50 protein-coding genes, 1 tRNA gene, 1 pseudogene and 1 riboswitch (1 of these 53 only partly in view) are annotated in these 57,671 nt (G+C 45.5%); of the genes and pseudogenes, 25 read left to right on the top strand and 27 right to left on the bottom strand.

Annotation, left to right across the window (positions count from 1 at the left end; genetic code table 11):
* The 3 genes in view from BM003_RS06140 to BM003_RS06130 are tightly spaced (at most 21 nt apart) and all read right to left on the bottom strand, a layout consistent with a single transcriptional unit that may run on beyond the window.
* On the bottom strand, positions 1-167 hold the start of the coding sequence (locus BM003_RS06140; protein WP_093671174.1) for a putative hydro-lyase. It extends 634 nt beyond the left edge of the window; only the first 167 of its 801 coding nucleotides appear in the window; its start codon is at positions 165-167; its stop codon lies beyond the left edge, outside the window.
* A gap of 18 nt (positions 168-185) precedes the next feature.
* A complete protein-coding gene (locus tag BM003_RS06135; protein ID WP_093671173.1) occupies positions 186-947 on the bottom strand; it encodes a LamB/YcsF family protein in 762 nt (253 codons plus the stop codon).
* A gap of 21 nt (positions 948-968) precedes the next feature.
* Positions 969-2,144 (bottom strand): NRAMP family divalent metal transporter, encoded by a 1,176-nt coding sequence (locus BM003_RS06130; RefSeq protein WP_218143217.1) that lies wholly within the window; start codon positions 2,142-2,144, stop codon positions 969-971.
* A gap of 269 nt (positions 2,145-2,413) precedes the next feature.
* Between BM003_RS06130 and rpiA the strand changes: the two genes are divergently transcribed.
* The 4 genes from rpiA to BM003_RS06110 all read left to right on the top strand — a co-directional run bounded on the left by rpiA (position 2,414) and on the right by BM003_RS06110 (position 7,402).
* The gene (gene rpiA, locus BM003_RS06125; RefSeq protein ID WP_245734084.1) at positions 2,414-3,118 is read left to right on the top strand and encodes a ribose 5-phosphate isomerase A; all 705 of its coding nucleotides are present in this window, start codon (positions 2,414-2,416) and stop codon (positions 3,116-3,118) included.
* Entirely contained in the window at positions 3,118-4,086 is a 969-nt protein-coding gene (locus BM003_RS06120) for a Gfo/Idh/MocA family protein (RefSeq protein WP_093671167.1), read from the top strand. Before rpiA ends, BM003_RS06120 begins: the two co-directional genes overlap by 1 nt.
* 143 nt (positions 4,087-4,229) lie before the next feature.
* Positions 4,230-5,726, top strand: coding sequence for an aldehyde dehydrogenase family protein (locus tag BM003_RS06115; protein ID WP_093671165.1), 1,497 nt, complete (start codon positions 4,230-4,232; stop codon positions 5,724-5,726).
* A gap of 143 nt (positions 5,727-5,869) precedes the next feature.
* Positions 5,870-5,975, top strand: a riboswitch (SAM riboswitch).
* A 122-nt stretch (positions 5,976-6,097) separates the two neighbouring features.
* The gene (locus tag BM003_RS06110; protein WP_093671163.1) at positions 6,098-7,402 is read left to right on the top strand and encodes an O-acetylhomoserine aminocarboxypropyltransferase/cysteine synthase family protein; all 1,305 of its coding nucleotides are present in this window, start codon (positions 6,098-6,100) and stop codon (positions 7,400-7,402) included.
* 105 nt (positions 7,403-7,507) lie between these two features.
* Here BM003_RS06110 and BM003_RS06105 read toward each other — a convergent pair whose 3' ends face one another.
* From BM003_RS06105 to BM003_RS06065, 9 genes are all read right to left on the bottom strand, one after another.
* On the bottom strand, positions 7,508-8,710 hold the full coding sequence (locus tag BM003_RS06105; RefSeq protein ID WP_177184663.1) for an NAD(P)/FAD-dependent oxidoreductase: 1,203 nt from the start codon (positions 8,708-8,710) through the stop codon (positions 7,508-7,510).
* A gap of 175 nt (positions 8,711-8,885) precedes the next feature.
* Positions 8,886-8,957: transfer RNA gene (locus BM003_RS06100), tRNA-Glu, on the bottom strand.
* A gap of 150 nt (positions 8,958-9,107) precedes the next feature.
* Positions 9,108-9,761, bottom strand: coding sequence for a deoxyribose-phosphate aldolase (gene deoC, locus BM003_RS06095; RefSeq protein ID WP_093671159.1), 654 nt, complete (start codon positions 9,759-9,761; stop codon positions 9,108-9,110).
* A 28-nt stretch (positions 9,762-9,789) separates the two neighbouring features.
* On the bottom strand, positions 9,790-11,088 hold the full coding sequence (locus BM003_RS06090) for a pyrimidine-nucleoside phosphorylase (protein ID WP_093671157.1): 1,299 nt from the start codon (positions 11,086-11,088) through the stop codon (positions 9,790-9,792).
* Between the two features lie 89 nt (positions 11,089-11,177).
* Positions 11,178-12,371: a phosphopentomutase gene (locus tag BM003_RS06085; protein WP_093671155.1), complete on the bottom strand. Its 1,194-nt coding sequence runs from the start codon at positions 12,369-12,371 to the stop codon at positions 11,178-11,180.
* 162 nt (positions 12,372-12,533) lie between these two features.
* Entirely contained in the window at positions 12,534-13,487 is a 954-nt protein-coding gene (locus BM003_RS06080; protein ID WP_093671153.1) for a ketopantoate reductase family protein, read from the bottom strand.
* Between the two features lie 1,056 nt (positions 13,488-14,543).
* Positions 14,544-15,428: a glycine betaine ABC transporter substrate-binding protein gene (locus BM003_RS06075; RefSeq protein ID WP_093671151.1), complete on the bottom strand. Its 885-nt coding sequence runs from the start codon at positions 15,426-15,428 to the stop codon at positions 14,544-14,546.
* Position 15,429: 1 nt separating this feature from the next.
* A complete protein-coding gene (locus BM003_RS06070) occupies positions 15,430-16,278 on the bottom strand; it encodes an ABC transporter permease (protein ID WP_093671149.1) in 849 nt (282 codons plus the stop codon).
* Entirely contained in the window at positions 16,275-17,480 is a 1,206-nt protein-coding gene (locus tag BM003_RS06065) for a quaternary amine ABC transporter ATP-binding protein (RefSeq protein ID WP_093671147.1), read from the bottom strand. The genes BM003_RS06070 and BM003_RS06065 overlap by 4 nt, the downstream gene beginning before the upstream one ends.
* 275 nt (positions 17,481-17,755) lie before the next feature.
* Between BM003_RS06065 and BM003_RS06060 the strand changes: the two genes are divergently transcribed.
* The gene (locus BM003_RS06060; RefSeq protein ID WP_342742013.1) at positions 17,756-18,310 is read left to right on the top strand and encodes a GbsR/MarR family transcriptional regulator; all 555 of its coding nucleotides are present in this window, start codon (positions 17,756-17,758) and stop codon (positions 18,308-18,310) included.
* A 307-nt stretch (positions 18,311-18,617) separates the two neighbouring features.
* Here the strand turns inward: BM003_RS06060 and BM003_RS06055 are convergent, their stop codons facing one another.
* Both BM003_RS06055 and BM003_RS06050 read right to left on the bottom strand, forming a co-directional pair.
* Positions 18,618-19,643 (bottom strand): NAD(P)-dependent oxidoreductase, encoded by a 1,026-nt coding sequence (locus tag BM003_RS06055; RefSeq protein WP_093671143.1) that lies wholly within the window; start codon positions 19,641-19,643, stop codon positions 18,618-18,620.
* A 533-nt stretch (positions 19,644-20,176) separates the two neighbouring features.
* Positions 20,177-20,563, bottom strand: a complete 387-nt coding sequence (locus BM003_RS06050; RefSeq protein WP_093671141.1) for a DUF4183 domain-containing protein — start codon at positions 20,561-20,563, stop codon at positions 20,177-20,179.
* Between the two features lie 323 nt (positions 20,564-20,886).
* Between BM003_RS06050 and BM003_RS06045 the strand changes: the two genes are divergently transcribed.
* Positions 20,887-21,246, top strand: a complete 360-nt coding sequence (locus tag BM003_RS06045; RefSeq protein ID WP_245734083.1) for a DUF4183 domain-containing protein — start codon at positions 20,887-20,889, stop codon at positions 21,244-21,246.
* 290 nt (positions 21,247-21,536) lie between these two features.
* Positions 21,537-22,556 (top strand): Rossmann-fold NAD(P)-binding domain-containing protein, encoded by a 1,020-nt coding sequence (locus tag BM003_RS06040; RefSeq protein WP_143128436.1) that lies wholly within the window; start codon positions 21,537-21,539, stop codon positions 22,554-22,556.
* A 180-nt stretch (positions 22,557-22,736) separates the two neighbouring features.
* Here the strand turns inward: BM003_RS06040 and BM003_RS06035 are convergent, their stop codons facing one another.
* Positions 22,737-23,723, bottom strand: coding sequence for a polysaccharide biosynthesis protein (locus BM003_RS06035; protein WP_093671137.1), 987 nt, complete (start codon positions 23,721-23,723; stop codon positions 22,737-22,739).
* 367 nt (positions 23,724-24,090) lie between these two features.
* Between BM003_RS06035 and BM003_RS06030 the strand changes: the two genes are divergently transcribed.
* The 5 genes from BM003_RS06030 (at position 24,091) to BM003_RS06010 (ending at position 29,287) form a co-directional block, all read left to right on the top strand.
* Positions 24,091-25,302 carry a glycosyltransferase family 4 protein gene (locus BM003_RS06030; protein WP_093671135.1) on the top strand — a complete coding sequence of 404 codons (1,212 nt, stop codon included), beginning with the start codon at positions 24,091-24,093 and terminating at the stop codon, positions 25,300-25,302.
* A 150-nt stretch (positions 25,303-25,452) separates the two neighbouring features.
* Entirely contained in the window at positions 25,453-26,076 is a 624-nt protein-coding gene (locus tag BM003_RS06025; protein ID WP_245734081.1) for a DUF1796 family putative cysteine peptidase, read from the top strand.
* 357 nt (positions 26,077-26,433) lie between these two features.
* Positions 26,434-27,669 (top strand): glycosyltransferase family 4 protein, encoded by a 1,236-nt coding sequence (locus BM003_RS06020; protein ID WP_093671131.1) that lies wholly within the window; start codon positions 26,434-26,436, stop codon positions 27,667-27,669.
* Positions 27,662-28,321, top strand: a complete 660-nt coding sequence (locus tag BM003_RS06015) for a hypothetical protein (RefSeq protein WP_093671129.1) — start codon at positions 27,662-27,664, stop codon at positions 28,319-28,321. Before BM003_RS06020 ends, BM003_RS06015 begins: the two co-directional genes overlap by 8 nt.
* Positions 28,322-28,345: 24 nt before the next feature.
* A complete protein-coding gene (locus BM003_RS06010; RefSeq protein ID WP_093671127.1) occupies positions 28,346-29,287 on the top strand; it encodes an NAD-dependent epimerase/dehydratase family protein in 942 nt (313 codons plus the stop codon).
* Positions 29,288-29,567: 280 nt separating this feature from the next.
* On the opposite strand, the gene BM003_RS06005 is transcribed toward BM003_RS06010, so the two are convergent.
* Both BM003_RS06005 and BM003_RS06000 read right to left on the bottom strand, forming a co-directional pair.
* Entirely contained in the window at positions 29,568-30,374 is an 807-nt protein-coding gene (locus tag BM003_RS06005; protein ID WP_093671125.1) for a hypothetical protein, read from the bottom strand.
* A 282-nt stretch (positions 30,375-30,656) separates the two neighbouring features.
* Positions 30,657-31,841: a pyridoxal phosphate-dependent aminotransferase gene (locus tag BM003_RS06000; RefSeq protein WP_093671123.1), complete on the bottom strand. Its 1,185-nt coding sequence runs from the start codon at positions 31,839-31,841 to the stop codon at positions 30,657-30,659.
* A 258-nt stretch (positions 31,842-32,099) separates the two neighbouring features.
* Here BM003_RS06000 and BM003_RS05995 point away from each other — a divergent pair, with 258 nt between their 5' ends.
* Positions 32,100-33,686, top strand: coding sequence for an amidohydrolase (locus BM003_RS05995; protein ID WP_093671121.1), 1,587 nt, complete (start codon positions 32,100-32,102; stop codon positions 33,684-33,686).
* A gap of 85 nt (positions 33,687-33,771) precedes the next feature.
* On the opposite strand, the gene BM003_RS05990 is transcribed toward BM003_RS05995, so the two are convergent.
* The 4 genes from BM003_RS05990 to BM003_RS05975 all read right to left on the bottom strand — a co-directional run bounded on the left by BM003_RS05990 (position 33,772) and on the right by BM003_RS05975 (position 36,487).
* Positions 33,772-34,284, bottom strand: coding sequence for a DNA-deoxyinosine glycosylase (locus tag BM003_RS05990; RefSeq protein WP_093671119.1), 513 nt, complete (start codon positions 34,282-34,284; stop codon positions 33,772-33,774).
* Positions 34,285-34,347: 63 nt separating this feature from the next.
* Entirely contained in the window at positions 34,348-35,073 is a 726-nt protein-coding gene (locus tag BM003_RS05985) for a bactofilin family protein (RefSeq protein ID WP_093671117.1), read from the bottom strand.
* Between the two features lie 22 nt (positions 35,074-35,095).
* On the bottom strand, positions 35,096-35,824 hold the full coding sequence (locus BM003_RS05980; RefSeq protein ID WP_093671115.1) for a hypothetical protein: 729 nt from the start codon (positions 35,822-35,824) through the stop codon (positions 35,096-35,098).
* Positions 35,825-35,854: 30 nt separating this feature from the next.
* A complete protein-coding gene (locus BM003_RS05975) occupies positions 35,855-36,487 on the bottom strand; it encodes a YhbD family protein (RefSeq protein ID WP_093671113.1) in 633 nt (210 codons plus the stop codon).
* Between the two features lie 192 nt (positions 36,488-36,679).
* On the opposite strand from BM003_RS05975, the gene BM003_RS05970 reads away from it, so the two are divergent.
* The 9 genes from BM003_RS05970 to BM003_RS05930 all read left to right on the top strand — a co-directional run bounded on the left by BM003_RS05970 (position 36,680) and on the right by BM003_RS05930 (position 47,949).
* Positions 36,680-38,017 carry an amino acid permease gene (locus tag BM003_RS05970; RefSeq protein WP_245734079.1) on the top strand — a complete coding sequence of 446 codons (1,338 nt, stop codon included), beginning with the start codon at positions 36,680-36,682 and terminating at the stop codon, positions 38,015-38,017.
* A 192-nt stretch (positions 38,018-38,209) separates the two neighbouring features.
* Positions 38,210-39,184 carry a LacI family DNA-binding transcriptional regulator gene (locus BM003_RS05965; protein WP_245734078.1) on the top strand — a complete coding sequence of 325 codons (975 nt, stop codon included), beginning with the start codon at positions 38,210-38,212 and terminating at the stop codon, positions 39,182-39,184.
* A gap of 165 nt (positions 39,185-39,349) precedes the next feature.
* A complete protein-coding gene (locus tag BM003_RS05960; RefSeq protein ID WP_093671107.1) occupies positions 39,350-40,909 on the top strand; it encodes an ABC transporter substrate-binding protein in 1,560 nt (519 codons plus the stop codon).
* A 417-nt stretch (positions 40,910-41,326) separates the two neighbouring features.
* Positions 41,327-42,271, top strand: coding sequence for an ABC transporter permease (locus BM003_RS05955; protein ID WP_093671105.1), 945 nt, complete (start codon positions 41,327-41,329; stop codon positions 42,269-42,271).
* A 50-nt stretch (positions 42,272-42,321) separates the two neighbouring features.
* Entirely contained in the window at positions 42,322-43,158 is an 837-nt protein-coding gene (locus BM003_RS05950) for an ABC transporter permease (protein ID WP_093671103.1), read from the top strand.
* Positions 43,159-43,177: 19 nt separating this feature from the next.
* Positions 43,178-44,164 (top strand): ABC transporter ATP-binding protein, encoded by a 987-nt coding sequence (locus tag BM003_RS05945; protein ID WP_093671101.1) that lies wholly within the window; start codon positions 43,178-43,180, stop codon positions 44,162-44,164.
* Positions 44,161-45,147: an ABC transporter ATP-binding protein gene (locus BM003_RS05940; protein ID WP_093671099.1), complete on the top strand. Its 987-nt coding sequence runs from the start codon at positions 44,161-44,163 to the stop codon at positions 45,145-45,147. The genes BM003_RS05945 and BM003_RS05940 overlap by 4 nt, the downstream gene beginning before the upstream one ends.
* The gene (locus tag BM003_RS05935) at positions 45,144-45,836 is read left to right on the top strand and encodes a DUF1028 domain-containing protein (protein WP_093671097.1); all 693 of its coding nucleotides are present in this window, start codon (positions 45,144-45,146) and stop codon (positions 45,834-45,836) included. The genes BM003_RS05940 and BM003_RS05935 overlap by 4 nt, the downstream gene beginning before the upstream one ends.
* A 4-nt stretch (positions 45,837-45,840) precedes the next feature.
* The gene (locus BM003_RS05930; RefSeq protein ID WP_143128435.1) at positions 45,841-47,949 is read left to right on the top strand and encodes a helix-turn-helix domain-containing protein; all 2,109 of its coding nucleotides are present in this window, start codon (positions 45,841-45,843) and stop codon (positions 47,947-47,949) included.
* 38 nt (positions 47,950-47,987) lie between these two features.
* On the opposite strand, the gene BM003_RS05925 is transcribed toward BM003_RS05930, so the two are convergent.
* The 3 genes from BM003_RS05925 to BM003_RS05915 form a co-directional block, all read right to left on the bottom strand.
* Positions 47,988-49,223 carry a DUF2075 domain-containing protein gene (locus BM003_RS05925; RefSeq protein WP_093671093.1) on the bottom strand — a complete coding sequence of 412 codons (1,236 nt, stop codon included), beginning with the start codon at positions 49,221-49,223 and terminating at the stop codon, positions 47,988-47,990.
* A 79-nt stretch (positions 49,224-49,302) separates the two neighbouring features.
* Positions 49,303-50,259 carry a peptide-methionine (S)-S-oxide reductase MsrA gene (msrA, locus tag BM003_RS05920; RefSeq protein WP_281242868.1) on the bottom strand — a complete coding sequence of 319 codons (957 nt, stop codon included), beginning with the start codon at positions 50,257-50,259 and terminating at the stop codon, positions 49,303-49,305.
* 209 nt (positions 50,260-50,468) lie between these two features.
* Positions 50,469-51,191: an LbetaH domain-containing protein gene (locus BM003_RS05915; RefSeq protein ID WP_093671089.1), complete on the bottom strand. Its 723-nt coding sequence runs from the start codon at positions 51,189-51,191 to the stop codon at positions 50,469-50,471.
* Between the two features lie 381 nt (positions 51,192-51,572).
* Between BM003_RS05915 and BM003_RS05905 the strand changes: the two genes are divergently transcribed.
* Positions 51,573-53,957 carry a phosphoketolase family protein gene (locus tag BM003_RS05905; RefSeq protein ID WP_093671085.1) on the top strand — a complete coding sequence of 795 codons (2,385 nt, stop codon included), beginning with the start codon at positions 51,573-51,575 and terminating at the stop codon, positions 53,955-53,957.
* 142 nt (positions 53,958-54,099) lie between these two features.
* Positions 54,100-54,621, top strand: coding sequence for a GNAT family N-acetyltransferase (locus BM003_RS05900; protein WP_093671083.1), 522 nt, complete (start codon positions 54,100-54,102; stop codon positions 54,619-54,621).
* Between the two features lie 111 nt (positions 54,622-54,732).
* Here the strand turns inward: BM003_RS05900 and BM003_RS05895 are convergent, their stop codons facing one another.
* From BM003_RS05895 to BM003_RS05885, 3 genes and pseudogenes are all read right to left on the bottom strand, one after another.
* Positions 54,733-54,945: a hypothetical protein gene (locus BM003_RS05895; protein WP_093671081.1), complete on the bottom strand. Its 213-nt coding sequence runs from the start codon at positions 54,943-54,945 to the stop codon at positions 54,733-54,735.
* A gap of 215 nt (positions 54,946-55,160) precedes the next feature.
* A complete protein-coding gene (locus tag BM003_RS05890; RefSeq protein ID WP_093671079.1) occupies positions 55,161-55,976 on the bottom strand; it encodes an ABC transporter permease in 816 nt (271 codons plus the stop codon).
* Positions 55,973-57,009: pseudogene (locus tag BM003_RS05885) on the bottom strand (ATP-binding cassette domain-containing protein). The gene BM003_RS05890 and the pseudogene BM003_RS05885 overlap by 4 nt, the downstream one beginning before the upstream one ends.
* A 407-nt stretch (positions 57,010-57,416) precedes the next feature.
* Between BM003_RS05885 and BM003_RS17565 the strand changes: the two are divergent.
* Positions 57,417-57,569 (top strand): hypothetical protein, encoded by a 153-nt coding sequence (locus tag BM003_RS17565; protein WP_177184662.1) that lies wholly within the window; start codon positions 57,417-57,419, stop codon positions 57,567-57,569.
* The last annotated feature ends 102 nt before the right edge of the window (positions 57,570-57,671 follow it).

Raw genomic sequence — 57,671 nt, 5'->3', positions numbered from 1 at the left:
TGGCAAAACAGCAAAAAATCATAGGCATATTTTTCCGGCAGAATCACAAGGTTCGCCTGTGTATGGCCGTTGGACAAGCCGCTGGTTGGTTGGTCCCACTCTCCGGCACGAATCAATTCGCGGACGTCCGATGGTGATTTTTCCGCAAGTGCCAAATAGTCGATCATTTCGCTCATCTCCTAAGTTCACCCATGCCAGGCTTCAATCTTTATTCCGCAATTCTGCAGCTCGCTCCGAATCGTCGCGGCAAACGCAAGCGCGGCAGTACCGTCTCCGTGAACACAGATTGTTTCTGCTCGCAGCTTTATTTTCTCCCCTTCGGCTGTCGTCACCGTTCCCTCCTGAAGCATCTGCACAACTTGTTTTAGCGCTTGATTCGTATCGGTAATGAGCGCGTTCGGATGTGATCTGGATGTCAGCGATCCGTCCCGTTGATAGGTGCGATCAGCAAATGCCTCATAAACAACATGAAGTCCGGCTTTTTCACCGACCGACGTTAAGAATGTTCCGTCCATACCGAACAGAATCAAATCAGTATTCACATCCGCAACCGCTTGAACAACTGCCTTTGCATATTTTTCTTGATCAGACGCCATATGATACAGCGCGCCGTGCGGCTTTACATGATTCAGCTTAACATCTTGTGCTTTCGCGACTGCCTGAAGCGCGCCAATCTGATAAACGACCATATCATAAACCTCAGAGGGGGTGACGTCCATTTCCCGTCTTCCGAATCCTTCTAGATCCGGAAGACCCGGATGTGCACCAACGGCCACGTCATTTTTCTTTGCACGAGCCACCGTCCGCTGCATTTCCGAGAAATCACCTGCATGAAAACCGCAAGCGACATTTGCCGATGAAATCAGCGGAAGAACCTGCTCATCATTTCCAATGACATAGTGTCCGAAACTCTCTCCTAGATCACAGTTCAGATCAACTTGGTTCATTTAAATCATTCCTTTTTAATCTCAGAAAATTGATGAGAATCCCTTTATCACAGATTGGATACCTGCATAAGCCATGAATACAACGATTATCCAACCGAAAATAGTGAGCCAAATGGGATGCTTATAGAATTCGCCCATTATCTTTTTCTTCGTCACAGCAACAAGCAAGATAGCTAAGGCAATCGGCAGAATCAGCCCGTTAATTGCGCCAACCATCAAGAGTACCTTAGCAGGACTGCCGATAAAATAGAAAACCGCTGTTGAAAAAACAATGAAGAAAATGATCAGATACGGACGCAATTTATGATAGATATTCGTTTCACTCTCAGCTTTAGAATAATCCAAAAATGACACTGAAGTAAAGGTTGAGCCTAAAGTAGACGTCATTCCGGCTGCAAGCAGAACTAACCCAAAGAACTTATATCCGAAATCACCCGCCGCCGCACTGAAAATGCTGGCCGCCGGATTAAGCGGATTAAGCTTGAAGCCCTCCGCAATAACAGCTAGCGCGGCCAGGAACAGCAGCACACGAATGATTGATGCAACACCGATTCCAGTTAATGCGCCTCCATTGATATAACGAATGCTTTCTTTCCCTTTAAGTCCGCCTTCCAGCAATCTATGTCCGCCGGAAAAGGATATGTATCCGCCCACCGTTCCACCGACGATCGTCACAATAGAATAAAAGTCAATATGAGAAGGTACGAACGTATGAAGTGCCGCTTGTCCAACCGGAGGTGAACTGATTGCTACAATAAAGATAATCAGCAGGACTTTGACTGCTGCGAGCACTTGCACCGTCCGGTCCATGACGATTAGCGCGTTCCGAACAAGAAAAATAACCAGAGCAATCGCTCCGCCTATCAACGCACCATTTTCCGGAGTGATACCGAACAGAACATTGAACCCAAGACCGACACCGCCGATATTGCCAATGTTAAACGTCAGGCCGCCAATAACAATTAATGTAGTGAGCAAATAGCCAAGACCAGGCACCAGTTCATTAGCTATGGTTTGCGCTTTTTTCCCTGATACACAAATGATCCGCCAAATATTCAACTGAACACCGATATCAACCAAAATACACACAAGTATTGCAAAACCGAAATCCGCGCCAAGCTGTCCCGTGAACGCGGCGGTTTGAGTTAGAAAGCCAGGTCCAACTGCTGACATCGCCATCAAAAACGCTGCACCCATCGCGATGCCAAAAGCTGTATTTTTCTTTTTTACCACTTATATATCCTCCTAAAGAAATTATATAAAAATTATACATCATTCAAAATTATTTTCATATTACTTTATTTTTGTTAATTAATTATCGAATCAGAAAACACTCTGAAACACCCTCTCTTTACTAGTTCAACCGAGGCAAGCAAGATTGTTTGACACTATATTGGCGTATGGTATACTTAATCCATTAAATGGCACATATTATTCAATATCGCACATATGTGCAGGTGAGGATGATGAACATGAGTCCCGCGGACATTAAAAAAGATTGTGCTAAAGAAGCCTTGGCAATTATTCCGAATCATTCGGTCATAGGACTAGGCGGGGGAAGCACGATCAGCCACCTGATTCACTTTATTAAAGAAAAACCGAATTTCGACATTCAGATTGTCACTCCTTCCGCGCAAACTAAACTACTCTGCTTGGAGAATGGGCTACAGGTGCTTCACACCGAATGCGTTGACCATATTGATCTGGCTTTTGATGGCTGCGATCAAGTCGATGCCCAGCTTAACGCTTTAAAGAGCGGAGGCGGAATTCACACGAAGGAAAAGCTGATTGGAACGATGTCCGATGAGTATATTCTTCTCGTGGATGAATCCAAATATGCACCGATACTGACTTTTGAAAAGCCAGTGGTTCTCGAGATTTTGACGGACGCGCTTGCCTACGCTCGAAGCAGAGTCGAACAATTAGGCGGCAAACCAGCCATGCGGCGAAGCGCCGCAAAAGATGGATTTACAATTTCCGACAATGGCCACCCGTTAATGGACGTATCTTTTAATCAAGTGAATGATATTCGTAAACTGGATAACGATTTGCAGGCTATCCGCGGCGTGATCGACACTTCTCTTTTCGTAGATGTCGCAACAAAGGCTCTAATCGCCGGAGAAAGTGGCATGAGATGGTTGAACAAGCCAAATCGCGAGGTTTCGATATAATGAAAGAATTGAAATGGGCCATAATTGGCCCTGGGGCGATCGCTTCTGAATTCGCACAGACAGTGCATGCCCACGGACGGAAGATTTATGGTGTCGGATCACGCAGCTTAGAGCGAGCACATGTATTTGCGGATAAGCATTCTATTGATAAGGCATATGGAAATTATGATGACCTTTTAAATGATCCGAGTATTGATGTCGTCTACCTCGCGACCCCGCATTCAAATCACTACAGCTATCTGCTTAAGTGTTTGGAGTATGGCAAGCATGTCCTCTGTGAAAAGGCAATTACCGTAAGCAGCAGGCAGTTTGATCCCGTCCTTCGTTTCGCTAAACAGAAAGGCCTGATCGTTGCTGAAGCAATGACAATTTATCATATGCCGCTTTATCAAAAGTTAAAGGAAGTCGTCGAGAGCGGTGCGATTGGCGAAGTCAAAATGGTTAACGTAACCTTTGGCAGTCTAAAACCATATGAAGTAACCAGTCGTTTCTTTAATATGGATCTCGCCGGCGGGGCACTGCTTGACATCGGCACATATGCCCTTTCTTTTGCGCGGTTCTTCTTAAAGAGCCAGCCTAATGAAATTTTAACTACGGTTAAACCTTTTGAGACTGGTGTGGATGAACAATCAGGCATCATCCTAAAAAATCCCGATGATCAAATGGGTGTCATAACGCTCACAATGCGGGCAAAATTACCGAAACGTGGAATTGTTACCGGTGATAAGGGCTATATCACTGTAGACAATTTTCCGCGAGCAGACAAAGCGACGATTACGTACCCAGATGGTCGTGTCGAACGAATTGAGGCCGGAAATACTGCCAAAGCAATGGTTTATGAATATGACTATATGAACGCCGTAGTTAATGCAGAGATTGAGGAACAGACGATTCCGCTCACCGACGGAGTGATGAAAATCATGACTAATGTGCGTGACCAGTGGGGCATTCGTTATCCCTTTGAGTAACAAATGCTTCCCTTGCTGCGCACTGATGCATTAATTTTTAATTGTTTCAAAAAAAGAGAGCGTTTTCTTTTTCATTTTTGAAGGTCTGCATTACAATAGACATGTGATATTAATTACACCAACTATTGAAGGGAAGATGTGCAATGAGCATTCAAGACACAGTCCTGGAACACGCAGTAGACACTGACTATAAATTATATATCGGCGGCAAATGGGTTGAAGGTTCCGAGGGTAAGAAAATAGCAAGCTATAACCCTAGTACGGGTAAAAAGTTGACCGAATTCACAGACGCGAGCCACGCCGATGTAGACGCTGCCGTGGAAGCTGCTACAAAAGCTTTTGAATCTTGGAAAGAAGTCAGCATTCAAGAAAAAAGCACGATCTTGCTGAAAATCGCCGACTTGATCGATGAAAACGCCGACCGATTGGCACTTGTTGAAACGTTAGATAACGGTAAGCCGCTTCGTGAAACGAAAACCGTTGACGTTCCGGCAAGCTCCGACCACTTCCGCTACTTCGCCGGAGTTATCCGTTCTGAAGAAGGAACAGCAAATGCACTTGATGAAAATACATTAACCATTAATTTAAAAGAACCTGTCGGTGTCGTCGGACAGATCGTTCCTTGGAACTTCCCATTGCTGATGGCAGCATGGAAGATCGCTCCGGCCATCGCCGCAGGCAACACAGTTGTTATTCACCCGTCATCATCAACATCATTGAGTCTGCTTGAATTGGCTAAAATCTTCGATCAGGCGCTTCCTGACGGAGTTGTAAACGTTGTCACCGGACGCGGTTCTGATTCCGGCGACTACATGCTGCACCATCCAGGCTTCGCAAAACTCGCGTTCACCGGCTCGACTCAAATCGGTTATGAAGTTGCCGCGGCTGCTGCAAAACGCTTGATCCCGGCAACACTTGAACTTGGCGGCAAATCAGCAAACATTTTCTTTGATGATGCTCCGTGGGAACGTGCGATTGAAGGTGCACAGCTTGGCATACTGTTCAATCAAGGTCAAGTTTGCTGTGCAGGCTCACGAATCTTCGTTCAGGAAGGTATCTACGACAAATTCGTAAGTGCCCTAAAAGAAGCGTTCGAAAAAGTTAATGTGGGTCTTCCTTGGGAAGATGGCGTTCAGATGGGCGCTCAAGTCAACAAACGTCAATTGGAAAAAATCTTGGACTATGTAAAAATAGGTCAGGATGAAGGTGCGAAGCTTGTAACCGGCGGATGCCAGCTGACCGACAACAACCTTGACAAAGGGGTCTTTATGGCGCCGACACTTCTTGCGGATGCAAACAACGATATGCGTATCGCGCAAGAAGAAATCTTCGGACCGGTGGCAACCGTGATCAAATTCAAGGATGCCGACGAAGCTATCAAGCTGGCTAACCAATCCGATTATGGTCTTGGCGGCGCGGTATGGACGCGTGACATCAACAAAGCGCTTCGTGTGGCACGCAGCGTACGCACCGGCCGTATGTGGGTCAACACCTATAACCAGCTTCCTGCAGGCGCTCCATTCGGCGGCTACAAGAAATCCGGCATCGGTCGTGAAACCTATAAGAGTATTCTCGATGCCTATACACAAACGAAAAACATTTACATCAGCACAAAGGAAACGGTTGACGGGCTCTATTAATTAAGGCATAAAAAACATTCTATAAAAGTGGCGAATGTATGATACATTCGCCATTTTTATATTTATAATTAAATCTACCAAATTACTTGTATTTATGCTTGACAAACAGAAATGTTCAAGCTAAACTAAATTCAATTAAATAAATCTTATCAAGAGTGGCGGAGGGACTGGCCCGACGAAGCCCGACAACCAGCACAGTATCTTGTGTATGGTGTTAATTCCAGCAGATTAAATTCTGGCAGATAAGAAACGAATCGGCGTAAAGACCGTTTCCCTCTAAATTCTGCGGGAAGCGGTCTTTTAATCTGCTCGCACATCCTTTCTAAGATTTTATTTAATGAAAACACTCAAAGGTATAGGGAGAGATGAACATGGCAGAAGAAAGACAGTATGGGTTTGAAACATTGCAAGTACACGCAGGACAGGTGCCTGATCCTGCAACCGGCGCACGCGCGGTTCCGATTTATCAGACGACTTCATTTGTATTTAAAGATGCAGATGAAGCGGCGGACTTCTTTCAGCTTAAGAAGCCAGGCAACGTATACGCACGTATTATGAATCCTACGGAAGATGTCTTCGAGCAGCGGATTGCACAACTTGAAGGCGGGTCGGCAGCTCTTGCCACTTCTTCCGGTTTGGCAGCTATTACCTATGCGATTCTGAATGTGGCGAGCAGCGGAGACCACATCGTCTCTGCTTCCACATTGTATGGCGGTACTTATGAACTGTTTTCCGTAACATTGAAGAAACTCGGTATTGACGTAACCTTTGTTGATCCAGATGATCCTGAAAATTTCCGTAAAGCGATTCGTGACAATACAAAAGCAATCTACGGTGAAACGATTGGCAACCCGAAAATCAACATCCTCGACATTGAAGCGGTTGCTGATATCGCTCATGAGAATAAAATTCCTCTCATTTTGGATAATACCTTCGGAACACCTTACCTCCTTCGGCCAATTGAATTCGGTGCAGACGTCGTTGTCCACTCCGCCACTAAATTTATCGGCGGCCACGGCACAGCGATCGGCGGTGTCATTGTTGACGGCGGCAAATTCGATTGGAGAGCAAGCGGTAAATTCCCGGATTTCACCACTCCTGACAAAAGCTACGGCGGCCTCGTGTATGCCGATTTGGCACCAGCCGCATTTGCCGCGAAAGCGCGTGTTCAATTGCTTCGCAACACCGGTGCAACCATCAGCCCGCAGAACGCATTCCTGTTCCTGCAGGGCCTGGAATCACTATCGTTGCGTGTTGAACGCCATGTTCAAAACGCGCGCAAAGTTGCTGAATTCCTGAACAATCACCCGAAAATCACTTGGGTCAACTATCCTGAACTTGAAGGCAATCCATACAAAGAACTCGCAAAGAAGTATCTGCCAAAAGGCCCCGGCTCCATTTTCACATTTGGCGTCAAAGGCGGTTTGCAAGCCGGCAAGGCACTGATCAACAACGTTAAACTGTTCTCACTGCTCGCAAACGTTGCCGATGCAAAGTCCCTGATCATTCACCCTGCAAGCACCACACATGCCGAACTGACTCCTGAAGAGCAGGCGGTAACCGGTGTTACACCTGAACTCATCCGCGTGTCCATTGGTGTCGAAACTGTTGACGACATCATTTACGATCTGGAACAAGCGCTCGCAAAGATTCCTGACGCTGTGGCAGCAAACTAATCACAAAAAAAAGAGAGAACTGCCTTATGGGGGTTATGAAATAGAGAATGGGCCTGCAAATCATTTTTGCAGGCCCATTCTCATTTTACACCGGTTAGAAAGTACTTATTTGCTTAAGCTGAATCGGCCTTTCTTGATCATTGTTTCAACACCGCCGATCTTTGCCAGTGAACGATTTTCAATTACTTTCTTCATAATTGACGCCGGACGGCCTTTCAAATCTCTACCCATGATTTCTCCAACCGCATCATCTCTTCCTAGTGAACAAACCGTCCCCATGAATTTAAATACAAATGGCTTTGTCGGACGTCCATCCAGCATTGCGTTTAAATTATATGCAGCGCAGTCCGCCTGTTGCATTGCGATCTGCGCCGTTGTCGGATACGGACGTCCGCTTTCGGGGTCAATGACTGCCGAGCAATCCCCTATAATCAAAATAGTTGCATCATCCGCTACTGACAGATCATCAGTGACCATGACACGCCCACGTCGTTGGTCAAAACCCGATTCAATGACCACAGAACTGCCGCTGACACCCCCGGTCCAAATAAACGTTCCTGCACGTAGCGTGTGCTCCTGATTATCAGCTTTATAATAAATTTGCTCACCATCAATACCGCTGACACGGCCAATCACAAAGGCCACACCACGATCGCTTAGTTTATGGGCGCCATACTCAGCAAGATGCCGATTGAACATAGGGAGTGCGTCAGATGTTGGTTCAATGCAGATGACCCTTACTAATTGTCGGTCGACCTGATAACGTTCAATCAATTTTGGAATGCGATGGGTCAGTTCCCCTAGGAATTCAAAGCTTGTAAATCCCGCTCCTCCAACAGCAATAATCAAATGCTCCGGTCGATGATCATTCGTCCATTTTTTAAACTCACCTTCAATGTGTGCTCTTATTCGTGTTACTGAAGGAATATCCGAAATAGACAATCCATAGTGATCCATCCCCGCTATGCCAAAATACTCCGGTTCAAAGCCTAAACTGATGAGCAGGTAATCATAAGCAATCGGCTCATGTTCCTTCAGAATCACGCGTTTGAATTTCCGATCCACGCGCATAACCGTATCTTGGATGAATGTTGTTCGCTTTCGATCAATGACTAAATTAAGAGAATAGCAGATTTCCTCAGCGTCCGCCGTACCTGCTGCGACCTCATGAAGAGAAGTCGTCTCACAATGGTAATCATTCTTATCAATAAGAAAGAGTTCAGCATCCGGTTTCATCTTCTGAAGTTTTTTCAATGCGCGCAATCCACCGTAACCCGCTCCCAAAATAACGATTCGTTTTCTATCCAAAATCATCCATCCCCTTTGACGGTATCGATAAATTCAGAGAATCCTTCATTCAATGATCCTGTCACATTTTGTTCACATTACCCTTATTTATTGTAGCCTAAAATGTAAACGCTTACAATATAATGTGCAAAATAAATGCCATCCCTTTAGGTAGGATGGCATTCGGTTCCTTATAGAGGGCGTACGGGAATTGAACCCGCGATCATGGAATGAGAATCCATTGGCTTAACCACTTGCCCAACGCCCTATATTTATCGTGCACCTTCCGTGGAAAACAGTTCATTCACACATTCAGCACGACAAATAGTATACCATAATCAGCATCGTTATTTCAAGTTTAATTTTGATGCGGGATTTGCTCTGCTTTAAGCAATAGGCTGCTTACCAATTCTTTTGATTACAAACCTTCGCCCACGATCTTCACGCCTGAACTGGCGCCAATACGCGACGCACCCGCTGCTATCATTGATTCAGCATCCGCCTTTGAGTGAATGCCGCCTGCCGCTTTAACGCCAATCTTTTCACCCACGGTCTTACGCATAAGTGAAACATCTTCAGGCGTCGCTCCCCCGGTAGAGAATCCTGTTGAGGTTTTCACATAATCCGCGCCTGCATTAACCGCCAGCCGGCAAGCACGAACTTTTTCATCGTCGCTCAATAAACAGGCCTCAATAATAACCTTTACAAGCGCATGCTTATTTGCCGCTTGCACGACGGCATGAATGTCAGCCTCAACACGTTCCTCTTGTCCGCTCTTCAAGGCACCGATATTAATCACCATATCGATTTCACCCGCACCTTTTGAGATTGCGTCTTTGGCTTCAAATGCCTTCGTTTCCGCGGTTGATGCCCCGAGTGGAAATCCAATCACGGTGCATACCTCTACACTTGAATTCTTCAGTTGTTCTGCGGCGAATGCCACCCAGCATGGGTTGACACACACTGAGGCAAAGCCGTATTTCTTTGCTTCATCGGTCAGCTTGAGTATATCTGCTTGCGTCGCTTCAGGTTTTAACGCTGTATGATCAATATAGTTTGCGAGGTTGGTCATATTATTCTCTCCTTTTTTGCTATGTCAATTAGTTTATAATCTGGTGAATGAGTTTCGGCCGATCTGCGCGCTCGGCAATGGTTATATTCTGATACAGTTTTCGCACGACTTGATCAACCTGTTTAGAATCCGAATGGATAGTTAGGAGGGACTCTCCTTTCACCACGGAGTCGCCTACCTTCTTATGGAGGACAATTCCGGTCCCATAATTAATAGTATCATCTTTCGTTGATCTTCCTGCTCCAAGCAGCATAGCCGCTAAGCCAATCTGATCCGCCTTCAACGCGGCAACAACCCCAGACACTTTGGCCGGCAGCTCTATTTGAAAATCAGCTTGCGGCAATTGTTCCGGATGATCGGCGACGCTTGGATCGCCACCCTGATTTTCAATGAATTGCTTGAATTTGGCAAAAGCGAGTCCCTGTTTTAACGCTTGTTCAAGTTGTTTCCTGGCATCATCCAAATTCGGAGCTTTGCCCGCCAACGTGACCATCCGGCTGCCCAGTTCATAGACCAGTTCTTCCAAATCACTCGGACCCTTTCCTTGCAAGGTATCGATTGCTTCCTTAACTTCAAGCGCATTACCAATCGCAAACCCAAGCGGCTGGGACATGTCCGTAATCACGGCTGACGTTTTTCTTCCAACATGCCTGCCGATCTGAACCATCGTTTCCGCAAGGCGGATTGCATCCTTCTCATTTTTCATGAACGCTCCATCACCGCATGTCACTTCGAGAACGATCGCATCTGCACCGGCAGCGATTTTTTTGCTCATAATTGAACTCGCAATGAGTGGAATCGATTCGACCGAACCACTGACATCACGCAACGCGTACAGCTTTTTATCCGCAGGTACCAGGTCTCCTGTCTGGCCAATGACAGCAATATGATCACGATTTACACGTTTGACGAACTGATCACTGCTCATTTCAACAGAAAAACCGGGGATGGATTCAAGTTTATCAATCGTGCCGCCGGTAAAGCCAAGCCCGCGCCCGGACATCTTAGCCACCGGAACACCAATTGAGGCAACGAGTGGTGCCAGAACAAGCGTTGTCGTGTCGCCAACCCCGCCTGTCGAATGTTTATCCACTTTGATTCCGTCTATTGCCGACAGATCAACAGTGTCGCCGGAGTTAACCATCGCTCGAGTCAGTTCAGCGATTTCCAAGTCGGTCATATCTCTGAAATAGATCGCCATAGTCAATGCGCTTGCTTGATAATCGAGAATCGATCCGCTGACGTATCCTTCAATAAAAAAACGAATTTCTTCAGGATTCAGGGCGAATCCATCTCGCTTCTTCGTGATTATATCGACCATTCTCATACCGGCTCACCTCGAATTCATTTTAGTGCATCTAAAGAAAAACGTAACGCAGCCAATTTATTTATTACTCAATTCCGCCAATCTCTTTTTCAAGCTAATTTGTTTAGAAAGCTTTCGCCCGTCTTTGGCTGTTCCACAGTGAAGTTCTCAGCAATCGTCGCTCCAAGGTCCGCAAAGGTCTTGCGAACAGGTAGCCCTTTTCCCGCCGCAAATGATGGTGAATACACGAGCAGCGGAACAAATTCACGTGTATGATCTGTTCCTCTGAATCCCGGATCGTTGCCATGGTCAGCAGTAATAATGAGTAAATCATCATCTTTGAGCTTCGGCAGAGCCTGACCCAGCTGCTTGTCGAATGCTTCGAGCGCCTTGCCGAAGAGTACCGGTTCCCTGCGATGGCCGTATTTGGCATCGAAATCAACAAGATTTGTGAAGCTGAGGCCGTGGAAATCCCGATCTAGAATCGAGATCAACCGTTCCATACCGTCCGCGTTGCTGACCGTATGCCAACCTTCCTTAATTCCCTGCCCACTGAAAATATCATTAATTTTGCCGATAGCAAATGTGTCGATTCCCGCATCTTGCAACAAATTGAGAACAGTCTTTTCCGGTGGAACCAGTGTCAGATCGCGACGGTTAGCCGTGCGCTCGAAGTTATCCGCGTTGTTGCCGATGTACGGACGCGCAATCACGCGGCCAAGATGATAGGGCTCTTCAATGGTCAACTCACGTGCGTATTCGCAAATTTTATAGAGTTCTTCTAATGGTATAACAGCTTCATGGGCGGCAATCTGAAGCACCGAGTCTCCGGATGTATAGAGGATCAGCTCGCCCGTCTTCATCTGGCGCTCGCCAAGTTTTTTGAGGATCTCCGTACCGCTAGCCGGTTTGTTCCAGATCACCTTTCGACCACTGAATGTCTCTATTTTATGAATCAGCTCATCCGGGAATCCATTTGGAAAGGTGTGCAGCGGTGTGAGCACGGGCAGACCCATCATCTCCCAGTGCCCGTCCATACTGTCCTTTCCTGCGGACACTTCATGCATTTTGGTAAAATATGCGAGCGGTTGTTCCTGAACCGGTACACCTTGAATTGGCTTTTCAGGACGAATATTTGATAACCCTAACTTGGCCAAATTCGGGACGCTCAAACCGTTCATCGCCTCTGCTGTATGTCCTAATGTATCGCAGCCCTCATCGCCGTACTTTGCGGCATCCGAGGCTTCACCGATGCCTACCGAATCGAGTACGATAATATGAATACGCTTAAATTTTTCAGTCATCTTGTCCTCCTATAAACCTGAGCAGTCTTGTCTTTTCACGAACGAAATCTATAGTCCATTTTACCTCAACCGATAAGAAGCCGCAAAAAACTCCGGAACGTTCGCCACATTCCGAAGTTTTCTCTGGTCTTCCTATTCATTTAAAGAGCCAATAGCTCTTGTTTATTTTTCGTTATACTTTCTTGATTCTTCTTTGAGGTGCACGAGATCAACCAACATGGAATGATAGGGCGCTTGAAGGCCGTTTTTTTCAGCGAGGCGGACAATCGCGCCGTTGATATAATCAACTTCTGTTGGACGGTTCGTACTCATATCCTGATGCATGGAAGGGTAGTGAAGAGGATTGCTTACTTCGGATACGTACATGACCTCATTGACAAGTTCATCGCGATCTACTTCCAGCTTGAATCCTTCTGCGTCAATTGCTTCATAGGCTTCATAAATCAGCTTTCGCGACATTTCCTTGGCGTTCTTATAAGCAGCGAACTGACCCATTTTCATATTCATGAGCGTGCAGAGCGTATTTACAACGGAATTGAACACGAGCTTCGTCCAAACTGTACTCATATAATCCTTCTGAACAGTTGGGTGCATAAGCGCTTTTTCCATTTCATCGGCGACTTTATAAATAAAGTCATTGGGTTCACCCGCTACACGAACGATATGCGCATGACCGCCGCCGCGCTTGCCGATGAAATCAACTTTGCCCGGTCCCTTCATGACAGTCGCGATCATCGCCGTACCTGCGATAATACGCTCGCGGGGCACAAACTGCGCAATATACTCTGCACCGCCAAAGCCGTTCTGGTTTGTCATCATATACGTGTTCTCGCCTATGAAATGCTTACACCTTTCCATTGTTTCAACAGTGTGCATGTCTTTAACAAACACAATCGCGAGTTCCGGCGCTTCATGGTATTCTTCAGGGTAACTGACACTGACTTCGACGAACCGTTCGTCTTTTCCGTCGCGCCAAACGTGCACCCCACCGTTTTTCTTAATTTCTTCAACGTTTGGTTCCCATGTGTCTACAAAATGAACATCATTCCCCGCTTCCTGTAAAAGAACACCATACCTTAACCCCATCGCTCCTGCACCAATAACAACAATCTTCATCCTTCTCGTCTCCTTTTTCTGTGCATCTTTTTTGTCTTCTGTGCTTCTTCTACTACCTTGCTTATTTGCTCACCGATACGAAAAGCCCCATCCAGAAGTTTCTGAATGGGGCTTACCCAAGTCCCGTTCAGAGCGAAGAGGACTCGAGGCACATGCGGTCAATTGAACGACTGATGTACCTGAGTCCTAGCTAATCAAAATGACGACTACTTCATACGCTCTGGAACGAAACATTAGTATACCTTCTCTGAAGACAGTTTTTAGTGAGTGCTGTCAGTTTACACTTTCAAATTATTGATGTCAATAGAATTTTGAGAATATTTGTGTAAAAAAACCAGGCAAAGCCCGGTCCTTACTTCCGCAGGATGTGATGTCTTTCGCTAAATGCGGTTTTGAATCATCAAGCTTGTCTTGAACAAACAGTTCTAGTTCACGAATCATTTTGATCCTTGATTAAGTAACGTGGCCGGAATAAAATAAGCGGAGATTTTCCGGCTATTTGCATCATGGCGCTTGTTTTACAGGTAAATAAGGGTAATTTTTCCGCTTATGTACGGAAAAACCCTCTATTTTCACGTTTTTCGATGCGATAAGCGGAATTTCTCCGTCTATTTAAGCGATTTTTTCATGCATTTCCTAATTAAGCGGAATTTTCCCCCTTATTTTTTATCAGATTAGGCGCTTCCCTGATCGCCCAACCAAATCTTATGACCATATCGTCGTACCAACAAGGCAAAATGATAAACTTTCTAAACCTGTTAGAAAAACCGGGCACAGCCTGTTCCTTGGCTATCATTCTGCACGCGGCTTTGATCCATCAACCTTGAACTTGAACGACACTTCAGCTGCTCGCTTGCCGCAGGCGATCCGGGAGCCTCCTCATACATGCTCTTATCTGCGGGGTCTCCCCTGGCTCGCTGGTGCCGGTCCCTCAGATGTCCCGCGCCCCTCAAACGGGTCATGGATGTTTCTTTACTCTTGTAAAAAAAAGAAAAAGGTCCGATCACGGCCTAAACCGTTCACGAACCTTTCATAAGCTGGCTGCATCTCAGTCGCTTAGTCTTTTAAATCGTTAATGGAATCAATGGATACATAAGAGGGAACAACCAGACCCAACTTCGTTCCTTTTAAATTCGGACCTAGGTCTGTGACTTGACTCTTAAACTGTTTCATGTAATCCGCGTGTGTCGTCGGCAGCCACGCGGCAACAATTGCATCATCACTGCCCTTTGCAACGCCGGCCCACATTTGACCCGCACCGAGCTGTTCCATCGTCACGGTATAGCCCAAATCTTCAAGAACAGCAGTTACAACATTCGTGCTGGCGATTTCAGAAGCCCAGGCAACATAGCCCAATTTAATTTTCTTTCCACTGACTTTCTTCGCGCCTTTAGTCCATTCATCGACCTTTTTCTGATTTTCTTTAACCCACTTGCGCGCGGCTTTATCAGCATCCGTACCTTTTTGAATATCGAGCATTACTTTACTCATATCATCCGGTGCCCATGAAAATTGATCGAGCACTTTTACTGCATTCGGGTCTTTCTTATCAAAGCCCTTGTGGATGATTGTATGGATCTCCTCCGATTTACCGTAGATACCCTTTGGATCCTTTAAATACTTCAAGTCATACTTTTGAAACATCCAGTGCGGTGTCCATCCGGTGACTACTATCGGTTGTTTCTTTTTGATTGCTTTTTCGAGAGAGGCCGTCATTGTCGCTTCAGATCCTGACTGCACGGTCCAATTGCTCAGTTCATAATCTTTAACTACTTGATCTGTCAACTTCATTTCCCCTGCGCCAGGGTCAATACCGATTATTTTATGATCCACTTGATTGCCAAAAGAATCGGCACTTCCTGAACTCTGATTCTGGCATCCGGCCAGTACTAATGCTACGAGCAAAAAAACACTAATGACAGTTACTTTTACTTTTTTCAAATTAGAATTCTCCCTTTTTCTTATTTCGAGTATTTTGTGATAACCGATCCAGCATGATCGCAAGAATCACAATTGCAAGACCCGCTTCAACACCGATATCTATGCGCAGCGATGTCACGGCAAGATAAACATCGGCACCGAGTCCGGGTGCGCCGACAAGGGACGCCACAACGACCATGGAGAGGGAAAGCATGATACTTTGATTCACACCTGCCATTATCGTCGGCGCAGCCATTGGAATCTGCACTTTAAAAAGCTTTTGCCAAATCGTTGACCCAAATGCATCCGAAGCCTCAATTAAATCAGGCGGCACTTGGCGAATACCTAATCCAGTCATACGGATTGTCGGCGGCATAGCAAAGACAATCGTCGCCACAACACCCGGAGGCATTCCCGTTCCAAATAAGAAAATGGCGGGGATAAGATAAACAAACGATGGCATGGTCTGCATAAAATCGAGAATCGGCGTGACCACGCGATGAAAGGTTGTATTGATTCCTGCCCAAATGCCAATCGGGAGACCAATGATAATCGAAAGGACAACCGAGGTCAGCACAAGCGCGAAGGTCTGCATTGCATGCACCCAATAGCCTAAATCATAAATAAGAATAAGTCCGACTAATGTAAAAAGAGCAACACCGATCCCCCTGCGCCAAAAAGCAATTCCAACAAAAATCAAAATAAAAACGACCGGCGTCATGAACGTAAATAGCCAAACCAGACTGTCTACAAAGCTTTGGATACCTGTCGCGATATAGCCGAAAAATGTATCGCAGTAACGTGTAATAAATTGAATGAGCAAATCAGCCCAATGACCAATAGGTATTTTCGGTAATGGGGTCGTATTCAAGAGTTTTTCACCTTCTCATCATTAATTAACGGTTTATTGCCCGCAAGCGCATTGATAATCGCTCCGCGCCGCACAAGTCCGCGCAGCTTGCCTTGTTCATCAACAACTGCTAATGGAAGGGTCGACTTTGAGATATCTTCAAATAGATCAGCAAGATGCGTGTCCACCCCAACCGGATTTACCTTGCATACGATATCGCGTGCGCGTGTTCCTGTTTCCACCGCTTCAGCTGCGTCATCAGCGTCCACAACACCAAGAAACTTTTGATCGCGATCCACAGCAAAAATACTTGATATTCCGTTGTCATTCATTAGCTGCAGAGCAACACGCGCCCCGCGATCAATCAGCATCGCATCGGCGCGGCTCATGATGTTTCCCGCTGTGATGACTTTGGACAGATCAACATCCTCGACAAAATGTTCGACATAATCGTTTGCCGGGTTCATGAGAATCTCTTCAGGAGTACCAATTTGAACAATGCGCCCATCTTTCATCAACGCGATGTGATCACCGATGCGCAGCGCTTCATCTAAATCATGCGTGATAAATACAATGGTTTTTTGCATCTCATTTTGCAGGTCCAACAACTGATCCTGCATTTCTTTGCGGATCAAAGGATCAAGCGCGCTAAAGGCCTCATCCATGAGCAGTATATCTGTATCACTGGCCAATGCACGCGCAAGGCCAACGCGTTGCTGCATACCACCAGATAATTGATTTGGAAAACTGGCTTCGTATCCCTTAAGTCCGACAAGTGCCAACGATTGATAGGCACGTTTTGTTCGCTCACTTTTATCTACGCCTTGAATTTCCAAACCGAAAAGCGTATTTTCAAGAATGGTTCGATGTGGGAAAAGCGCAAAGCCCTGAAAAACCATGCTGATTTTTTTACGCCGAACCTGCCTCAAGCCTTCCGCGTTCATTCGAGTGATGTCCTCACCATCAATAAAAATACGCCCGGATGTCGGTTCAATTAACCGGTTAAGAAGCCGAACCAATGTAGATTTACCGCTGCCGGATAAACCCATGATCACAAAAATTTCACCTGATTCAACTGAGAAACTTGCCTCGGCAACGCCCACATTTAAGTCTGTCTTTTCTTTGATCGCTTTTTTTGAAAGTCCCTTTTTCAAGAGAGCTAAACCGCGTTGCGGATTTTTGCCGAAAATTTTCATCGCTTGTTTCACTTCAATTTTTTTCATTTAAACACCTCGTTTTTTTCTGGACTTTATCAAGCACCCGCTATTTATAAAAGGTCCCATGGCGTTTCTCAAACACGATGCGTATAACACTGTATTAATCGTAGCATAATTATTTATACAGTTCAAACTGTACAATCAGATAATACAATGTATACTGTATAATGTATTGGCATTTCCAAGCGAAATGAGATTGTTGTTTTTCCGTTGCATTTCGTTCTTTTCAGAGCATTAATCAACGTTTACAATGTAGTATAGTGAAATTTTCTTTTAAGTTGGTGAATAGGTTGGATCATGCAGAAATCGTTGAAAATATAAGGGAAAGAGTCATTGAATCCGTTTCTCAAAATATGTACCTATACGGTGTTTCACCATCAATCGGTCGTCTTTACGGCACATTATTTTTTAATGGCGCTCCCATGACCTTGGATGATATGAAGGAAGAATTGAAGATGAGCAAGACAAGCATGAGCACCTCAGTTCGTACACTTACTGAACTGAATATGGTTGAACGTGTTTGGAAAAAAGGGGTTCGAAAAGATCTTTACGAAGCTCAAGAGGACTGGTATCAGATTTTTACCGATTTCTTCTCAAATCAGTGGCGCAAAGTCACCTCATTGAACGCTAAAGCCGTACGTCAATCGCTTAAAGAACTAAATGATTTAATGAAAAATCAGGATCTCATTGAATCCGAAAAACAACTGATCCAGACAGATATTGATAAATACCAATATATCTTGAATTATTACGAATGGTTAAATCGTCTGTTTGATTTTCTTGAAAGTGATGAACTTTTTGAACTAATTAAGAAAAAAGCGAACGATGACCAATAATTTAACTCTGAGCGATGTTCGTGTCAACACAATCTAATTCAAACAAAACCAATGCCGTGCACCTACATCCACGAATACAGTGGTATGCAGGTGTACTTTTCTTTGATTTGCCCTATGGGTATACTATCTGAGGCTGCAGCATTAAGCATCCCTCCGTTGTTTCTGAGACAACGCGTGTTTAGCCTGTTCATTCGAACGTATTACTATTAATTCTACCGTATAACTGTCATCCTTGCGACGCACCAAAAAAGCAGCTCCGCTTTTGACAACGGAACTGCTTTTATATTTATTCAAGATTGACTAGTATTTATTTTGCAGCTGGCTGAGGAAGTTCAACTTCAGCGCGGCCGAGGCTTTCGCCATTGACTGCGGAATTGAAGTTGTCGTAGCTTGTTGAAATCATGTTCGAAACGGCTACGTCGGTCATCGCAGCAACATGCGGCGTGATCAATACCTTAGGATACAATTCGATCAATTCTTTGATCGTAGCATCTGGGAATTCGGTGCCGTCGGAGAAGTCTTTGCCGAAGAAGCGTGCTTCGTCAGTCAATACGTCGGCGCCGAAACCTTCGAGCTTGCCGCTCTTGATTCCTTTAACAACAGCAGCTTCGTCAACGATTTCGCCGCGAGCAGTGTTGATCAGAATTGCGCCGTCTTTCATTTTGCTGATGAAGTCTTCACCAACAAAGTTTTCATTTTTGCCAGGGAAGTATGGAAGGTGCAGGCTGACGATATCAGATTCAGCAAGCAGTTCATCCAATTCCTTGAATTCAACCAATTTCTTGGCGAAGTCGCTTTGGAAGATGTCATAGCCGAGCAATTTCGCGCCAAGACCTTTATACAGTTCTGCTTCGACGCAGCCGATGTGGCCGGTTCCGACGATACCAACAGTAATTTTATGAACTTCGTGGCTGAAGTTCGTTTCCGTTACCTTGAAGTTCAGTTTCGAAGTGCGGGCAGTCGTATAAACTGTGTGACGAAGGAGTGCTGTACCAAGATATACAGCGAGTTCAGCAATCGCGTTTGGTGAATAAGCAGGAACGCGGGCAACTTTCAATCCGAGATCGGAAGCTGCTTGCAGGTCGATATGGTTGAATCCGGCAGTACGCGTAAATACGTATTTGATGCCATATTCACTGAATTTTTCAAGGTTCGCACGGTCTGCGAGGCAGTTAACGAAAAGTAATACACCATCGTGACCTTGTGCGAGATCGCCGTTGTCAGCAGTCAACAAGTCATTAACCAACGTCAATTCATAACCGTATTTATTCAATTCACTGTACAAATGTTCTTCGTAAGGTTCTACACCATACGCAATGATTTTAAAAGCCATGCTCAAACATCCTCCTAAAGAAAGTTTATTCTACACCTGGTATTTCTGAATATCAGGGTTGTAACCGGAACAGCTTGATTTATTCGTGATTCGTTTCACAATATACAAAAAAGTTTTCTCCTTCTCTTCACAATTTATTCAACGCGCCTTCGTTTAGACACAAAAGTGTGAATGATTAGGAAATCTTTTTTCACATAAAATTATAACACCACACTCTGTCAGCGACAATCTGCTAATGTGCAAAAAAAGTGATCTTTTTGTGAATGATGAACTTTTGAGTACCTGCTTTTCCTGTTGCGACCTTTGAAAACAGCGCCGTCATGATTCGGATTACCGTATAAAAGTAAATGAAAAAATGTTTCCTAAGGCAATTGAAAAACCCGCCCCAAATTCGTCCCTTTTTCATTCAATAAGCCTAGCGATTAGATAATTTGGATTCAACAAGCCTCTTGTGTACGCGTTCTTACCCATGAAAAAAGTTATTCACGGTGTTCGTTCCATGAATAACTTCAGCAGATACGTTGCTTATTTAATTATTCCTTTTCAGAAGAAGATGTATTTATAATTGGATCAAAATTAATGACTTCTATGATGATCGGTGTTCCTTTGGCAATATTCGATCCTTCGGGCACTGTAATTAATAGATTTCCAACTCCATTCTCACCGGCTGTATACGCAAAATTGTCCGCCATTTGAACAACACCATTAATATAAACATTGATATAACTATTATCAAGCTCTAATGCCGGAAACGATTCAACAGGCGCACCCTCGTCATCAAAGAATTTAGTCGTATCAATTTTCACTACGGTCTCCTCGGGTATCACTTGCTCCAGTTCATAGAAAAAACGAGTAACCGATGGTGCCACCTTGATGCTGCTTTTCGCCTCAAAAACGGGCTTAATGATTTTAAGACCCATCTTATTTCCCCCTTTGATCGATAGATATCAGCTAACCTTGAGAAGTTGTCGGATAACTGAATCTGCCTAATCCCTCATAACTTACTGATTTATTACACCATATGCTTGAGGAGGAAAAGGGCTATCCACGAAAGCCAATTAAGCGAAAAGATAAGAAAATAACCCAAAGAAAACACAGCGCACGTAACCAAATAAGACGGCTTTTTGTGTGCAGTATCCGCTAACGCCACCCGTTCAGCTTTACCACTCCGTTTGACTGTCAAATGGTACTCACTTTATCCGGGGCGGTTCATATACTTTAATACGAGGGGGGGAAAATAAAGATGGAAAATATGTTTTCTTCAAAAAAGGCATCATTCATTCCTCAGCCGTTTCTGTCACTCCCGAAAGCACAATGCGGTCCGAAACGGCTTTTTATCCATCCGCAACAGGTGGATGCGCTCACATTTTATACATTATCCGACGGACAAAAAAGAGTTTACGCATCCATTGACGCACTGCATGGACATGGCACAAACATTATTTTAAACCCTGACGAAGTGTCCTACATGAATTTGTTCATTAATGGCATTTTACAATCCAAACAGAGTTATGACGTAATTAACGGACAGTTGGTGATTCATACAGAAGACGTCCCCATTAAAGGTACCCCTATTATTCTGCAGATGCTGTCGATTCGTTAACATAAAACCCAGTGGATTAGGCTCCGACTTCCATACTTTTTGCGAATGGTGTTTCTTTTCGATCACCTTCGAGATAAAGAAAATCATACACGTTTTTCATTCCACCCTTTCTGCATGAAAACCAAATACATATACGAAAAGGTGTTCATAAGCGTCACAAAAAGCCCATATCTTGAATAGGATACAACTATCTATTTTATTATATCCTTAATAGTTCTGTGCTTGAAAAACACATCTTTTCACAACATGGATCCAAGTAAAAAAGATCACAATGGGGATGATTTATCTACATGACGGACAACAGTCAACTTATCCAGAGAGAATTAGATTATCTAAAGGGCATAAAAAACAAATCAGTAGGAATTATTAGTACAACGGCTAGAAAATCAAATGGATTACGTACATTGCCAAGAAGATCCGCAATGGGCTTTACGGCGATAAGCTTTTTGGTAACAGAAGTAGAACAAGCACGCGCTTGCCTATCCGCCTTAGATGGCCGAGTCGACTATATATTAATTGATATTGAGGAGAAGCAGGGCTTGTCTCTTATTCGTGAAGCAAGACAAATCATAAAACTATCTAAAGTTATTACCTGCAAACCGAACGATGCAACGATAGAGTCCTGTGATCTGCTTATACGGCATCATTATCAAGACACATTGGAAAATAAATCCGTGCTGGTTATTGGTTCCGGAAATTTAAGTACAAAAGTAGCCTTAAGGCTGGCTGAGCGACAAGCAAACGTGTATTTGCATAGTAGAAACTATCAAAAGTCCGTTAAAATTGCCGACTCATTAAATTTAATTATCCCTAAATTTTCTCCCAAAATCCAAGCAGTTAAAAAACCTAATGAAAAGTATACGATCATTCTATCTTTTTTGTCTGCCGAAGAAATTATTGGTGAGGACTATTTGTCACTATTAAATGAGCATTCACTAGTGATTGATGGCGGAATAAATAATTTTAAATCGGCATTCATTCAAGGGGCTCTGGAAAAAGGTATCACGTGTTACCGACTAGATGTCCGAATTGCTTTTTTATATAATCTTCTTCTTCTCAGCGATGAAGTCGATTTATTTTTTTCAAAAGTAATGGGCCGCATAAAGGATCCGAGTAAAGGATATGATTTAGTATCCGGGGGAGTTATTGGCAATAATGGTGATGTTATTGTTGATCAAGTGATAAAGCCCACCCAAGTTGTCGGCGTTGCGGACGGATTAGGCGGAGTGAAACGCGAACTCGATTATTCTGACGAGGAAAAGCGAAGAGTAGTCGAACTATTCAACCATTTAAAAAATCATCAAAAGTAAAGAATTTTTCAGCTTTTTCATTAGTCATCCAGCACCAGCCATTCCCGTTTCATGAGACAAATAAACTGGATCTTTAACACAATTAAAAGTGCAGGGAGAAATATGCTCCCTGCACTTTTCTGATCGTTGACGGGGTCGGTAACTCGTTTGTTCTTCCATTATCAGCGGGCAACACGTTTATTATATGAATCCGTCTTTCTCTAGCATCTCTTTGATTTCATGTTTATTCATTAATCTCTCTTTGGAACTGTATTCTGCAATTTTTGCCGCGGGGTAGTTTGCGTAGTGTTCCTCCACACCCTCAATCGGGAGGGTTGGAAGAATCACATAATACTGATCGCTGTAAACAATGGTTTTCCTACTTTCATTTAAAGAAAGCAGCAGCTCATGAATTTTTTCTCCCGGACGGACCCCAAGCGTCTCAATCGTTATCTTTGTTCTCCCTGAAGCTTCAATCAGCACCTGTGCCAGATCACTAATTTTACAGGAAGGCATTTTCATGACAAAAGTTTCTCCGCCAACGCTTTCATAAGTGGCCTTCAAAACAAGCTTAATCGCGTCTTGCACGGACATGAAAAAGCGCGTCATTTGAGGATCGGTAATGCCTATCTTATTTCTTTGTTCCATCTGGCTTTTAAAGACATGGATGACACTCCCGTTTGTTCCTAGCACATTACCGCCGCGGACGCAGACAAATTTCGTTTGCCCTGTCAATGTATTTGCATGAATAATTAAACGCTCGCCCATTGCTTTTGAAAATCCGTAAAAGTTTAGTGGATCTGAAGCCTTATCCGTTGAGATATACACCACTTTTTTCGCGCCGCAATGAATCGCCGCATCAATAACATGCTGTGTACCGATAACATTTGTTTTTAACGCATCAAGCGGCTGCTCTTCACAAACGGGGACATGCTTTAATGCTGCCAGGTGAAAGATATAATCCACCCCTCGGCAAGCTTCAATAAGCGCGTCCTTTTCTCGTATATCACCTATAATAAAACGCAATCGAGATTCCCCATTAAATACTTGTTTCATGATGAATTGATTGTTTTCATTGCGTGAAAAGATCCTAATTTCCTTTGGCCCTTTATCTAATAGTTGCCTAACTAACTCATAGCCCCATGATCCCGTTCCACCCGTTACAAGGATGGTCTGATTGTTCAACACGTCCTATGCCTCCTATATTCAACAGTACGCTATTAATATCATCCGTCGCCGTTCGGTTTTTTTTATTTTTGTAAGGAAGAATGTTTATTTGCTTTTCTATGACCATGTGGTGTATCGAACTACTTGGCTGATCAAGCGCCGACTCTTATAACCTATGCAATCCTAGTTTCATTGTCATAGGCAGTCTCTTTAATTTAAAGCGAAATAGGAATAAATGAGGTGTACTGAAGACAAATGAGGCTCGCCCGCTGATGCTATTTTCGCAGAGTAACAGAGGAGATATTTCGATCTCTAGGTCAACCACCCAAACCAAACACGGGATGGAGCAATACATTATGTCATATAGCGAAAGCGGGATGATTGACTTTTGAAGATACTGCTTGCCACCTTTTGGGTGATTCCACATGTCGGTGGGGTTTGGAACTACATGGTTCAATTAAAGGAAAGCTTGGAGAAAATGGGGCATAACGTTGACTTATTGGGGTATGGCGAAGACAAAGCCTATATTCATCTCGTTAACAAAAAGAAAAAAATATCTGTTAATGCGCTGTGTCCGGAAAAAAGCAGAGCGTATCATCACCAAAACAACACAAACGAACGTGTTGCACAAACCGAACGTCATATGAAATTCTATGAAGCGGCAGCAGCGTCTCTTGGATTAAGCGACTATGATCTCATCCACACACAAGACGTGTTGTCAACGGCCGCCATAAGCCATATCAAGCCGAAGCATGTGCCGCTCGTCGCAACATTGCATGGATCCGTCGCACTCAAAACGTTCTACGAGCTCGAAGCGACTCACCAGTCTTCTTCGACATCCACAGCAAAAGAATATTTTAAAAATCTGGAGCACTTTGGCGCAACCTGTGCCGACATAACGATCGTTGCGAACCACTGGCTGAAGAACGTCTTAATCCATGAATTTGATGTCCCTGCAGAACAAATTCAAGTACACCATTACGGTTATAATTGCACTCATTTCGTAAAACAGTTAACTACAAAAACGTCCTTAAGAACTAAGAAAAAAGTAATTATTTATACAGGCAGACTTGTTATGTTAAAGGGTGTTGACTTTCTGCTGAGCGCACTGGGTCGACTGAAACAGCAAAGAGCAGAAAATGATTGGGTCTGTTGGATCGTTGGCGATGGCGATATGAGCGAGCAATTAACAGCACAAGCAAAAAAGCTGGGATTAATCAACGATGTTATCTTTTTCGGAACCCGACAAGATGTTCCCTATCTGCTCTCTCAGGCCGATATCCATGTTTCACCCAGCCTTCTTGACAACCAGCCCCTGTCCGTCATCGAAGCCCAGCTTGCCGGAAAAGCAGTTATAGTGAGCCGTTCAGGCGGACTGCCTGAAATGGTTGACGATGGCGTCACCGGGATTATTGTTCCTGAGCGTGATCCTCAGGCGCTATCTGAAAAGCTTGATTTCCTGTTAGACAACGATCGACTCAGAGAAAAACTAGGAACCAGTGCAAGCAAATGGGGGAGCGGTCATTGGTCTCAAGAATGTGCCGTACAAAATTTAGTGCGTATCTATGAACAGGTAAAGCGCAAGGAGGGACAGGATTAAACAATGAAATGGACTACTCCGTTTATCTTTAAATATAAACTATTGCATTGGTTTTCAAGAACCCGCTTTAAAATCCATCAATTTCGGAAAATGCAGGAAATTGAACAAGCGAAGAAAAAAGTCCATATAAAAAGGAAGAAGAGGTGCACCATGAGTTTTAAAACGATCAATGGAACCTATGATGCGATTTTCAGTTTAGGAGACTTATGCTTAGCCAGTATTCAATTAAGAAGGCTCAATCTGCGGCCATTTGCCGGGGTCATCGACTGGATGGGATCGCCATCTCTTAATAATGTCAATCGCTTGCTTAAAAATAGATTTGCAGGGTTTATGGACGCGTCACATCTGTCAATCAGAGGCTATGCCACTGCACAAAATTTACTAGTCGCTGATGAGCAGTATAATATTATGTCAAATCATGACTTCGATGCAGAAAGAAATAGCTTAGCCTATTTGGCAACCTATCCGGAAGTAAAAGCAAAATTCGATCGTCGAATTAAGCGATTCTTAACCAAATGTGAAACAAGCAAACGGATTCTTTTTGTTCGAACCGAGGGGACATTTGATGAAATTTTAGCATTGGAAGATACCTTGTCTGAACTGGTTAAGGGCGACTTCCGCATTCTTGTGATCAACCATACAAACGTTGCCGGGATCGTTGTCAAAAACTGGCCGCTGGAAAATGTCCTTTCACTAGAGTTCCCCAATGGTGAAATATGGGGAGGAAATAACGCGCTTTGGTCCCAAGTCCTAAAAGGAGTTCATATTAGATAAGCTGCAGTTAATGGTTCAATCACCCTCAATCCGTACAACGCTAAAGCTGCCGATTAAGCATACCACTTTAGCGTTGTTTTTTTGTTCGCAAAAAATGTGCTTGATTGGGCCTTTCTGATGAAGCGGAATTTTTTCAACAGTTTGCGATACACAACGTTCGATCGCCTACGGGTGCAACGCGCCGGGGAAATGGTCGAAAAAAATGAGATAAATGGACGCAATCATTACTTCTATCAGTGCCCCCCCCAAAAGTAGACAATTTAAATATTTTTTGTCAAAAAGAAAGAAACATGCCTACACAATATATTGACTGCACAATACAGTAACAATATATCATCCATAGGAGAGATGCGGAAAATGAAAATTTTGCTAGCCACTTACTGGTCCATTCCCCATGTGGGCGGAGTTTGGCAATATATGACCCAGCTGAAAAAAAAGCTGGAGTCGTATGGCCATGAAGTTGATCTGCTTGGCTATGATCAATCCAACCTTAATGTCACAGTGTTCAATAAAGGATTGGTTCTGTCAAGAGAGAAGGTCACTCCGTTAATCGATGCCCATTTTACACAAGAAAATTATCCAGCAATGTATGCTAATTTCTTAGTGAAATGGACAGAGATGCAGCGTTATGTATATGAATTGAGCGCCTCTTATTTCGGTGTTAAGGATTACGACATCATCCACACTCAGGATGTGCTCTCAACCGTTGCGATGAGCCGAATCAAGGATCCGAATACACCATTAATTGCCACTCTGCACGGATCAGTTGCTCATGAGATCAGACACCAGTTGGAAACCGTTCACAAGTCGGAAACGGATTATCTCGCCAGAACGTACTACGATGAATTGGAACATGACGGAGCCGTCTCGGCAGACACAACCATCGTCTGCAATCAGTGGTTGCAAACGATGCTGACCAACGAGTTCCACGTACCGAAAGAACAGCTTAAAGTGCTGCATTACGGTTTTGATACCGAAACCTTTATTCAGAAATTACACCAAAAGGCAACACTTGAGGCACCTAAGGGCAAAAAAGTCATTATTTACACGGGACGGCTCGTCGAACTTAAAGGGGTCAATTATCTCATCGATGCATTTGCCAAACTGAAACAGATTAGAAACGACTGGGTAGGCTGGATCGTCGGTACTGGTGAAAAAGAGTCGGAACTCAAAAGCCAAGCACTGTCACTTGGTCTAGGTGATTCCGTTCGATTTTTAGGAAAAAGAGAGGATGTGCCAAGTCTGCTCAGTCAAGCAGATATACTTGTTCTGCCGACATTGATCGAAAACCAGCCCCTGTCGGTGATCGAAGCACAAATAGCGGGCAAAGCGGTTATTGCAAGCAATGTCGGTGGAATCTTGGAAATGATTCAGCATGGCGTGACCGGCATGTTGACACCGCAGAAAAACGCTGACGTTCTGTTCGGTACGATCAATCAGCTTCTCTCTGATGACCAGTTAAGAAAAAACCTCGGAATTAATGCTCGAAAGTGGGGCTTGACACATTGGTCAATTGATCGAGGTACTCAGGATCTTCTGAACATCTATCTTCAGGCCATATCCGCCAAAGGAAAGGGTGAGAAGCTTGTATAAGCTAATCGAATTTTTCAAGTATATTATTCTCGTCTGCTATTGGAAGGTTACCGATCTTTGGAAAAAGGCACGGGGGAAGAAAACAAGCAATAATTCTGACTTTATGAGTGAGCAGCGTACTAATCCTACTCTTTTAAACATCGAAGACACGCATTCACTATTTGCTTCTCCGCCCCGGGACGCAACGATTTTTATGTCAAAACCCATTTTCGAGAAAATTGTTCATTTACTTCCAACAAATTACGTACTGCCGGATCTTGAAACACTAAAAATTGTTACAGACATCTATAACCAGCACGAAACGACACAAGAAGAACCGCAGCAAAATGATGACCAGGTGCACAACAAAATAAAGACAACGCTTCCGAACGTCCGTACACTGTCTCAACCGCCCATAAAGAAAGTGAGCCGACCGTCTGAGCCGACCAATCAACACATCAGTATTGTCAAAACATTCACACCAAATGTCGCTCCCGAACTTGCGCACATTTCATCGTTAGATCGGAAAGAATGCAGTACCAAACAGAAAGCGGAATCTGACCCAGCACTCCGCATCACACCGCTACAATCAAAAAAGAAGATTATTAAACCTGCTGAACGGAAGGATGACGTAACACAAAACAACCACTATAAATTTGTTTTCATAAAGTAATTATGAACTGAGGGAGGGAGCATGGTGAAAGCAATTGTTTCAGGTGGTGCGGGATTCATCGGCTCTCATCTTGTGGATGCCTTAATTGACCGCGGCGATGACGTTCACATTATTGATAATCTGCACTCTGGCCGTATCGAAAATATTCACCCGTGCGCCACCCTGCACGTGATGGACATCTCGAACCCGGAGGTTAAAGATACGATTGTACACATCAAGCCTGATGTGGTCTTTCATTTAGCGGATCAAGCAGAAGCAGCGGCTTCCGCACAGACACAGAATAACGATACTGAACTTACAATTGACGGAACTATCAATATTCTGGATGGCTGTTATCTTTCCCAAACTAAAAAGTTTATCTTCGCCTCATCAGCAGCCGTCTATGGTGAAAATCAAAAGGATCTAGTCTCAGAAGAAGATCCGGTAGCTCCAATATCCTGTTATGGGTTGTCAAAGCTGGCGGAGGAATCCTATATCCGGCTTTTTAGTCGAATTTATCAACTTCCTTACACCATTCTCAGATATGCCAATGTGTTTGGACCCAGAAAAGCCGCCGAAGAAGCAGGCGGGGTTATTGCCATCTTTTTAAATCAATTAAAAAAAGGTGAACCCTTAAAAATTTATGGCGATGGCAATCAGACCTGTGATTTTATCTATGTGAAGGATATAGTTAAAGCAAATCTTGCCGCAATCAATCACGGGGATGGGGAAATTATTCATGCAAGTACCGCTCAAACGACATCCATCAACCAGTTGATTAACCACCTGCGTAACGTGTATGGATCAGAACCCAAGACCATCTATCTTGACGCAAAAGCCGCAGATATCCGGCACAGCTGTTTGGATAACGGGAAAGCGAGAAAATTACTGAACTTTGTACCGTCATACGATATCGTAGATGGATTACGAGAAACGTATGAGGCAGAAGTACTGAATAAAAAGAGGGAACAGAGACAAGAATTGTGACTAGCCAAGCTTGGCGAAATCTCGCCTATGCTGGCTTCCGCTAAGCTTTGATACGTTTTTGTTGTATAAACTAAAGACCTGCCGGGATCAATAATCCGGCAAGTCTTTTTTCACTGGTACAGTCCATTACCCGCTTGAGGAGATGATACACCGGACCTAGGCCGACCTTGTCCGGTACGTCGACGGTTTCACCTAAGGGTTTGGCGAAGGCACAATCAGTATACACTCTTCACTTCACTCATAGCGCATACGAGTCCCGTTAATCTTGCGAATGGTCCGATCAATGATTTACATCTTTATACGAGTTGCTCAGAAGATCGAGCTGCGTGATTTTCCCTGACTCTTTGTAATAGCGGAAAAATCCGGCGGACGGAGCGGTATTAGGATCCGCCGCACTGTCATTTGTGTGATTTTCACGCAGTTCCATTGAATAATAGGTGCCATTGTCGATCGTGTCTACATAGACTTCATCCGGCGTATATCCGGCTGCCTTAATTACGGCTGTCTCTGCTTTTTCCTGGGATACCGCAACACCCGAGCTGTTGGATGAAGTCGCGGATGAACCAGAAGAAGATGATACCGATGATGAATCATCTGAACTGCTCATTTGCGTATCAGGCGAACTGCCGGATGATGATTCCGAGGAGCTCTGGGAAGATTGATTGGATGACGTTTTTTCAGCATTCTTTTGTTGTGCCGTTATCACTTGTTCTCTTAACTCCCTTGCATCTTTTCTCAGTGTGCCTGATCCATTTTTTTGAAGAATGACCATATTCAAGGCCTTTATGGCTTGTTCCGGATGATCCGTCACCGATTTAGCGACCAGAAAATTTGTGGTTTGCGCCGCTAATCGTGTTGCTTTCTTATCCTTTTTCTTATACTTCAAGGCCTTTTTAAAATAGCTTGCCGCAGCATCATAATCCTTAGAGACAAGAGCAGCCTGTCCTTTTTTCATTGCCTGTTCATAAGCATTGTTTTCCTGATTAGCGCAGCCGCTCAAAACAAGGGCTGCGATCACAAATAAAATTAACAGTGTTTTTTTCATGCCTGCCTCCAGTTTCGAGTGACGTTGTAACATCTCTATCATATCATGTTTTCTCCTTTTTTTGACTTCTTTCTCTGTTTATCGCCGTATTTCGTGAGCGCATTAACAGGCAAACAGCTAAACTATTGATGTATGCGTATCGGAGTCAATAGGGATACTGCTCCAGCCTGCCTCTTGGTTCGCGAATACAGCCAAACAATGAAAAGAGCTGAGCAGTCTTATGGGTCTCAAAGACAGAATCGAAAAGGACCAGGCATCACTGCCTGATCCTTCATAAACTGGAGCTTTATGATGATTTCGTTTGTTACTTCAACGCACGGGCAATTACTGATAATCCTTCGCCAGTTTTTCAAATGCGGCAAGGGATCGCTCTACTTTTTCCGTCGGGATGCAATAGGCCATGCGGAAGTAGCCTGGGCAGCCAAAACTGTCTGCCGGTACAAGGATCAAATCATAGTTCAACGCGCGCTTACAGAACGCAACTGCATCGTCTTCCAGTGCCTTCGGGAATATATAGAATGTGCCCCCAGGCTTTACACACGAGAAACCTAGTTTTGTCAGACCATCATACAGGATGTTCATGTTCGTTTCGTATACCGACAAATCGGCAGTCATATCGATCACTTCAGCTACGGCGAGTTGGATCAATGACGGCGGGCAATTATGACCGATGCCGCGAGAAATTTGACCGCACATGTTCACGATTAGAGCCGCATTCGGGTTATTCGGATTGACGGCGACATAGCCAATGCGTTCACCTGGCAGAGACAGCGACTTGCTGAATGAATAGCAGGTGATGGTGTGTGTGTAATACTTAGCGACAAATGGCGCATCTACATGGTTGAAAACAATTTCACGGTACGGTTCGTCGGAAATCAAATAGATATCATGACCATATTCTTTCTCCTTTTGCGCTAAAAAGGCAGCTAATTTCTTAATCGTTTCGGTCGAATAAACGGCACCCGACGGATTGTTCGGTGTATTGATCAGCACCACTGCGACCTTCGGGGAGAACATGCGCTCAAATGCTTCAAAGTTAATCTGCAACGTTTCCGTATCCGGCGGAACTACTTTTAGAATAGCGCCTAACCCATGCACGTATGGCGTATATTCCGGAAAATAGGGCGCGAACGTGATCACTTCATCCCCAGCTGTCGCCACAGCACGCATTGCGTGTGCCAAAGCGCCGGCTGCGCCGGATGTCATGAAAATATGTTCTTTTTTGTAGTCAACACCAAATCTTCTCGAAAGCGAGGCGGCAACCTTTTCACGAACCGAGGTGATACCAAGGCTTGGGCTGTATCCGTGCACAGCCATCGAGTCTTTACTTGAGGCTAGTCCCACCAGTTTATCGGTAAATGCTTGAGGTACGGGCACAGACGGATTACCTAGACTATAGTCAAAAACATTTTCGTATCCAATTTGTTTCGCTCGTTCCGTGGCATATTCAGACAGTTCTCGAATGACTGACTTTTGACTGAGCATTTGCTTAAATTCTTCGACAATCATAAAGTAATCCCTCTCTTTTTCGTAGAGCTTTTCTTAGCACAGCGGCAGAGTGACGCCATTTGGCGTGCAGTACTGCTATTATACCTATATTGGTGGACAATTTCTATGAAGATCCAAAGAACTATTCTAGCGCTTTTAATCAAAAAAAGTAGTAAATACAATTGATTTATTGTGATTACGCTGATTTTAACGTATGTTTAGGATAAACGATTTTGAAAATTCACGGTTAGTCAGCTGAATAGAAGCGAGGCAATTGAAATGAAATTGTGGAAAAACGGTACATTCTATACTATGAACAAGCCCGGCGAAACCGCTGCTTGCGTGCTTACGGATCATGGAAAAATTATTGCTTTCGATGAGCAAGCGCAGACAATTGCCCACGAACAGAAGGCAGAGTCTGTCGATCTTCAAAGCGGCATCGTCTTCCCCGGATTTGTCGACAGCCATCTTCATTTACTTTGGTATGGGCAGGCCCTGGATCGGTTGAACCTCTCGGGATACAAGACAAAAAAGGCTTGTCTTATGGCAATTGCCGAGCGTTCAGCGAACTTGAAGGACGGAGAATGGCTGTTTGTCGAAGGCTATGACGACAACAATTTGAGCGACGGTGATCAGCTCTTAACGCGAGAGGATCTCGACCCGATCAGCGATACGCATCCGATCCTCGTACGTCGAATTGACTACCATACCGTGAGCGTGAACACCCCGTTCATTAATAAAATCGGGCTGACTCGCCATCAGATTTTTGCCGGCGGAGGCATGATTGACCTTGATAGCGCGGGATTCCCGACCGGCATATTACGGGATGAGGCCTCAATGCTCGCTATCGAACGATTTCCAACCGAAAGTACTGCAGAGTTGGAACGTCTTTTGAAGATTGCTGTTCAAGACCTTTGGAAAAAAGGCCTGACCGGCGCGCATTCCGAAGATCTTCATTACTTTAACGGCCTGGAAGGAACCGTTCAGGCATTCCGCCACGTGCTTTGTGAACAGTTCCCGTTTCGTGCTCATCTGCTCGTCCATCACAAAGAACTTAATGCTTATCTGAATACGCCCGAATCCCTCAAAATGGCAAGTGATTTTGTCGAACTTGGTGCGATGAAAATTTTCTACGATGGAACAGTTGGTTCTCATACTGCGTTCATGACGCAACACTATGAGGGCGAGCCGAACAACTACGGCCTGCAATTTCACAGTGATAAAGAATTCGAGGAACTTGTGCGACAAGCACGTGCGGCAAAACTGCCGGTCGCCGTGCATATGATCGGTGATCGCGCATTTCAAAATGTTATTCGCGTTTTGAAAAAATATCCGCCGCTGCTTGGACAAAAGGATCGCATGATTCACACACCTTGGCTCCGTCCGACTATGTTAGATGAAGCGCACGGGATGCCGCTTGTTTTTGATATTCAGCCACAGTTCATGAGCAGCGATATGCCGTGGGCACTCAATGTGCTCGGACCGGATTACCCGCCTCTTGCTTTTGCCTGGAAAACGATTCAAGACAGCGGCTTTACGATTGCCGGGGGCAGCGATGCGCCAATTGAACTACCGAACCCTATGCTTGGTATTCATGCAGCTGTTACCCGAACCTGCCGTGCAGATCTAAACGGCAAACGCTACTTTCCTAAAGAAGCATTAAACGTGTTTGAGGCAATCGCCTTATATACTTCCGGCAGTGCCGATGCCTGCAAGCATTCAGATTCACGCGGCACCATCAGCATTGGGAACGTTGCTGATTTTACCGTTCTCGATCAAGATCCCTTTCAAATCGATACCGCGGATTTGCGCGACATAAAGGTTCGGAAGACGATTGTGAACGAGCGCATTGTTTTTGAACAGTAAGCGTTCAATAAAGAGGTGTGCACAATGGTACATTTATGAACCACTATTTAAGAAAAAATATAAAATCGATGCGCATTTAAAGATGTCATAAGTAATTTTTTATCTTCGACCAATCGTTGATCTTCTCATCCAATGTTTTTGGATAACGAGAAGGGGTTGGGCTGGTCGACGGCATTTTCAGCAAATCAATGGTTGTCGGAATCACCGACTTAAAGAATTTCTTGAAAACCGCAAAGGATTTGCTGCCATTAAAGACGATTGCTTTTATTTCGGGATTGTGATTCAACAAGCCAGCGACATCATTTGGCTCTTCGTCCTTAATTGCCGAATCCAAACTGCCCTTGCGAACGCAATAGTGAATTGAATCCCACAGGGCGATCCGATGCCTCTTAATAAAACCAACCTTTTCCTCATAGGACGGCTGATCATATCCTTTATCAAAAAGCGCGTACATGATCATCCAGAACTGGTTTCTCGGATTGGCGTAATACTGTTGCTTTGCCAAAGATTCTCGGCCGGGCATTGATCCTAGTATGAGAACTCGGGCATCTTCCCCAACAATGTACGGCATTGAGTAAACGCATTCATTTGCTTTCATCTTTACTATTCTCCCCGTTATCATGTGCACAGGCAAAAGATACACCGATATTTAATCGAAGCATTATTCTTTAACTGCAGATTGAACAACCGCTTTTTCATCTTTTTTATAGTCCGTTTTATAAGTAACACGACCGATGGAGCAACCGGGACCAATCGTGACATGATTGCCCCTGACTACTTTGGCTTCCGTATCTTCAAGATAGATTTCATCGCCTTCAATAGAGTCCACAACTAACTTTTTGCTGCTGAATGCATTAAAAAGCTGACCAAAAAGGGCAGGTGCGAACCGGCGGTGAACCGTCAACGTACCGCATCCAATCTCTTTAATGCGCGAAGTGTGACCGGATAACGTGATGTCAATCCGCTCGGCGCTGCAGAGCCCGCCTACGGTAAGCGGACCTTCCGAAACGATCTCCTCACCCTCTAAATCACCGCCGACGGATAAGATTCCTGCGGCGCGTACGTTTTCCCCATGAACGCTTCCAAGAACCTTCGCCCTTCCGTTAATCTGAATGTGCTCCCCGGAGACATTTCCTTCCGCCCGACACGTGCCATTGATGGTTATCGACTCCGCGATCAACTGTTTTTCAATCACCCCTGAACCGCTGATCATAACACGTGCTGCCTTGGCATCGCCGCCAATACGCCCTGAGCCGTTAATATCAATGCTGCTGCAAATCAAATCACCGTGAATTTTTCCGCTCCCATTGATTCTGACGTCTTCATAGCATCCACCAGGTGCAGTGCCTGAGCCAGAAATGGATAAATTTTTCTTCTCCTCAATCATCCGAAGATCCCCGCTTCACTAGTTAGTTTTCATCCGCCTTCAAGCGAACAGCTTGACCAACCGTAAACTTACCACTTGTTTTATAAGAACCTGAATACTCAACACGATCAATCTTACACCCCTCACCGATTTCAACGTCGATGCCGCGAACCACTTTTGCCTCAGTGTATTCAAGAAAGACATGGTCGCCTTCAATCGTTTCCGCGCGAAACATGTGCATCGGCGGGGCGCTGAATAACGTACGTCGCCTTTTGACCGACACACGACCGGCGCCAATTTCCTTCACATAATTTTGCGTATTAAATTTAAGAACAATATCAATGGCATCACAATTCAGCAAACCCTCAACGTTGATGCCGCCTTGCATATCTAACGTTTCCAATGATACATTCCCTGCTACATGGAGTGCACCGCGCACTTTCATCTCTTCACCTGTGAGGTTCCGAGCGGCGAACAATTCTCCATAGATCGATGCCTGCTGGAGTGCGCAGTCCCCTTTCACATGAGTCTCGCCGATTAGGCGTGATTCCGCGGCAGCCAGCCTTCCTCCAATGCTTACCTCGCCCATATTTCGAAAATAGTCGCAGGACAGATCCTCAGATACTGAGCATTCACCCATCACCTTACATGTGCTTGCTTCGATGGAACCGGTAACACTGCATTCACCCATGATGCTCACCTTGTCAAATATGCCGCCGTTTGACTGCGTTTCACCCATAACTTTTAAATTCTGTTTTGATTCATGAATCATTCTCGCCAATCCTCCTTTGAATTTCTCCTCTTAATTTCGTTCGATCAACCTTTTCAGTGCCTCCATACTTGAGGAAATGGATTGCGCCTCAATCACGTTCACCCCATCATCAAAATAGAGGGCAACATCCTCCGCTGCAAGGAGAACCATTGAAACACCCATCTTTCGAATAAAATAGAGACGGCTGTTCTTGTCATAAACTTTATGGCTGTTCGTTTTGAGCACATCGAGCAAGTCCCTTGCCTCGGTGCGGTTCATTCGTCCGTCTTTTAACATCTGATCAAGAAGAAATAACGCAAGAACAACGTCAAACGGGTAGTTCTGCTTATGCGGTACGAGTTCTTTATAAATCTGCAACGTAAGGTTCGAAACAATGTTTCGGTCAAGCAATTCTTGTTCGGATAGAATGATTTTTCTAACCGATTGAGGAGAAAATCGCTCCGCCAGCTCATCAAGCGACCGCGTATCTTTCATTTCAGAAATCGTTTGAACGCGTTTGAGTATTTTTTCTTTTGGAAAAAAGGTCTCCTGACCGGTAAATGTCGACTTTCTGATAAACCAATCCTCTGGAATCAGCTGCTTCCTTTTCCAACGGTAGAGCTGCCCATAGGAAATACCGGTCAACTCCAGAAGATCCTTTTTTGCGATTAATTGCTCTTCCATAAGGTCTTCCTTCCTCTCTTTTATGACGCCTTCAATATAACATAACACTGTTACGATGTAAATAATTGCTTTCTCACATTATCACGCTAAATTCCTTGCTTTATTTGTTATAATGAAAAAACACTGTCTTCTTACATAAACGTTGGAAGATATACAAAAAATAGAGACTGCAAACAGAAAGGATATGAAGTAGTGAAACAACAGCTAGAAAGAAAACTAAAAAACAGACATATTCAGCTAATCGCCATCGGCGGCGCGATCGGAACCGGTCTTTTCTTGGGATCGGGAAAAGCAATCCATCTTGCCGGTCCATCCATTTTGTTCGCCTACCTCATTATTGGTGTCGCTTTGTTTTTTGTCATGCGCTCACTTGGTGAACTGCTGCTGTCGAACACAGGTTACGCTTCGTTCACAGATTTCACGGTCGAGTATATCGGCCCATGGGCCGGCTTTGTGACCGGTTGGACCTACTGGTTCTGCTGGATTATGACCGCCATGGCTGATATTACCGCTGTGGGAAAATACATGCAGTTTTGGTTCAATATTCCGCAATGGATTCCTGCCTTTCTTTGCCTGATTGTTCTAACTATCTTAAATCTGCTTACTGTAAAAATGTTTGGCGAAGTTGAATTTTGGTTTGCGATTATTAAAGTGATCACAATTATCGCACTCATTATTCTTGGGTTAGTTATGATCGTTGTTGGTTTCAAAACGGACACGGGACATGCTTCGATACAAAACTTGTGGTCATACGGCGGTTTGTTCCCGCATGGCATTAACGGCTTCTTTCTTGGCTTCCAAATGGCCGTCTTCTCATTCGTCGGCATTGAGCTTGTCGGCGTAACTGCTGCAGAAACCGCCGATCCGGAAAAGAATCTGCCGCGTGCAATCAACAGTCTTCCTGTTCGTGTCCTTCTTTTCTACATTGGTGCCTTATTTGTCATTCTCTGCATCATTCCATGGACACAATTGAGTGCCGACAACAGTCCGTTTGTAAAGGTCTTTACATTGGTCGGCATACCCGCGGCAGCCGGCATTATCAATTTCGTTGTCCTGACGTCAGCTGCTTCTGCGTGCAACAGTGGTCTTTTCTCGACAAGTCGCATGCTTTATTCACTCGGACGTGAGGGCAACGCTCCGAAAAGCTTCTCTATTTTAGGAAGAAGCTCAGTGCCAAGCACCGCATTGATCAGCTCCACGCTGGCACTTTCCGTAGGTGTTGTGCTGAACTACTTTCTGCCGGATTTCGTGTTTACACTCGTTACCAGTATCAGCGCCATTTGTTTTATTTGGGTATGGGGAATTATCCTTGTCTCGCATATCATCTATTTGAAAAAGCGTCCTAAACTGGCAGCCGCTTCGAAATTCAAGGCACCGCTTGCTCCTTTCATTAACTGGGTAGTTCTCGTGTTCTTTGCATTTCTTCTCGTACTGATCGGTCTGGCTGCCGACACACGTGTCGCACTTTTCGTAACACCGGTTTGGTTCCTGATCCTTGTCAGTGCATACCTCATGCGTCGTAAAAAATAAACTTTGCTGATTATAAAAGGTTCCTGTGTGTTTATGCAGGAACTTTTTATTTTTCTCATTATTTTCCAGCGCTGGAAAATGTGAGGATATGCATTGCTTTTATGGCAATTAAGCTATAATACTTGTAAAAGGTGGAAATAAAGTAATTTATTTCATACCATACACTCGTGACTGATGGGGAGGATTTTGATTTTGGCAGGAAAACCGAAACTAGAAGATGTAGCAAGATTTGCCGGCGTTTCGCCAACAACTGTCTCGCGTGTGCTGAACAACCGCGGAGCGATAAGCGATAAGACAAGACGCAGAGTAAACGACGCGATCGCGCAATTGAACTACCATCCAAACGAGATCGCACGTTCTTTATTTGTCAGCAAGACCCATTTTATCGGTCTCGTTTTTCCAACTACTGGTCATCCCTTTTATGGCGAACTGATCTTTCAAATTGAAAATATACTATCCGAGAAAAATTACAAGGTACTCATATGCAATACAATGGATCAAGCAGAGAAAGAGAAAAAATATCTGGATATGCTTCTTGCCAATCAAGTGGACGGCATGATTGTCGGTGCCCATAACATTGGTATAGAAACCTACCAGCGGGCGCACCTGCCCATTGTCGCGATTGACCGTAAAGTTTCGGATACGATTGCCGTCGTAAGCAGCGATAACTACGGGGGCGGGCGGCTTGCCACTGAAGATTTGCTTAATCAAGGGCTCACCAAGATCATCCACATCAACAGCGTGCCGTGTGAAGAAGCTCCATCTAGCTTGCAGCGGAGAAAAGGCTACGAAGATGTAATGAAAGAGCATGGGCTCCCTTTTAAAACCTATGAACTTGACTATCCATTTGATCGAGAAGCGAAGATACAAATCTTGTCATCAATCTTTGCGCAAAACCCAGCTATTGACGGCATGTTCATCAGTGATGATATGACGGCAGCAATCGCGCTCAGTATGGTTAGAAAAATGAAGAGAGATATCCGTATCGTCGGTTTTGACGGAACGGAAACAGTCACCACCTGTGTTCCGGAACTAACCACGATCGTCCAACCTCTTCGGGCAATGGCGCAACTTGCCGTTGACCTTCTCTTGAAAGAGATCAACAATGAATTTGACGGGATTAAAAAGAACTATATATTACCGGTGACGCTAAGACGGGGCACATAACCTCTCAGTCACGACCGCACCATTGTGAATGATGGCAAAACAAAACCGCTTTTTTGGGAATTCTCCCAAAAAGCGGTTTTTAATCTTTAGTAAATATTCTGTATAATATCTAATTTCACCCATCTATAATTTAGTTATACATTTTAGAAGGTGAGGTTTTCTTACATGAAGAAGTTATCGTTGCTCACATGTTTCCTACTCTTATTCACCATAATCAGCGCATGTTCTTCCGGAAATGGTGCTAAGGAGTCCGGAACATCTGCAGAAGCGGATCAAAAACCCGTATACGGCGGCACGCTGACCATTGCCGACCTTAATGATGCAAAAGGGCTCGATCCGCATAAAGAAACAAGTGCTCAATCCTTCCACTATATCGAAAATATGTATGACACCTTATTTCGCTATAAGGATGGGAAATACGGCGTCATCGAAAAGGATCTCGTCAACGATTATACAATTTCCAAAGACGGCAAGACGTATACCCTTCATCTTCACGATAACGTAAAATTTCATAATGGTGATCCGTTAACTTCATCAGATGTTAAATACTCCATTGAGCGGATCATCAAGATGGGTGTTCGCGCGCAACAATTTGATGCTGTGAAGTCCATAGACACGCCGGATAAAACAACGGTTGTCATTACATTAAAACAAGCGGTTGCCCCGTTCATGACGTTCTTAGCCAATCCAATGAACGCGATTGTTAACAAAACTATTGTTGAGAAAAACGGAGGCAAGTTGGATCGGGTTGACGCAGGAAGCGGACCTTTCATGCTTGTTTCTTGGAAGAAAGATCAGGAAATGGTCCTTAAAAAGGATAAATCCTACTTCAAAAAAGGTCTTCCTTATCTAGATAAAGTTGTTTTTAAAGCCATTCCTGACAGCACCGCCCGTTCAACAGCCATTCGAAATAAGGAATTAAATATCGATCTGCAGCTTACCCCAAAAGATAAAATGCTGCTTGATGATGCTTCAGGCGTCACGGTTAAGTCTGTCACCGGCACCTATTGGGAATACATTGGCCTTAATGTAACCAAGGGGCCGCTCAAGAAAAAAGAGGTTCGTGACGCGATTGCATGGGCTGTTGACCGCAATGCGTTGAATAAGCAAGTGAAATTCGGACAAGCAACACCATTGACGGGCGGGCCAATCCCGCCAGGCCATGCCTATGACGCAAAACTGGACACATTCAGCAAACGCGATACAGCTAAAGCGAAGCAGCTGCTAGCTGACGCCGGCTATCCGGATGGGTTCTCGATTACACTTAAGGTCGGACAAAATCAGGATCAAGTCGATGCCGCTCAGGTTATTAAGGACCAGTTAAAAGCTGTCGGCATTAACGTCAAAATTGAGCAGCAAGAAGACAGTGTATTCTTTAATGCACTAGGCAAAAAGCAATTTGAAATGACTATTGTCGGCTGGGTCGGCTTCGTTGATCCGGACGAATTCTTCTACAACATTTTCCATACAGGCGGTGCCTACAACCAGCAAGGTTACGCCAACAAGGAAGTTGACAAGCTGCTTGAAGAAGGTCGCGTCACCATGGATGAAGCGAAGCGCAAACAGATCTATGACCAGGCTCAGAAGTTGATTGTGGAAGATGCACCGATGGTATTCTTGTATGCCAACAAACAATCAACGGCGATGACCGAAACGGTTCATGGATTTGATGTCAACCCAACCGTCACTACGAAGTCTCTGGAAAGCACTTGGCTCAGCAAATAATCATAAGTCTTATTTAAGAAAAACCGATCAAAAAGCGTTCGATCCTTACTTTCACAGGATGTGATGACTTCCGCGTTGTGCACAGGACGTACTTTAACAGGATGTGATGACTTCCGCGTTGTGCACAGGACGTGCACGCCTTTTGCGGAAGTTCCTTTTACTTAGCGGAAGTTCCTTTTACAAGTTAGCGAAAGTTCCTTTTGCTCTGTATGCGGTTTTGAGCCATCAATTTGGTGCCTGACGGGCGCTGCGGCTGCTCGCATCAACAGGGTGCGCTCCCGCAGGCGCCAGAGCACCCCCGCTTTGATTCTCGACCACGACACTAGGTTGTGGCGAATGATATACTTTTTTTCTTGCGAAAAAGACAAGACAGCCCTTGTCTTTTTCATTACATAATAATTTTGTAGGGGCGAACTTATGGGTAAATACATTCTTCACCGATTAATCATCGCTGTACCTATACTTATCGGCATATCGATCTTAACGTTCTTCTTGATCCGGCTTGTTCCGGGAGACACGGTAACAGCAATTCTCGGAACCAATTACGACCCGAAACTTGCGCATAAACTGCGCAGCGAAATGGGGCTGGATCAGCCGGTGATCCTTCAATATTTAATTTGGATCGGACACGTTTTTATGGGGGACCTCGGTACGTCTTCATTTACGGGGCAGCCGGTACTTTCAGCCCTTATGGAACGACTTCCGATCACGCTGGAGCTGGCCCTGCTCAGCTTGATTGTTGCCCTGATCATCGCGATCCCGCTGGGCGTGCTCGCCGCGTACAAACACGGCACCGGAGCCGATTATGCTTCGGGAACATTCGGCATGTTCGGGATCTCCGTTCCAAACTTTTGGTTGGGCACTTTGCTCATTCTCATCTTTTCACTGCACTTGCATCTGCTTCCTTCCGGAGGCTACCAGCCGCTGAGCGCAGGCATCGGCGAAAATCTAAGATCATTGCTGATGCCGGTTATCGCTCTAGGCACAGCGGTTGCCGCCGTAACCATGCGTTCCACACGTTCAGCAATGCTGGATGTACTTAATGAGGACTACATCAAAATGGCAAAAGCGAAAGGTGCCAGCACCGCAAGGATTATATGGAAACACGGGCTTCGCAATGCCTTGGTACCGGTTATGACCGTTGTCGGCATCCAGATCGGCTACCTGCTTGGCGGATCGGTGATCATTGAACAGGTGTTTGCGCTGCCCGGCATGGGCCGGCTTGCCCTGCAGGCCATTTCCAACCGCGACTACAGCCTGCTTCAAGGAACCATTCTGTTCGTTGCCGTAACCTTCATTATGATTAATCTGATGATTGATGTGATTTACGGATTGATTAATCCAAGAATTCGATATAAATAAATGTCGATGAGCTAGTGCGCGCTTAGTAAGTAAAATGAGGTGATTCACGCATGTTAAAAGTCTGGAATCGTTATCGGCACAACCTTTTGGCAGTCAGCGGCTTGGTGTTTATTCTTCTGCTGATCGTCATCGCCATCTTTGCAAGACAAATTGCACCGCACAATCCATATACAATGAGTACAGCGGCTCGGCTTACAGGTCCAAGCAGCTCGCATTGGTTCGGCACCGATCAATTCGGCAGAGACATTCTTAGCAGAATCATTTATGGTTCGCGTATTTCTCTTCAAGTCGGAGTCATTGCCGTTGGCTTTTCCTTCATTGTCGGCACGATCATGGGAATCATCGCCGGCTACAATGGCGGTTGGGTCGATTCACTGATTTCAAGAATTACAGACGTTCTGTTCGCGCTTCCGGATATTCTTCTGGCGCTCGTGATCATGGCGATTCTCGGGCCGAGTCTCAACAATTTGATGCTGGCAATCGGCATTGTCTATACACCGATTTTCTCGCGCATCGCACGCGGGGCTGTATTAAATATCAGAGATTCCTTATATATTGAAGCCGCCTATTCAATGGGCGTTAAGAAGATTAAGATCTTATGGCATCATATTCTGCCAAACATCCTCTCGCCGCTGATCGTTCAAGTCACCCTTTCCTTTGCCTTCGCCATCCTATCGGAAGCTGCGCTAAGCTTCTTAGGACTTGGCGTCTCGCCGGACACCCCTTCCTGGGGCATCATGCTCAGCAGCGCAAAAGATTGGATGGAACTTTCGTGGTGGACGGCTGTATTCCCGGGGATCGCAATCACGCTTGCGGTGTTCAGCTTCAATAGCGTCGGAGACGGTTTGCGTGATGCACTTGATCCAAGAACCGGCACAGGCAACTAATCGATGGGAGGAGAACACGATGAATGACGACCTGCTTCTTGATGTTCGGCATCTCAAAGCATATTTTAGATCAAAACAACGCACCGTGAAGGCGGTTGACGATCTGTCCTTCACTTTAAAAAAAGGCGAAATTCTCGGCCTTGTTGGTGAATCCGGATGCGGAAAAAGTACAACGACAAAGGCACTGCTCCGCTTAATTGGTAATCAAAAAAATGAGTATCTCGAAGGAGAAGCCTTCTTCGAGGGCGAAGATCTGATCAAGAAAAGCGACAAACAAATGCAGACGATCCGCGGCAACAAAATCGGCTTTATCGCGCAGAATCCAATGTCTTCGCTCAATCCGGTCTTTACAATCGGCAATCAGATTGCGGAAGTCCCGCAAATGCATCAGCGTGCATCAAAAAATAAAGCCTGGGCGATCGCTTTAAAGATGCTGCAAAAAGTAGGGATATCCGATCATGAATCCCGTGCCAAACAATTTTCACATCAATTCAGCGGAGGCATGAAGCAGCGCGCAGTCATCGCCATGGCGCTTGCTGGAAATCCATCACTGCTCATTGCCGATGAACCGACAACCGCGCTTGATGTCACGATACAAGCACAAATTCTTGATCTGATGGTTAAGCTCAGAGACGAGACGCATGCAGGGGTTTTGCTCATCACGCATGATTTAGGCGTTGTCGCAGAGGTATGCGACCGCGTTGCCGTCATGTACGCCGGGAAAATTGTCGAGCAGGCACCGGTTGACGAACTGTTTCATCATCCGCAGCATCCCTACACGAAAGGACTGCTTGCATCGGTGCCGAAAATCGGCTCAAGAAAAAAACTGATCCCGATCAGCGGCCACCCGCCAAACCTTTATGAAATGCAGGGCGGCTGCCTGTTTCAAGAGCGATGCCCCTTCGCTTTCGACCGCTGCAAAAAAACCGAACCGCCGCTGCATAAAATCGCAGAACATCATCATTCTGCTTGTCATTTATCAAGTGAGAGGATGAATTCCTTTTGAACCGTGATCATAAACCATTCATTCGCGTCAATCATCTAAAAAAATATTTCCCGGTCGCCAAAAATTGGCGTGGAAAAAACAGCCAATACTTAAAAGCCGTCGATGATGTCTCTTTCTCAATCGACGAAGGCGAAACACTTGGCCTTGTCGGCGAATCCGGATGCGGAAAATCAACAACCGGCCGGCTGCTGCTGCACTTGCTGCCGCCGACATCAGGATCACTATTTTTTGGCGGTCAGGAATTAACCCGGCTGTCGAAGCATGAGCTGTGGCAAAAGCGCCGGGAGATGCAATTAATCTTCCAGGACCCGTATGCCGCACTTAATCCGAGAATGACCATTCAAGCCAGTCTTCATGAGCCGTTAAAAGCTTACGGCGAAGACAAGCGGACGAGAGACGCAACAATCAAAAAGCTAATCGATGCGGTTGGGATCTCGTCCCAGTACTTGAATCGCTATCCTCATGAATTCTCAGGAGGACAATTACAGCGAATCGGCATTGCCCGTTCACTCGCATTGAAACCTAAATTTGTGGTCGCCGACGAGCCCGTGGCTGCACTTGATATGAGTATTCAGGCGCAGATTCTCAATCTAATGAAGGAGCTTCAACAAGAATTCAATTATACGTATCTCTTTATCTCTCATGATTTGAGCGTGATCGATTATATGAGTGATCGCATCGGGGTCATGTATCTTGGAAAAATGGTAGAATTAACAGACCGGGATGCGTTGTATCAAGAACCCCTGCACCCTTATACCCAGGCTCTGCTCTCGGCAATTCCGATTGCAGAACCACAACGATCTAAGAACAAAATCATGCTCAAGGGCGAAATTCCAAGTCCTGTCCATCCTCCGTCCGGATGCCATTTCCGAACGCGATGCCCGTTCGCCAAAGCGATTTGTGCAGAAAAAGAACCGGAGTGGGTTGAAATGAAAAAAGGTCACTATGTCGCATGTCATGTTGTTCAGGAGGCGCACCAATGACTTATTCGATTGTCGCCAAATGTAAAGAAACCGGGTATTTCGGTGCAGCGGTAACCTCATGCTTTCCAGGTATCGGCGCCTATTCACCGACCATTAAAGCCAATATCGGGATTATCGCTTCCCAGGGATGGGTCAACCCCACTTTGGGCCCAATTGGCATCAAATACCTTGAAGCGGGCAAAACAGCTAATGAAACGTTGAACACGCTGCTCATGAAAGATCCGGGCCGAGAATTGCGTCAATTAATCGTCATGGACCATTTTGGAAACAGCGCGGTTTATACCGGTGTTGAAAATGATGATGCCAAAGGGCATATTATCGGCGATCAATTTGCCGTTCAAGGCAATATCCTGACCAGTCTAGATGTAGTCTATGCCGTAGCGGAAACCTTTGAACGAACCAACGGACCTCTACAGGAACGGCTGCTTGCTGCGATGCTTGCCGGAGATAAAATCGGCGGAGACGCGCGCGGAAAACAAGCGGCTGCGATCAAAGTGGTGGCTGAGGAGGGTTTTCCTTATGTCGACTTTCGTGTCGATGATTCAGCTGAGCCCATTCAGGAATTGAATGCCATTTACAAGAATAATAAGCATGTGCTCATCGATGATTACTATGAGTGGATCGATGCAGTCCGGGCAGGCGTAAAACTTCAGGATCGCCAAGCAGCAATGAAAAATGAAAGAGGATAATCCTTTGACGATCAGAACCCGCAACCAGAAACAACAGGATAACCGTCATTTTGTCGCAGCAACGCTTCACAATTGGTGCAGTCGTTTTGCGCTGACCCATCTCTCATTGTGGGAACAGGTCGGAGACAGAAAGCACTGCATCTGGGCCTTTCCTCAGCAGGACTATAGCGTCACGTCGCCAAAGACAGCGGACTGCGTTTCTGTAGCGGATCATTTTTTACTTGTCTTCGTCACGAAAGAAACAGCCGTTTTTCATGATTATTTGCATCAGTGCCGTACGTTTCTGCCTGTATTCTTTGAAGCGGCATTAGCCTCGGAGAAGCGCAGCGTTGAAGAAAAGCTATGGCTCGGTCTGAGCGGGGAGGTGCTGAGTGACGGTGACGACTCCTTTTACGCAAAATTGTTGGACACGCTGATTACAGGTCTCCCTGGTGCCGAAGCCGGTTTATTGCTGCTGAATAACGAGCGGACAAGCAAACTAGTCATTGAGTCCGGCAGCGGATTCGATCATGAATATTATCAACGCATTCAGCTCTCATCCGATGAGTCGCTCGCCGGATCCGCCTTTTCAAAACAAGAACTGCTCGTTTATAACACGAAAACAGATCTTCAACAAGCCATGGCGTCCCTGTCGCCGAAAAACAGAGACTATCTGATTCAGGCATCCCAGTGGAAGCGGATGCCTAGCACGGCGCTTGCTTTTCCAATTATCAACAACCAGCAATCCTTTGGTGCTGTTGTTCTGTTTGGTTTCAGCGATGGCTCCTGTTTTTCACCGGAAACTGTTGATACACTACAGAACGTTTTGAACTATATTTCGTTATTATACGGTCGTTATAAGAACCAGCGCGAAGCAAAAAAAACAAAGCGTGAATTGGACATTACCTATCGCGCGCTTCGCACCGAGCACTCGCAGCTGCAAAAAACGCTCGACTTATATAATATTCTGACTGCATTGAGTCGTAATAACAAAGGCATCAATGAAATCATGGGCGCGATGTACAGCACAGCACATACGCCGATTGTCTATTATGATGAACTGCTCTTCCCTATTGCCTCGTGTGGAACCAGCGCGCAGCACGTACTGCCGGACAATTTTTTAAAAACACGGGAAGCCCGCTACTCCGTGCGCGTGAAAAAATGGCAGCTGCTCAAACTGACAGAGGATGAACTTCTGTTAATCATCCCCGTAGTCGGTGCTGAACGCGTCATCGGGTTTCTCTGCGCCTGGATCAATAAAAATACGTTCAACGACAGCGACCGGACCTTGCTTGAATACAGCGCCTCATTTCTTGGACTTGAGTCCATGAAACGGCAGGCAGTTGAGCAGACAAAGCGGCAGCTGTTCGGCGATATCTTTGACCAGGTGCTGAGTAATAACTTTAACGAGAACATGCTTCAGCAGGCAAAAAATCTGGATCTGAATGAGAAGGATTTTTACACCGTGCTCATCTGCGAATACACTCATGCGGCAACTCCGGGAATTCAGGAGCAATTTTCCAGCGAAGCCTGCATGAAGTGGCTGGAACAAGCGCTCAAGGAAGTGACGATTAAAGGATTAGTTGCCCACAGAAGAGGAGCCATTGTCGCCTTTTTATCCTTCCCGTCTGATTCTGAGAAACGTACCATTGATTCGAAACTCACACGCTTCAGTACGCGCATTAATCAATTTCCAGGAGCAATCAAAGTAGGCATCGGCCGTTTGGAGGAGGGATTTATTCGAATTAATCAATCCTACAACGACGCCCGGCAATGCATCCGCTTGCTTAAAAAGAAAAAAAGCGGTAAAGTGTACCGTTTTTCCAGCGGCGGGATTGATCATTTGCTCATGAATCATGACCCGGATGAGCTGAAGCTTTTTGTTGAGGATCATCTGGGCCTGCTGCTGGAGTATGATGCACGCAAGCATAAAGAACTCTTAAAAACACTCCTCGTCTATTTGGAGCATAATCGTAATCTCCAGGAAACAACTGAGGCATTGATGATCCATCACAATACGCTCTATTACCGGATCAATCAGATTGAATCCATTTTATCGGTCAAGCTTTCTCATAGCGAAGACTGGATGAACCTCGCCATGGCCTGTCGCATCTATCAATTTTTACACGATTGAGCACGCAGCTTCTTTTGCAAAAAGCCGTGTGCTTTTTGTCAACGCCTTTTTTCTTGAAGCGCCATCAGCCTGCGCCGCAGCTTCGGATCGCTGGCGTACAGATACAGCCCATAAACACCGCGCGTCATCAATACATTAATCGAGTTCAGGATGATCTGCTCTTTAATTGCATCGACATGATCTAGATCATCGCGTTTGACGAATGCCGCACCATCCTGGTAGTTTTCTGGACGAATCACAAGCTGGTCGTTCTGCTCGTCATAGGTAACGGTCGGACCGAGAATGACGCCCGCATAATTCAAGTCAAAGCCTTGAATCGTATACACCGATCCAACTTCATCAATCGTATCGGCACGCTCGGCCCACGCCTGCTTGTCGGTCGGTTTCGAGCGGTCCCAGCGCACATGGAAATTCGGCTCATCAATAAAATAGTCCTTGCCATCGAGCGCATACGGATAATCATATGTCGCAAGCAAACGAGACAAATGATCGCGACTGTTGCGCGCTTTGATCACTTGGAAAAGTACTCCCGCATCATCGAAGATGCGAAAATCAAAGGTCTGCTTATGCGGCAGCGGCAGCACATGCTTATGAACGAAGGCATTGATCCATTCCGAGACATCCGCAGCGGCACGCACCCGAAACTGATCGGTTAAATGAAAGATTTCGCTTGGGATGCCGTCCATAAACCGTTTGACGGCCTCGTGATTCCAATAGCTTTTGAGTTTCAACACCTGTTTTTCATCAAAGACGATCACAACCATTCGGCTGCATTTCAAAATCTCCTCAAGCTGGTTGTCCTGATTAAAGCGATTGTAGCGGTCACTTTTGCTTAGCAGCAGATGCGCCTCATCGACAAAGGCAATGTCCGCGCATTCCCCGCGTTTGTGCATTTGGTTAATGAACGAGGTGGGACAAATAAAGTCCTTTTTGTGCACATATGGCAGTTCCTCGGCAATCTCTTTGTACAGTTTAATCATTTCCGCGTGATTGACAATCAGGTAATTCTCCGTATGCGCCAGCGGATCGTCTGCCGCGCCGCCGCGTGATGCGCTTTGAATCGAATTGAAGACGGAACTGAGCACCACACTCTTTCCTGTACCCGCATCGCCCTGAATGATGAACAGCGCCGGACCGGGAGTTTGCACATGAACCCGGCAAAAAGCTTCAATGCTTTGCTTCAGCTTTTTCTGTTGCTCCGACAACTTTTTGAATGGCGAGAGCTTGAACACTGCCTGATTATGGTCATGTTGCACGTGACTCGCTTGCTGCATTTTTGCGCACTCCCTTTTTCCCGTTATCTTTCAATGTAGCGGATTCAATCGCAGAAAAAAAGAGCGGTCAAAAACCCGCTCATTGTGCATCTTGTTGAAAAAGCGCTAAGTACTCCCCATAGCCTTCCTTTTCCAAATCATCTTTTGGAATGAAACGCAGTGCTGCTGAATTGATGCAGAACCGTGTTCCGGTCGGTTCCGTGAAAACATGGCCGAGATGCGCATCGCCCAGCTTGCTGCGTACTTCGGTGCGAAACATACCCAATGTAGTGTCCGGGTGCGTCACAATCCGATGGCTGCTGATTGGCCGCGTGAAACTCGGCCAACCGCAGCCCGCATCGTACTGAGCGGTAGTCGAAAACAACGGTTCACCGGAGACAAGATCAACATAAATCCCGGGCCTTTTGTTGTCCCAATAGGCGTTTTGAAACGGCGGCTCCGTACCGCTTTTCTGCGTCACCTCATACTGGATCGGTGTCAGCTGCTCTTTTAGCTGCTTGTGGTTTTTCTTTGTACCCCAATGTTTCGCGATAAAATCATCCCGCCCGGAGCTCCGCCGATAAAGCTGATAGTGGCCCGAATCTTTTCGATAATAGTCTTGGTGCGCCTCCTCTGCCGGATAGAACGGACTTGCCGGGACAATCTCCGTCACAATCGGCTCACGAAAACGTCCACTTTGCTCCAGTTCTTTTTTTGACCATTCGGCAAGACGCTTCTGCTCGGCATTATGATAGAAGACTGCCGTTCGGTACTGGTCGCCGCGATCATGGAACTGACCTTGACGATCGGTCGGATCAATCTGCTGCCAGTACTGTTCTAATAACTTGCGATACGGATAAACATCAGGATCAAACGTAATTTGCACCGCCTCTGCATGTCCCGTTTTTCCGGAGCAGACCTCACGATAGCTTGGATTTTCTGTATGGCCGCCAGTGTAGCCCGAGCGCACCTTGATAATGCCCGGTTCTTGATCAAAGGGCTGGACCATACACCAAAAACAACCGCCGGCAAATGTCGCCTTTTCCGTTCGCGTCACATCGATCCCCCCCTGATGCATCACTGAAATTGGTTACTTTTAAGCTCATTATAGCATGAACTAAAGAAGCTCCCGCGATTCAAAGTTTCGCGATACTCGATGAGGTCCTTATCGCGATCGTCCGATCTTTCGAGCAACTACCGGCCTCATCCATTTTTTGAGCTACGTGAAAAAAGCATCCCGCCACAGGATGCTTTTTTCATTTGCCTTTACGGCTTCAACTTCATTTTCTTGTTCGGTGTTAGCATTAGCTCCTTGCTGCCCATCGATACCCGCGTTTCCTTCGGGACAAATCCACGCACACGCGTCAGCGGGAACACCCAAGTATACGGCCCGATGCATGTGCCCGGCAGCGTCGCCGAGTTGGCACCGATTCTGCTGAAATCACCGAGCACGCAGCCGAAGAAATCGGTGCCGAATTTCGTATACGTGTCACCGACTTTGACACCGATGATGCCTTGGTCGAAGCGGCGGTTGGCAATAATCGTTCCCGAACCGACACGCGCACCTTGGCCCAGCACTGAATCGCCGGCAAAAGTAAAGCTTTGCACCTTCGCACCGTTCCCCACGATGGCATGCTTAACCTCGCATCCGTGACCGATGACGCAGTTATTGCCGATAATCGTATAGGGACGAACGAGTGCGCCCGATTGAATGGTTACGTTCTCGCCGATAATGACCGGTCCTTCAATGGTAACCTGCGAATGGATCTGTGTGCCTTTGCCAATCGAGTAATTACCATGCAGATAACTGCCTTCAGCTAAACTGCCTTCATTAACTTTCAGATTTTTCGTTTCAACCCGTTCTTCAATAATTTGCGTTGCTTTTTCTAACGCTTCCCAAGGATACGCAACACCTTCAAAGACTTCAGGAACAGCAAAGTTTTCCGTATTCTCAAAAAAATAGCTCAGTTTCAGCTGCTCAACACTCACTTAAATAACCTCCAATACTTAATGATCAGCCATCAAGCTTTACATATTTTTGGGTTTTGCACATGCAGTTGCGGACAAAGAGCCGGTACATCAGTGTCCTGTGGGGTACCATAATGCCCCTTTACCATTATAGCTATTACCTTAAGCAGTTTGTAGATTTTTCGTGATTGTTTACCGACAAAGAAATCCGTTTTTATGGGCATATTTACTTTTGTATACTCTGACATCCCCACTCATTTATGAGATAATTGTGATTAATACGATTGAAATCTGCGCATTTTCTCTTTCTTCTTATTTTTTTCCTTTGCATAACGAATACTATAGTTAGATGCCTGTTATCTGATCGGACAAAATCATTTTTCTACAAAGGGGTGCTGCACCATGCATGAAGCAACAGAAAAAGGGCCGGACTATTTGTCAAAGAGCTACATGGATAAAGTGGATAAATTCTGGCGCGCTGCCAACTATCTATCAGTCGGACAGATTTACTTGAAGGACAACCCGCTTCTCGACCGTCCGATTGTACCCAACGATATTAAGGTTCATCCGATCGGACATTGGGGCACAATTGCGGGACAAAATTTTATTTATGCGCATTTGAATCGAGTCATCAACAAGTACGATGTCAACATGTTCTATATTGAAGGACCGGGACATGGCGGGCAAGTCATGGTATCCAACGCCTATCTTGACGGCAGCTACAGCGAGATTTATCCGGATATATCTCAGGATAAGCAAGGGATGCAGCGATTATTTAAGCAGTTCTCTTGGCCGGGCGGGGTTGCCTCGCACGCAGCGCCGGTAACACCAGGATCCATCCATGAAGGCGGCGAACTCGGCTACTCTATTTCTCATGGCGTCGGCGCCATTTTGGATAACCCAGATCAAATTGCCGCTGTTGTGGTTGGCGATGGTGAATCCGAAACCGGGCCGCTTGCCGCCTCGTGGTACTCGAATCATTTTATTAACCCCATTCATGACGGAGCAATTCTGCCCATCGTTTACATTAATGGCTATAAATTAAGCAACCCAACCCTCTTCTCTCGAACATCCGATGAGGATCTAAAGCATTATTTTGAAGGTATGGGCTGGGATCCTTTCTTTGTCGCAGGCAGTGATCCGGAACTTGTCCATCCGGCAATGGCCGAAGCCATGGATCAAGCCATCGAAAAAATTATTAGCATTCAAAAAAATGCCAGAAAAAATAACGATGCGACGATGCCTCAATGGCCTGTGATTATCTTCCGGAGTCCTAAGGGTTGGACTGGTCCGAAAGTCTGGGAAGGCAAGCCGGTTGAAGATTCGTTTCGGTCGCATCAGATCCCAATCCCTGTTGATCAACAGCACATGGAACATATCGATGACCTGATGCACTGGTTAAAATCCTATAAACCGGAAGAACTTTTCAATTCGGATGGCTCGTTAAAATCCGATATTGCTCAAATAATCCCTAAAGGGTCAAAGCGTATGGCGACCAATCCAATAGCAAACGGCGGCATTAATCCGCGTGACCTGCGCCTTCCGGATTATCGAAACTATGCCGTCGACACCAAAGAGCGGGGCAAACAGGTCGCTCAAGATATGGTCATCTTTGGCGACTATATTCGCGATATCCTTCCGCTCAATCCGACTAACTTCCGCATTTTCGGTCCTGACGAAACCGCCTCGAATCGGTTAGGAGCTGTTTTTGAAGTGACCAATCGGCAATGGTTGGGCGAAATTGATGAACCTCGCGATGAATTTGTCGCTGCGTCCGGTCGCGTTCTGGATGCGCAATTGTCTGAACACCAAGCAGAGGGCTGGCTCGAGGGCTATACACTGACCGGCCGACATGGCTTTTTTGCAAGCTATGAAGCGTTCCTGAGAGTGGTCGACTCAATGCTCACGCAACACTTCAAGTGGCTGCGCAAAGCGAGTGAACTCGCATGGAGAAAGTCTTATCCATCGTTAAACCTTATCGCGTCATCTACCGTTTTCCAGCAAGACCATAATGGCTATACGCATCAAGATCCGGGCATGCTCACCCATCTTGCGGAGAAGAAGCATGATTTTATTCGTGAATATCTGCCGGCAGACGCAAACACATTGCTCGCAGTTGCAAATAAGATTTTTAGAAGCCGCGATAAGATCAATTTGGTCGTAACATCCAAGCACCCGCGCGCGCAATGGTTTTCTATCGAGGAAGCCTCGGAACTGGTCGACAACGGACTCGGGATCATTGACTGGGCAAGCACCGATCAGGGATCGGAACCGGACCTTGTTTTGGCCAGTGCCGGCACCGAGCCGACATTGGAGAGTCTCGCCGCAGTTCACCTGCTTCACCAGGCATTCCCTGAAATGAAAATCCGCTTCATTAATGTAGTGGATCTGCTGAAACTGAAAAGCCCGAAGAAAAGTCCAAGAGGGTTGTCCGATGAAGCGTTCGACCACTATTTCACAAAAAATAAGCCGGTCCTTTTCGTTTTCCACGGCTATGAAGACTTGATTGAGGATCTGTTCTTTGGTCGCCACAACACGAATCTGACCGTGCATGGCTATCGTGAAAACGGGGATATTACCACACCTTTTGATATGCGTGTGCTGAACCACTTGGATCGTTTTCACTTAGCCAAAACCGCAATCACTTTGCAGCCGCGTTTCGCAGAAAAAGGTGACGCGTTCATCGCGCAGATGGATCGTATGATTGCCAAACACAATCGCTACATTCGCGATGAAGGTGCAGACCTGCCGGAAGTAGCCGATTGGAAATGGGCACCGTTAAATTAAATGGCGTTATTCTCTTGCCCCCTAATCAGCCGTTTGATTAGGAGGCTTTTAATTTATTGCCACCTACTCAGGCTCCATATATAATACAAGTACACATATTTTTGCCGTTTGGATGTTGACGTCCACTTGAGGAGGGCCTGTATTGACTACTTACCTACGTAAAGCGACAAACCATGATTTTCCAGAGATTAAAAAAATTATTGAACAAGCCAAACAATTGCTGAAAGCCGACGGTATTGATCAATGGCAGGATGGCTATCCGGACGATGCCGTTATACGCAACGATATTGCCCAAGAAATAAACTATGTACTCCTTGTTGATGGCAAAATCGCCGCTACAGGCGTTATTTTCGAAGAAAAAGAACCGGCCTATGAAGCGATTGAGGAAGGCAGCTGGATCAAGACCAAAGCACCCGCGTATGCTTCGCTTCATCGGTTAGCCATCTCCCCCGACTTTCGCGGTCGCCGCTTATCGTCAACTTTGATGAGTCATCTCATCACTGCGGCATCATTAAAAGGATACATCGACCTCAGAATCGATACCCATCCCGAAAACCCGCGCATGCAGCATGTAATTAAAAAAGCAGGCTTTGATTATCGCGGAGTTGTTCGTTTGGATATGCCGAATGGCAAACGTTGGGCGTACCAGTTGGTATTGGCTTAATATGTAAATCAGGAATACGAAAAAAGAGCAGATCGCCTCACGCAGATCTGCTCTTTCATTATGGTTCTTGCGAATAATCTTCACGTCTTCTTAACTGCTGTCGGTACTATCTTATCTTGTGAACATCCATTTCAATAGCTTGCAGATACCTATGATGAGCAGAATGATCACTAACCATTTCAACAAAAAACCGAAAAAAAGAAATAAAACCAGCGCGAGAATACCGACCGCAACCCATGCAAAAGCTGTAATCAACACGCCGCCAACCGCAATCAACACAACAAAAATAATAATCGTTGCAATTAATCCAAAGATAAGTCCCATTTCATTCGTTCCCTTCGTGACACGTTCATAAGCTGTGCACAAGCGTGATTGGTAGAAAAATAATTGATTTGCTTATGCACCTCTAACTCTATAAGCTTACTATAATGCGAGACGGACGTTTTGATAATGAGCGCAAGGCGGGGAATTTGCTACGTCTTAAGACTTATTTTCACGGATTCAATTGCTCGCGCAAAAAACGAACCAAATGATCAATTTTACGTGCGGCGCATGTATGCGCGCACGGTGACCGGTGCAAATACAGCTACAATCACAGCCGCTCCAATAAGAGAGATAGCAAAATCCCAGCCAAAAGTTCCGGAGTTGGCCAGATTTCGAACAGCCGTAACTAAATGCGAAACCGGATTGATTTTAACGAACCACTGCAGCCAGTCAGGCATCGTGTTCACCGGCACAAAAGCATTGGAGAGAAATGTAAGTGGAAACAGGGCAAGCATTGAGATTCCTTGTACGCTTGACGCCGTACGCGCGATCACACCAAAAAAGGCGAAGATCCAACTGATTGCCCAGGAACACACAATTACGAGAATGCCCGCGATTGCCACATAAGCAAGCCCTCCATCAGGCCGATAGCCCATGATATAGCCCATAGTAAAAGTGAGTACCGTTGCAATGGTATAGCGGATGGTGTCTGCCAGTAATGCGCCTGCAAGCGGAGCAATTCGCGCAATCGGCAGCGATTTAAATCGATCGAATACGCCCTTATCCATATCCTCACGCAGCTGAACTCCCGTGACGATTGAGGTCGTGATCACAGTCTGCACAAGGATGCCCGGAATGATGACCGGCAGATAGCTCTGCACATTTCCAGAAATTGCCCCTCCAAAGATATACGTAAACATCAAAGTAAAGATGATGGGCTGCAGCGTGACGTCAAACAATTGCTCGGGCGTGCGCCGGATCTTCAGTATACCTCGATAGGCCATTGTAAATGAGTTGCGCACCGATTGACCGAAGCTCACATAGTTAGTCAATTGCCTGTCGGCGACCGGTTTAATCATCGTATTTTTCATCGCTGCGCACCTCTCACTCTGTTCGATTCATCCGTTGCTTTTGATGTGTCTTCCTTTGCAGTATGGCCGGTAATCGTTAAAAAGACTTCATCCAGGGTTGGTTTGGTTTCTGTACACTCAACTCAGCAAGATGAATGCCCGCGTTTCGAAGAACAATCAACAGGTCAGTCACACGGTCGGCATCCGCCATCGGGGCGGTTATTTTCCCGCCCTCCGGTGATACAGTTGCCTTGACGTTGAGCACATGTTCAACAGTCCGGCACGCTTCTTCAAGTTCCAGTGGATTTTGAATTTTCAATTGTAGCGATGAGCTGCCAATCGACGCTTTCAGATCATCACCGGTTCCCTCAGCAACAACTTGACCATGATCAATTACCGCAATGCGGTCAGCCAGTTCATCCGCTTCTTGAAGATACTGCGTTGTCAACAATACAGTTGAACCCGTCCTTACCAACCGTCGGATCGTTTGCCACATTTGATTACGTGTACGCGGATCCAATCCGGTTGTCGGTTCATCCAGAAAAATTAGCGGCGGCTGCGCAATCAGACTCGCTGCCAGATCCAATCGGCGGCGCATCCCACCGGAGAAATTTTTCAGCGGCCGTTTTGCGGCTTCCGTTAAGCCGAACTCTTCTAGAAGCTCCGCTGCTTTGCGCCGGGCCTCGGCATGCCCCAACCCGAGCAGCCGTGAGAAGATCACCAGATTCTCGGTAGCACTGAGCGCCTCATCCACCGATGCGTATTGACCGGTCACGCCAATTAATTGACGTACAATTTGCGATTCACGCACCACATCATGTCCGAAGATACGCGCAGAACCTGCTTCTGGTCGCAATAATGTCGCGAGCATTCTTATTGTGGTCGTTTTCCCCGCTCCATTCGGACCCAGAACGCCGTAGATCGTACCGGCACGCACGTTCAGATTCACGCCGTCAACAGCACGATTGTCACCAAACGTTTTGACCAAGCCTTCTGCCTCAACAGCCCAATCACCAGTGTTCAGCATTTTTTTCCTGCTATTTTTGTCGTTCATTTTCATTCCTCCCTTTGTCTCACTATACTTTGAATTCATATTTTTTATAATGAACTCTGGTCGGGGAATGACCTCCTCCTAGGGGCGGATTTTCATCACCCATGCTTCTCTTAGAGTCTTCCTTGATAAACACTTTAAGAATTAACCGGATTGGGTTGTGATTGGTGGTGTCATTTTATCGGGACTCATCCTAGTTCAAACATGAATTCTTCTATAAAAATGGTAAAGACAACCGCCGCTATACAATAATGAAAAGTAGACGTGAGATGCGCAGTAAACAGCTCCCGAAAATTTGCGGATGGACGATCTGAATCGCAAAACGATAGAAAAAGTGATAAAACTAAGAAAGCTGAGCCGAAGAGAAGGAGTTAGACCGACTATTGAAGTTCAACCTAACGAGGGAAATGTTGAACCGAACACGATCAAAGTCGAACCCAAGAGCGGAGAAGTTGAACCCAATCCCCGAAGTTGAACCGAACCATCGGAAAGTCGAACCGAACGCGACCAAAGTCGAACCCAAGAGCGGAGAAGTCGAACCGAAGACCAAAAGTCCAACCTAACGAGTGAAAGTTAAACCTAATTCTTGGAAAATTCAACCTAAGAGAGAAAAAGTAGTAACGAATTCCCTAACTCGTATCGAACCGAAGGAAAATCGTAACGAA

The sequence above is a fragment of the Sporolactobacillus nakayamae genome, from assembly GCF_900113325.1.
Classification (GTDB): Bacteria; Bacillota; Bacilli; order Bacillales; family Sporolactobacillaceae; genus Sporolactobacillus; species Sporolactobacillus nakayamae.
Note: the sequence above shows the minus strand (reverse complement) of the source record. Positions and strands in the feature narration are given on the sequence as shown.

Bases quoted from the DNA above. Each gene is read 5' to 3' on its own strand.
- deoC (WP_093671159.1), bottom strand. From the start codon at position 9,761: ATGACCAACCTCGCAAACTATATTGATCATACAGCGTTAAAACCTGAA.
- BM003_RS06045 (WP_245734083.1), top strand. From the start codon at position 20,887: ATGGAAAATATGTTTTCTTCAAAAAAGGCATCATTCATTCCTCAGCCG.
- BM003_RS05895 (WP_093671081.1), bottom strand. From the start codon at position 54,945: ATGGGACTTATCTTTGGATTAATTGCAACGATTATTATTTTTGTTGTG.
- BM003_RS06025 (WP_245734081.1), top strand. From the start codon at position 25,453: ATGAGTTTTAAAACGATCAATGGAACCTATGATGCGATTTTCAGTTTA.
- BM003_RS06135 (WP_093671173.1), bottom strand. From the start codon at position 947: ATGAACCAAGTTGATCTGAACTGTGATCTAGGAGAGAGTTTCGGACAC.
- BM003_RS06000 (WP_093671123.1), bottom strand. From the start codon at position 31,841: ATGATTGTCGAAGAATTTAAGCAAATGCTCAGTCAAAAGTCAGTCATT.
- BM003_RS06065 (WP_093671147.1), bottom strand. From the start codon at position 17,480: ATGAAAAAAATTGAAGTGAAACAAGCGATGAAAATTTTCGGCAAAAAT.
- BM003_RS06040 (WP_143128436.1), top strand. From the start codon at position 21,537: ATGACGGACAACAGTCAACTTATCCAGAGAGAATTAGATTATCTAAAG.
- BM003_RS05945 (WP_093671101.1), top strand. From the start codon at position 43,178: ATGAATGACGACCTGCTTCTTGATGTTCGGCATCTCAAAGCATATTTT.
- BM003_RS06050 (WP_093671141.1), bottom strand. From the start codon at position 20,563: ATGGGTCTTAAAATCATTAAGCCCGTTTTTGAGGCGAAAAGCAGCATC.
- BM003_RS05955 (WP_093671105.1), top strand. From the start codon at position 41,327: ATGGGTAAATACATTCTTCACCGATTAATCATCGCTGTACCTATACTT.
- BM003_RS05925 (WP_093671093.1), bottom strand. From the start codon at position 49,223: ATGCAGCAAGCGAGTCACGTGCAACATGACCATAATCAGGCAGTGTTC.
- BM003_RS05950 (WP_093671103.1), top strand. From the start codon at position 42,322: ATGTTAAAAGTCTGGAATCGTTATCGGCACAACCTTTTGGCAGTCAGC.
- rpiA (WP_245734084.1), top strand. From the start codon at position 2,414: ATGAACATGAGTCCCGCGGACATTAAAAAAGATTGTGCTAAAGAAGCC.
- BM003_RS06115 (WP_093671165.1), top strand. From the start codon at position 4,230: ATGAGCATTCAAGACACAGTCCTGGAACACGCAGTAGACACTGACTAT.
- BM003_RS05935 (WP_093671097.1), top strand. From the start codon at position 45,144: ATGACTTATTCGATTGTCGCCAAATGTAAAGAAACCGGGTATTTCGGT.
- BM003_RS05990 (WP_093671119.1), bottom strand. From the start codon at position 34,284: ATGAAAGCAAATGAATGCGTTTACTCAATGCCGTACATTGTTGGGGAA.
- BM003_RS05890 (WP_093671079.1), bottom strand. From the start codon at position 55,976: ATGAAAAATACGATGATTAAACCGGTCGCCGACAGGCAATTGACTAAC.
- BM003_RS06120 (WP_093671167.1), top strand. From the start codon at position 3,118: ATGAAAGAATTGAAATGGGCCATAATTGGCCCTGGGGCGATCGCTTCT.
- BM003_RS06090 (WP_093671157.1), bottom strand. From the start codon at position 11,088: ATGAGAATGGTCGATATAATCACGAAGAAGCGAGATGGATTCGCCCTG.
- BM003_RS06085 (WP_093671155.1), bottom strand. From the start codon at position 12,371: ATGACTGAAAAATTTAAGCGTATTCATATTATCGTACTCGATTCGGTA.
- BM003_RS05905 (WP_093671085.1), top strand. From the start codon at position 51,573: ATGCATGAAGCAACAGAAAAAGGGCCGGACTATTTGTCAAAGAGCTAC.
- BM003_RS06020 (WP_093671131.1), top strand. From the start codon at position 26,434: ATGAAAATTTTGCTAGCCACTTACTGGTCCATTCCCCATGTGGGCGGA.
- BM003_RS05980 (WP_093671115.1), bottom strand. From the start codon at position 35,824: ATGATTCATGAATCAAAACAGAATTTAAAAGTTATGGGTGAAACGCAG.
- BM003_RS05985 (WP_093671117.1), bottom strand. From the start codon at position 35,073: ATGATTGAGGAGAAGAAAAATTTATCCATTTCTGGCTCAGGCACTGCA.
- BM003_RS05995 (WP_093671121.1), top strand. From the start codon at position 32,100: ATGAAATTGTGGAAAAACGGTACATTCTATACTATGAACAAGCCCGGC.
- BM003_RS06130 (WP_218143217.1), bottom strand. From the start codon at position 2,144: ATGGGTGCAGCGTTTTTGATGGCGATGTCAGCAGTTGGACCTGGCTTT.
- BM003_RS06055 (WP_093671143.1), bottom strand. From the start codon at position 19,643: ATGGCTTTTAAAATCATTGCGTATGGTGTAGAACCTTACGAAGAACAT.
- BM003_RS05960 (WP_093671107.1), top strand. From the start codon at position 39,350: ATGAAGAAGTTATCGTTGCTCACATGTTTCCTACTCTTATTCACCATA.
- BM003_RS06005 (WP_093671125.1), bottom strand. From the start codon at position 30,374: ATGATAGAGATGTTACAACGTCACTCGAAACTGGAGGCAGGCATGAAA.
- BM003_RS06080 (WP_093671153.1), bottom strand. From the start codon at position 13,487: ATGAAGATTGTTGTTATTGGTGCAGGAGCGATGGGGTTAAGGTATGGT.
- BM003_RS05975 (WP_093671113.1), bottom strand. From the start codon at position 36,487: ATGGAAGAGCAATTAATCGCAAAAAAGGATCTTCTGGAGTTGACCGGT.
- BM003_RS06110 (WP_093671163.1), top strand. From the start codon at position 6,098: ATGGCAGAAGAAAGACAGTATGGGTTTGAAACATTGCAAGTACACGCA.